Source organism: Ferrimonas balearica, from assembly GCF_019802055.1.
GTDB classification, from domain to species: Bacteria; Pseudomonadota; Gammaproteobacteria; order Enterobacterales; family Shewanellaceae; genus Ferrimonas; species Ferrimonas balearica_A.
In genome coordinates, this window is sequence record NZ_JAHVHW010000007.1 from 342,331 (window position 1) to 399,831 (window position 57,501).

At 58.2% G+C, this 57,501-nt stretch carries 49 protein-coding genes and 1 other RNA gene; 29 read left to right on the forward strand and 21 right to left on the reverse strand.

Annotated elements, in window-relative coordinates; genetic code table 11:
• The first annotated feature begins 139 nt into the window (after positions 1-139).
• Together KUV52_RS09180 and KUV52_RS09185 are read left to right on the forward strand one after the other, a co-directional pair.
• On the forward strand, positions 140-1,657 hold the full coding sequence (locus KUV52_RS09180) for an MFS transporter (protein ID WP_222525644.1): 1,518 nt from the start codon (positions 140-142) through the stop codon (positions 1,655-1,657).
• 7 nt (positions 1,658-1,664) lie between these two features.
• Positions 1,665-3,320: an alpha-amylase family glycosyl hydrolase gene (locus tag KUV52_RS09185; RefSeq protein ID WP_409996475.1), complete on the forward strand. Its 1,656-nt coding sequence runs from the start codon at positions 1,665-1,667 to the stop codon at positions 3,318-3,320.
• Between the two features lie 5 nt (positions 3,321-3,325).
• Here KUV52_RS09185 and KUV52_RS09190 read toward each other — a convergent pair whose 3' ends face one another.
• Positions 3,326-4,348, reverse strand: coding sequence for a LacI family DNA-binding transcriptional regulator (locus KUV52_RS09190; protein WP_222525645.1), 1,023 nt, complete (start codon positions 4,346-4,348; stop codon positions 3,326-3,328).
• Positions 4,349-4,456: 108 nt separating this feature from the next.
• On the opposite strand from KUV52_RS09190, the gene glk reads away from it, so the two are divergent.
• The 5 genes from glk to KUV52_RS09215 all read left to right on the forward strand — a co-directional run bounded on the left by glk (position 4,457) and on the right by KUV52_RS09215 (position 9,630).
• Entirely contained in the window at positions 4,457-5,431 is a 975-nt protein-coding gene (gene glk, locus KUV52_RS09195) for a glucokinase (RefSeq protein ID WP_222525646.1), read from the forward strand.
• A 227-nt stretch (positions 5,432-5,658) separates the two neighbouring features.
• Entirely contained in the window at positions 5,659-6,999 is a 1,341-nt protein-coding gene (gene glmM / locus KUV52_RS09200) for a phosphoglucosamine mutase (RefSeq protein ID WP_222525647.1), read from the forward strand.
• Between the two features lie 102 nt (positions 7,000-7,101).
• Positions 7,102-8,022: a fructokinase gene (gene mak, locus KUV52_RS09205; RefSeq protein ID WP_222525648.1), complete on the forward strand. Its 921-nt coding sequence runs from the start codon at positions 7,102-7,104 to the stop codon at positions 8,020-8,022.
• An 80-nt stretch (positions 8,023-8,102) separates the two neighbouring features.
• Complete coding sequence (locus tag KUV52_RS09210; RefSeq protein WP_222525649.1) at positions 8,103-8,753, forward strand: ElyC/SanA/YdcF family protein; 651 nt, start codon at positions 8,103-8,105, stop codon at positions 8,751-8,753.
• 10 nt (positions 8,754-8,763) lie between these two features.
• The gene (locus KUV52_RS09215; RefSeq protein WP_222525650.1) at positions 8,764-9,630 is read left to right on the forward strand and encodes an EamA family transporter; all 867 of its coding nucleotides are present in this window, start codon (positions 8,764-8,766) and stop codon (positions 9,628-9,630) included.
• Here KUV52_RS09215 and KUV52_RS09220 read toward each other — a convergent pair.
• The 4 genes from KUV52_RS09220 to KUV52_RS09235 all read right to left on the reverse strand — a co-directional run bounded on the left by KUV52_RS09220 (position 9,554) and on the right by KUV52_RS09235 (position 12,133).
• Complete coding sequence (locus KUV52_RS09220) at positions 9,554-10,231, reverse strand: DUF2982 domain-containing protein (RefSeq protein ID WP_222525651.1); 678 nt, start codon at positions 10,229-10,231, stop codon at positions 9,554-9,556. The genes KUV52_RS09215 and KUV52_RS09220 overlap by 77 nt on opposite strands.
• A 17-nt stretch (positions 10,232-10,248) precedes the next feature.
• Positions 10,249-10,665 (reverse strand): polymer-forming cytoskeletal protein, encoded by a 417-nt coding sequence (locus KUV52_RS09225; protein ID WP_222525652.1) that lies wholly within the window; start codon positions 10,663-10,665, stop codon positions 10,249-10,251.
• A gap of 175 nt (positions 10,666-10,840) precedes the next feature.
• Positions 10,841-11,737 (reverse strand): UTP--glucose-1-phosphate uridylyltransferase GalU, encoded by an 897-nt coding sequence (gene galU / locus KUV52_RS09230; protein WP_222525653.1) that lies wholly within the window; start codon positions 11,735-11,737, stop codon positions 10,841-10,843.
• 111 nt (positions 11,738-11,848) lie between these two features.
• Positions 11,849-12,133, reverse strand: coding sequence for a ComEA family DNA-binding protein (locus KUV52_RS09235; RefSeq protein ID WP_222525654.1), 285 nt, complete (start codon positions 12,131-12,133; stop codon positions 11,849-11,851).
• Positions 12,134-12,372: 239 nt separating this feature from the next.
• On the opposite strand from KUV52_RS09235, the gene KUV52_RS09240 reads away from it, so the two are divergent.
• From KUV52_RS09240 to KUV52_RS09255, 4 genes are all read left to right on the forward strand, one after another.
• A complete protein-coding gene (locus KUV52_RS09240; protein ID WP_222525655.1) occupies positions 12,373-13,764 on the forward strand; it encodes an SLC13 family permease in 1,392 nt (463 codons plus the stop codon).
• Between the two features lie 118 nt (positions 13,765-13,882).
• An RNA gene (ffs, locus tag KUV52_RS09245) (signal recognition particle sRNA small type) lies at positions 13,883-13,979 on the forward strand.
• A gap of 155 nt (positions 13,980-14,134) precedes the next feature.
• Positions 14,135-14,671: a hypothetical protein gene (locus tag KUV52_RS09250; protein ID WP_222525656.1), complete on the forward strand. Its 537-nt coding sequence runs from the start codon at positions 14,135-14,137 to the stop codon at positions 14,669-14,671.
• Positions 14,672-14,771: 100 nt separating this feature from the next.
• On the forward strand, positions 14,772-15,755 hold the full coding sequence (locus KUV52_RS09255) for a transposase (protein ID WP_222525657.1): 984 nt from the start codon (positions 14,772-14,774) through the stop codon (positions 15,753-15,755).
• Between the two features lie 463 nt (positions 15,756-16,218).
• On the opposite strand, the gene KUV52_RS09260 is transcribed toward KUV52_RS09255, so the two are convergent.
• From KUV52_RS09260 to KUV52_RS09285, 6 genes are all read right to left on the reverse strand, one after another.
• Positions 16,219-17,166, reverse strand: a complete 948-nt coding sequence (locus KUV52_RS09260; protein ID WP_222525658.1) for a LysR family transcriptional regulator — start codon at positions 17,164-17,166, stop codon at positions 16,219-16,221.
• A 120-nt stretch (positions 17,167-17,286) separates the two neighbouring features.
• Complete coding sequence (locus KUV52_RS09265; RefSeq protein ID WP_222525659.1) at positions 17,287-18,129, reverse strand: hypothetical protein; 843 nt, start codon at positions 18,127-18,129, stop codon at positions 17,287-17,289.
• 444 nt (positions 18,130-18,573) lie between these two features.
• The gene (locus KUV52_RS09270; protein WP_222525660.1) at positions 18,574-19,503 is read right to left on the reverse strand and encodes a LysR family transcriptional regulator; all 930 of its coding nucleotides are present in this window, start codon (positions 19,501-19,503) and stop codon (positions 18,574-18,576) included.
• A gap of 223 nt (positions 19,504-19,726) precedes the next feature.
• Positions 19,727-20,758 carry an HlyD family secretion protein gene (locus KUV52_RS09275; RefSeq protein ID WP_222205917.1) on the reverse strand — a complete coding sequence of 344 codons (1,032 nt, stop codon included), beginning with the start codon at positions 20,756-20,758 and terminating at the stop codon, positions 19,727-19,729.
• A 2-nt stretch (positions 20,759-20,760) separates the two neighbouring features.
• Positions 20,761-21,105 carry an Mg2+ and Co2+ transporter gene (locus KUV52_RS09280; protein WP_222205914.1) on the reverse strand — a complete coding sequence of 115 codons (345 nt, stop codon included), beginning with the start codon at positions 21,103-21,105 and terminating at the stop codon, positions 20,761-20,763.
• 169 nt (positions 21,106-21,274) lie between these two features.
• Positions 21,275-22,309, reverse strand: coding sequence for a DUF1214 domain-containing protein (locus KUV52_RS09285; protein WP_222205911.1), 1,035 nt, complete (start codon positions 22,307-22,309; stop codon positions 21,275-21,277).
• A gap of 434 nt (positions 22,310-22,743) precedes the next feature.
• Between KUV52_RS09285 and KUV52_RS09290 the strand changes: the two genes are divergently transcribed.
• From KUV52_RS09290 to KUV52_RS09300, 3 genes are all read left to right on the forward strand, one after another.
• Positions 22,744-23,439 carry a DUF998 domain-containing protein gene (locus KUV52_RS09290; RefSeq protein WP_222525661.1) on the forward strand — a complete coding sequence of 232 codons (696 nt, stop codon included), beginning with the start codon at positions 22,744-22,746 and terminating at the stop codon, positions 23,437-23,439.
• A 218-nt stretch (positions 23,440-23,657) separates the two neighbouring features.
• The gene (locus KUV52_RS09295; protein WP_222525662.1) at positions 23,658-24,989 is read left to right on the forward strand and encodes a MipA/OmpV family protein; all 1,332 of its coding nucleotides are present in this window, start codon (positions 23,658-23,660) and stop codon (positions 24,987-24,989) included.
• Entirely contained in the window at positions 24,977-25,498 is a 522-nt protein-coding gene (locus KUV52_RS09300) for a hypothetical protein (RefSeq protein ID WP_222525663.1), read from the forward strand. Before KUV52_RS09295 ends, KUV52_RS09300 begins: the two co-directional genes overlap by 13 nt.
• Positions 25,499-25,537: 39 nt before the next feature.
• Here the strand turns inward: KUV52_RS09300 and KUV52_RS09305 are convergent, their stop codons facing one another.
• The 3 genes from KUV52_RS09305 to KUV52_RS09315 form a co-directional block, all read right to left on the reverse strand.
• Positions 25,538-25,867 (reverse strand): hypothetical protein, encoded by a 330-nt coding sequence (locus KUV52_RS09305; RefSeq protein ID WP_222525664.1) that lies wholly within the window; start codon positions 25,865-25,867, stop codon positions 25,538-25,540.
• Between the two features lie 143 nt (positions 25,868-26,010).
• The gene (locus KUV52_RS09310; RefSeq protein ID WP_222525665.1) at positions 26,011-26,709 is read right to left on the reverse strand and encodes a hypothetical protein; all 699 of its coding nucleotides are present in this window, start codon (positions 26,707-26,709) and stop codon (positions 26,011-26,013) included.
• A 133-nt stretch (positions 26,710-26,842) separates the two neighbouring features.
• Positions 26,843-27,082 carry a hypothetical protein gene (locus KUV52_RS09315; RefSeq protein WP_222525666.1) on the reverse strand — a complete coding sequence of 80 codons (240 nt, stop codon included), beginning with the start codon at positions 27,080-27,082 and terminating at the stop codon, positions 26,843-26,845.
• A 299-nt stretch (positions 27,083-27,381) separates the two neighbouring features.
• On the opposite strand from KUV52_RS09315, the gene KUV52_RS09320 reads away from it, so the two are divergent.
• From KUV52_RS09320 to hmpA, 4 genes are all read left to right on the forward strand, one after another.
• Positions 27,382-29,139 (forward strand): pectate lyase, encoded by a 1,758-nt coding sequence (locus KUV52_RS09320; RefSeq protein WP_222525667.1) that lies wholly within the window; start codon positions 27,382-27,384, stop codon positions 29,137-29,139.
• Positions 29,140-29,404: 265 nt separating this feature from the next.
• Positions 29,405-30,319 carry a LysR family transcriptional regulator gene (locus KUV52_RS09325; protein ID WP_222525668.1) on the forward strand — a complete coding sequence of 305 codons (915 nt, stop codon included), beginning with the start codon at positions 29,405-29,407 and terminating at the stop codon, positions 30,317-30,319.
• Between the two features lie 419 nt (positions 30,320-30,738).
• Positions 30,739-35,694 (forward strand): S8 family serine peptidase, encoded by a 4,956-nt coding sequence (locus tag KUV52_RS09330; protein WP_222525669.1) that lies wholly within the window; start codon positions 30,739-30,741, stop codon positions 35,692-35,694.
• A gap of 273 nt (positions 35,695-35,967) precedes the next feature.
• The gene (gene hmpA / locus KUV52_RS09335) at positions 35,968-37,152 is read left to right on the forward strand and encodes an NO-inducible flavohemoprotein (RefSeq protein WP_222525670.1); all 1,185 of its coding nucleotides are present in this window, start codon (positions 35,968-35,970) and stop codon (positions 37,150-37,152) included.
• 42 nt (positions 37,153-37,194) lie between these two features.
• On the opposite strand, the gene KUV52_RS09340 is transcribed toward hmpA, so the two are convergent.
• The 4 genes from KUV52_RS09340 to KUV52_RS09355 all read right to left on the reverse strand — a co-directional run bounded on the left by KUV52_RS09340 (position 37,195) and on the right by KUV52_RS09355 (position 41,300).
• Positions 37,195-37,698, reverse strand: coding sequence for a DUF3365 domain-containing protein (locus tag KUV52_RS09340; RefSeq protein WP_222525671.1), 504 nt, complete (start codon positions 37,696-37,698; stop codon positions 37,195-37,197).
• A gap of 81 nt (positions 37,699-37,779) precedes the next feature.
• Positions 37,780-38,454, reverse strand: coding sequence for a flagellar brake protein (locus KUV52_RS09345; RefSeq protein ID WP_222525672.1), 675 nt, complete (start codon positions 38,452-38,454; stop codon positions 37,780-37,782).
• Between the two features lie 180 nt (positions 38,455-38,634).
• Positions 38,635-39,912, reverse strand: a complete 1,278-nt coding sequence (locus KUV52_RS09350) for an NAD(P)/FAD-dependent oxidoreductase (protein WP_222525673.1) — start codon at positions 39,910-39,912, stop codon at positions 38,635-38,637.
• An 8-nt stretch (positions 39,913-39,920) separates the two neighbouring features.
• Positions 39,921-41,300, reverse strand: a complete 1,380-nt coding sequence (locus KUV52_RS09355; RefSeq protein ID WP_222525674.1) for a glutamine synthetase family protein — start codon at positions 41,298-41,300, stop codon at positions 39,921-39,923.
• Positions 41,301-41,577: 277 nt separating this feature from the next.
• Here KUV52_RS09355 and KUV52_RS09360 point away from each other — a divergent pair, with 277 nt between their 5' ends.
• The 6 genes from KUV52_RS09360 to KUV52_RS09385 all read left to right on the forward strand — a co-directional run bounded on the left by KUV52_RS09360 (position 41,578) and on the right by KUV52_RS09385 (position 48,553).
• Positions 41,578-42,909 (forward strand): glutamine synthetase family protein, encoded by a 1,332-nt coding sequence (locus tag KUV52_RS09360; RefSeq protein ID WP_222525675.1) that lies wholly within the window; start codon positions 41,578-41,580, stop codon positions 42,907-42,909.
• A 27-nt stretch (positions 42,910-42,936) separates the two neighbouring features.
• Positions 42,937-44,310, forward strand: coding sequence for an aspartate aminotransferase family protein (locus KUV52_RS09365; protein ID WP_222525676.1), 1,374 nt, complete (start codon positions 42,937-42,939; stop codon positions 44,308-44,310).
• 37 nt (positions 44,311-44,347) lie between these two features.
• Complete coding sequence (locus KUV52_RS09370; RefSeq protein WP_222525677.1) at positions 44,348-45,442, forward strand: extracellular solute-binding protein; 1,095 nt, start codon at positions 44,348-44,350, stop codon at positions 45,440-45,442.
• A gap of 215 nt (positions 45,443-45,657) precedes the next feature.
• Positions 45,658-46,791: a polyamine ABC transporter ATP-binding protein gene (gene potA / locus KUV52_RS09375; RefSeq protein WP_222525678.1), complete on the forward strand. Its 1,134-nt coding sequence runs from the start codon at positions 45,658-45,660 to the stop codon at positions 46,789-46,791.
• A complete protein-coding gene (gene potH / locus KUV52_RS09380) occupies positions 46,788-47,708 on the forward strand; it encodes a putrescine ABC transporter permease PotH (protein ID WP_222526819.1) in 921 nt (306 codons plus the stop codon). Before potA ends, potH begins: the two co-directional genes overlap by 4 nt.
• On the forward strand, positions 47,705-48,553 hold the full coding sequence (locus KUV52_RS09385) for an ABC transporter permease subunit (protein WP_222525679.1): 849 nt from the start codon (positions 47,705-47,707) through the stop codon (positions 48,551-48,553). The genes potH and KUV52_RS09385 overlap by 4 nt, the downstream gene beginning before the upstream one ends.
• On the opposite strand, the gene KUV52_RS09390 is transcribed toward KUV52_RS09385, so the two are convergent.
• Entirely contained in the window at positions 48,550-49,413 is an 864-nt protein-coding gene (locus KUV52_RS09390; protein ID WP_222525680.1) for a LysR family transcriptional regulator, read from the reverse strand. The two genes, KUV52_RS09385 and KUV52_RS09390, sit on opposite strands and share 4 nt — an antisense overlap.
• Positions 49,414-49,510: 97 nt before the next feature.
• Here KUV52_RS09390 and KUV52_RS09395 point away from each other — a divergent pair, with 97 nt between their 5' ends.
• Positions 49,511-50,680, forward strand: a complete 1,170-nt coding sequence (locus KUV52_RS09395) for an acyl-CoA dehydrogenase (protein ID WP_222525681.1) — start codon at positions 49,511-49,513, stop codon at positions 50,678-50,680.
• A 10-nt stretch (positions 50,681-50,690) separates the two neighbouring features.
• A complete protein-coding gene (locus KUV52_RS09400) occupies positions 50,691-51,851 on the forward strand; it encodes a CaiB/BaiF CoA transferase family protein (protein ID WP_222525682.1) in 1,161 nt (386 codons plus the stop codon).
• On the opposite strand, the gene KUV52_RS09405 is transcribed toward KUV52_RS09400, so the two are convergent.
• Positions 51,809-52,747: a LysR family transcriptional regulator gene (locus KUV52_RS09405; RefSeq protein ID WP_222525683.1), complete on the reverse strand. Its 939-nt coding sequence runs from the start codon at positions 52,745-52,747 to the stop codon at positions 51,809-51,811. The two genes, KUV52_RS09400 and KUV52_RS09405, sit on opposite strands and share 43 nt — an antisense overlap.
• Before the next feature lie 120 nt (positions 52,748-52,867).
• Here KUV52_RS09405 and KUV52_RS09410 point away from each other — a divergent pair, with 120 nt between their 5' ends.
• The 3 genes from KUV52_RS09410 to KUV52_RS09420 are packed head-to-tail and all read left to right on the forward strand — an operon-like array spanning position 52,868 to position 55,889.
• Positions 52,868-53,902 carry an agmatine/peptidylarginine deiminase gene (locus KUV52_RS09410; RefSeq protein ID WP_222525684.1) on the forward strand — a complete coding sequence of 345 codons (1,035 nt, stop codon included), beginning with the start codon at positions 52,868-52,870 and terminating at the stop codon, positions 53,900-53,902.
• Positions 53,899-54,798, forward strand: a complete 900-nt coding sequence (aguB, locus tag KUV52_RS09415; protein WP_222525685.1) for an N-carbamoylputrescine amidase — start codon at positions 53,899-53,901, stop codon at positions 54,796-54,798. The genes KUV52_RS09410 and aguB overlap by 4 nt, the downstream gene beginning before the upstream one ends.
• The gene (locus tag KUV52_RS09420) at positions 54,798-55,889 is read left to right on the forward strand and encodes an extracellular solute-binding protein (RefSeq protein ID WP_222525686.1); all 1,092 of its coding nucleotides are present in this window, start codon (positions 54,798-54,800) and stop codon (positions 55,887-55,889) included. The genes aguB and KUV52_RS09420 overlap by 1 nt, the downstream gene beginning before the upstream one ends.
• 116 nt (positions 55,890-56,005) lie before the next feature.
• Here the strand turns inward: KUV52_RS09420 and KUV52_RS09425 are convergent, their stop codons facing one another.
• Positions 56,006-57,490, reverse strand: coding sequence for an aldehyde dehydrogenase (locus tag KUV52_RS09425; protein WP_222525687.1), 1,485 nt, complete (start codon positions 57,488-57,490; stop codon positions 56,006-56,008).
• Positions 57,491-57,501 lie beyond the last annotated feature (11 nt).

Sequence of the window (57,501 nt, forward strand, 5' to 3'; positions counted from 1 at the left end):
AGGGGCGCTCTGATTACCATCCCTGAACATGCCCGTAACAATGGGCTCGGCGGTGTAACGCCGCGGTTCGAACTTGTCTCGAAGTGGGCTAGGATAAGCCCGGCAGGTAAGCCCACGATAACAATAAGAGGAACCTGGGATGGTGAAGGAGAAACCCGATCTGAGCTTTTGGCAGATCTGGAACATGTGCTTTGGCTTTCTCGGCATTCAGTTTGGTTTTGCACTTCAAAACGCCAACGTCAGTCGCATCTTTCAAACCCTCGGCGCCGAGATGGATACCATCCCGCTGTTGTGGATCGCCGGCCCGGTAACCGGTCTTATCGTCCAACCCATTGTCGGTCACTTCAGTGACAAAACCTGGACCCGCCTGGGTCGTCGCCGTCCCTATTTCCTCTATGGTGCCATGGTCACCAGTCTGGCATTGATCGCCATGCCCAATGCCGGTGTGCTGTGGGTGGCGGCGGGGATGCTCTGGATCATGGATGCCGCCATCAATGTGTCGATGGAACCCTTCCGCGCCTTTGTCGGCGATAATCTGCCCAAGCGCCAGCAGGCCAAGGGCTACGCCATGCAGAGCTTCTTTATCGGCGTTGGCGCTGTCGTGGCGTCCATGTTGCCCTGGATCCTTGCCAAGTTCGGCGTCAGCAATGAAGCCCCTGAGGGGATGATCCCCGATACGGTCCGCTACGCTTTCTATGCCGGTGCGGTGGTGCTGTTTGCCGCTGTTGGCTGGACCGTCTATCGCAGCCGGGAGTATTCGCCGGAGCAACTGGCGGAGTTTGAGGCTCAGGAGTCCGGCGAGCGTCACCACAGTGAGCGCCGCGAGGCCGCAGCCTATCGTCGCAGTGCCTTTGCCTGGCTGAGCCCCGGCTTGCTGGCCAGCGGCGCCATCTACCTGTGGGGCTGGGATCCGCAACTTTATATCCTCAGCGTGGCGTTAACGGTGTTTGGTCTTATCCAGCTGTGGGTGTCCCGTGGCCGCGCCAGTGGCAAAGCGGACAACGGCCTCTCTACGGTAATGGATGACCTGTTTGCCATGCCCACCCCGATGAAACAGCTGGCGGTGGTTCAGTTCTTCTCCTGGTTTGCCCTGTTTGCCATGTGGATCTACACCACTGCGGCGGTCACCAGCGTGCATTTTGGCAGCAGCGACCCCAGCTCGGCGGCGTTTAACGAGGGCGCCAACTGGGTGGGGGTGCTGTTTGCGGCCTACAACGGTTTCTCCGCCATTGCCGCCATCGTGATTCCGGTGATGGTTCGTCAGCTTGGCTTGCGCATGGCACACCTGATCAACCTGCTGCTGGGTGCTGCGGGTCTGGCCTCATTCCTGGTGATCTCCGACCCAACGCTGCTGCTGGTGGCGATGGTTGGCGTCGGTTTTGCCTGGGCCTCCATTCTGTCCCTGCCCTACGCCATGCTGGCGGGCTGTCTGCCGGCGGCCAAGATGGGGGTCTATATGGGGATCTTTAACTTCTTTATCGTGATTCCACAGCTGCTGGCGGCCAGTGTGCTGGGGCTGATCCTGCGTATGGGTTTTGATAACCAGCCCATCTACGCTCTGGCCATCGGTGCCGTAAGCCTGGTGATTGCCGGTGTGGCTGCCTTGCGGGTCAACCAGAACGGCGCCGCTCTGGCCCAAAGCCCCAGCGTATCCTGAGGAGGCGATGATGAAACCTATGACGCCTCTGGCGGTGGCGGTGGCGATGGCCGTGGCTCTCGGCGGTTGTGCCGCCAATTCTGAATCCGCACCGGAGTACTACGGTACGGCCCATCCGTTTGCCAGCGAAGCGATCTACTTTGTGATTACCGATCGCTTTGTGGATGGCGACCCCGGCAACAACTACCCCAAAGACAGCGGCTGGGATCAGCCCCTGATCTGGGACAATGGTGATGTTGCCAATGTGGGATACCAGGGCGGTGACTTTAAGGGCCTGTTGGATAACGCCGACTACGTGACCGAGATGGGCTTTACCGCTGTCTGGATGACGCCGATTGTGCAGAATCCTGCCGAAGCGTTTACCGGAGGGCATCCGATCCGTCGGGAAGGGTTCGCGATGGATCGGGGCAAGGCGGGGTATCACGGCTACTGGGGCGTGAACTTCTATCAACTGGACAAGCACCTCCCCTCCGAAGGGCTGGATTACGCAGCCTTTACCGCCGCAATGAAGGTGAAAGGGCTGAAAACCGTGCTGGACGTGGTGATCAATCACGGCTCGCCCGCCTACACCATGCCCGCTCCTCAGCCCGAATTCGGCAAGCTCTACGACCGGGACGGTAACCTGGTGGCCGATCACCAGAATCTGCCCCCGTCGGAGCTGGACCCCGTCAACGAGCCGCTTCACCGCTTTTTCAACACGGAACCGGATCTGGCGCAGTTGGCCGACATGAATGTCGAGCGCCCGGAAGTGATGGACTACTTTGTCGGCGCTTACCTGCAGTGGCTGGAGCAGGGGGCCGCGGCGTTTCGCATCGATACCGTCAAACACGTACCCAAACCCGCCTGGGCGGAGTTCAGCCGTCGCATTCGTGCTCAATACCCGGACCTGTTTATGTTTGGCGAGGTGTATGACTACGACGCCGAAGTGATTGGCCAATATACCCGGGAAGAGAACGGTGGCATGAGCGTGCTGGACTTCCCGATGAAGGCGGCGCTGGGTGAGATCTTCGAACAGGGTGCGGGGTTCGAGGTGTTAGCGCCCACTCTCCATCTGAACGGCGGCAGCTATGCCAACCCCTACGAGCTGACCACCTTCTACGACAACCACGATATGCCCCGCATCAACGCCACGGATGAGGGCTTTATCGATGCCCATAACTGGCTGTTTACCGCCCGGGGCATTCCGGTGATCTACTACGGCTCCGAGATGGGTTTTGAGCGGGGCAAAGCGGAACACGCGGGCAACCGAAACTATTTTGGTACCGCCAACCTGGCGGCGGCCCGTGAACACCCTATCCGCCACCACCTGAGCCGAATCGCCAAGGTGCGGCAGCAATCCGTTGCGTTGCAGCGAGGTCTGCAACTTAACCTGACGCTGGAGGGCGATCTCGCCCTGTTCTACCGGGTCTATCAGCGTGAGGGAGAGGCTCAGACGGCGCTGGTGATGCTGAACAAAGGCGACACCCCGGTTCGGATGGAGGAGGGGCGCTATGCTCAGCCCGGCCAGTGGCGGGATGCCATGAGCGAAGAGACCGTAATGCTGAGCGAGGGCGAGGCACTGGTAGCCGATGTGCCCGCCCATGGCGTCAGAGTGTTCCTGCGAGACGGCGCCATTGTGGGTGACGAGTTGCAGGCCGCCCTGAGCACCCTGGTGGCGGAGTAGGGCGCTTAGCCCTCTCCGCAACTTTTGCGGGCAATCAGCCGGGTAGGGATGGTGGTGGAGCGGACTGGCTCGCCGCGGATCTGGCGGACCAGACTCTCCACCAGTTGCTCACCGGCCAGCTTGGTGTCCTGACGCACGGTGGAGAGCGGCGGGGAGGCAAAGCGCGCCACCGGAATGTCATCAAATCCCATGACCGCCACATCCTCAGGCACCCGCAGGCCATGAGCCTGCAGCGCCTGCATGGCACCGACAGCGATAAGGTCGCTGGCGGCAAACAGGGCGTCGAACCGGGTGCCTCGCTGCAGCAGAGCCTCAACCGCGTCGTACCCCGCCTGCTCTGTGGTGATGGCGTCCTGCTGAAGGGCCGGTTCAACACTGAGTCCCGCTTCCATCAAAGCCCGGACGTAACCCTGGTAACGGGCAAAGAACTCCGGGTAGTGGTGGGAGGCGTTGCCAATAAAGGCGATGCGGCGGCGGTTCAGGCGGATCAGATGCTCGGTGGCATCCTGCCCACCCTGCCGGTTGTCGCAGCCAACCGACAGCCCTGAGCCTTCGGAAAGCGGGCCCCAGCGCACGTAGCGGGTGCCTTGTCGGTCCAGTTGTTGCAGCTTCGGCTGGTAGTCGACATCGTCGCCATAGCCCAATAGGATGATGCCATCCGCTTTATGGCTGTCTTCGTAGTCTGCATGCCAGTCATCGGACAACTGCTGGAACGACACCAGCAGGTCAAAACCCTGTCGGGCACAGGCCCGGGTGATGGAGCCGAGCATCGACAGGAAAAACGGATTGATCAGTGAGTCATCGGTGGTTGGGTCCTCGAACAGCAGCAGGGCCAGCGTGGCGCTCTGTTGAGAGCGTAGGCTGCTGGCGTGCTTGTCCACCTTGTAGTTGAGCTCACGGGCAATGCGCTGCACCTTTTCAATGGTTTCCGGCTTAACCAGCGGACTGTTGCGCAGGGCCCGGGAGACCGTGGACTGGGAGACCCCAGCCAGGTGAGCGATGTCGAAGGAGGTCGCTTTGCCTTTCATGACGATTTTTATGGTTATCCAAGCGAAGACCGTACCCGACGCACTATACCCCAAGCGAACGGGTGTGAACATTGCCGGGAAACCGGCCCATTCAGCTGAGAACGAACAATGGAAAAGAACAATCTAACCCTGCTGGTGGCTGATATTGGTGGCACCAACGCCCGATTTGCCCTTGCCCGCTGCACGGATGCGGGGATTCAGGTCGAGCAGGCTCGCCACTTTCCGAGTGCCGACTTCCCCTCTCTGGAAACCGTTGTGCGGCACTACATCGCCACCCTTGAGGGCGAAGTGGTGCTGGATGGCGCCTGTCTGGCGGTGGCAGGACCGGTGGCGGATGAGCGAATCGCGCTGACCAACCTGGGCTGGTACGCCAACGTCAGCGAACTGAAGCGCACTCTGGAGTTGCCGCGTCTGGCGGTGATCAACGATTTTGTGGCGTACGCCTACAGCATTCCGCAGCTGCCGGAACATCAGCGTCAGACTGTGAAACCCGGTGAGCCGATGAAGGGCGCCCCCCGTGTGGTGCTGGGGCCGGGTACCGGATTTGGTGTGGCCTCGCTGGTGCCCACCGAGCGCGGCTGGCTGGCGATCCCCTGTGAAGGGGGCCACATCAGCCTGGCGGCCACCAACGAGCGGCAGGCGGCACTGGTTGAGATCCTGCGTCGTCGCTTCCCTCACGTTTCCGTGGAAACCATCCTCTGCGGGCGCGGCCTGGTGAACCTTTACCAGGCGATGGGGCAACTGATGAAGCTGCCGACTCCCTTGAGTACTCCGGCGGAGATCACCGGTGCGGCGCAGGAGGGCGAAGACCTGCTGGCCCGGGAAACTCTGGCGGAGTTCTGCCGCTGGCTGGGCAGCGTGACCGCTGACTTTGTTCTGGCGCAGGGGGCCCGCGGCGGCGCCTGTCTGGGTGGCGGCATTCTGCCCCGCATTGCGGAGTTTCTGCAGCACAGTGACTTTACCCAGGCGTTTGGTCACAAGGGGATCATGACCGGCTATCTGGAGCCGGTACCGGTCGAATTGGCGCTCAAAAGCGATACTGCGCTGATGGGCGCCGCGGCCTGGTTCCGCGACCACGCTTAACCCTTTTCAGGCCGGGCACTCGCCCGGCCTTTTTGAATCGGCCGGATGTTTCAGCATTGCCATCAGAATGACGCAACTAAGATTGGCTGAAGCGTCAGATCCGGATTCGGGTTTGATGCTTTGTTCCACTCCCTGATTAGTGGCAAAATATGGCACCAAGTTGCCCTGATTAGGGCCGAAATCCCGCAGCTATGGACGCGGGCCTGAGCGGGCTCGCCGATTGTGTTATGTCTCGAAAATATTTTGGTACCGACGGGGTGCGTGGCCTGGTCGGTCAATTCCCCATTACTCCCGACTTTGCCCTGAAGCTGGGCTACGCCGCTGGCCAGGTGATGGCCGCTGAAGGCACCCGGGAAGTGATCATCGGTAAAGACACCCGTATCTCCGGTTACCTGCTGGAATCCGCCATGGAGTCCGGCCTGATTGCAGCGGGCGTGAACGTGGCCCTGACCGGCCCGCTGCCGACGCCTGCCATCGCCTACCTGGCACAGACTTTCCGCGCCGATGCCGGTGTGGTGATCAGCGCATCTCACAACCCCTATCATGACAACGGCATCAAGTTCTTCTCCAACAGTGGCACCAAGCTGACGGATGAGATTGAGATGGCGATCGAAGCGGCCCTGGATGCCCCGATGGGGTGTGTTGAATCCGCCCGTCTGGGCAAAGTGCGTCGTATTGAGGACGCTGCCGGACGTTACATCGAGTTTTGTAAGGGCACTTTTTCCCACCAGGCAAGCCTGGAAGGTCTGCACATCGTGCTGGACTGCGCGCACGGTGCCACTTACCACATCGCCCCGTCCGTATTCCGCGAACTGGGCGCGGAACTGACCGTTATCGGCGACAAGCCCAACGGCACCAACATCAACGACCACTGCGGCGCCACCCACCTGGATGCGCTGGTGGCCAAGGTGCTGGAAACCGGTGCGAACATGGGCATTGCCCTGGACGGTGACGGTGACCGGGTGATGATGGTGGACCACACCGGTGCCGTGGTGGATGGTGACGAAATTCTCTACATCATCGCCAAGCACTGGCATGCGACCGGACAGATGGACGGCGGTGTCGTGGGTACTCAGATGGCCAATCTAGGCCTCGAGCTGGCGCTGAAAGCGCTGGCGATCCCCTTCGCCCGCTCCAAAGTGGGTGACCGCTACGTGGTGGAACTGCTGAAAGAGAAAGGCTGGAAGCTGGGCGGTGAGAACTCCGGCCACATCCTGAGCCTCAAGCACCACACCACCGGTGATGGCATCATCGCGGCGCTGCAGGTGCTGAACGCGTTGAAGCACCTGGACCAGACTCTGGCCGAGGCCCGCTCCGGCATGACCAAGCTGCCGCAAGTTCTGGTGAATGTGCGCTTTAGTGGCCAGGGTGCTCCTCTGGAAGACGCCAGCGTGCTGGATGCGGTGGCGGCCGTTGAAGCAGAGATGGGCGACAAGGGCCGGGTACTGCTGCGTAAGTCCGGTACCGAGCCGCTGATCCGCGTTATGGTGGAAGGCGACAGCAGCCTGGATGTGGACGCGCTGGCGCAACGCATCGCGGACGCCGTGCAGGCTGCTGACGCCCGCTAAGCGTTCCATAATGACAAGGCCCGCCCGGTGCGGGCCTTTTGCCGTTTTGAGCGGGATGTGGTTCGCTCATTGGAAACCGAATATAAGAATGGAAGCCTTCTGATGACTGGCACTCCACTGCCGCCGCTGCGTCTGGGCGTAGACCTGGGTGGCACCAAGATTGAACTGATTGCACTGAACCCCCAGGGCCAGGTGCGCTGGCAGCAACGCATTCCCACGCCGTCAGGCAGCTACCGGGCCACCATTGAGGCGATTGCCGGGTTGGTGCAGCGCTGCGAAAGCGAGCTGGGGGAGTCGGGCACCGTTGGGGTTGGGATCCCCGGTGTGGTGTCCCGTCAGACGCAGCGGGTGAAAGGGGCCAACTCGGTATGTCTGAACGGCCAGCCGCTGGAGCAGGATTTGGGGGCGCTGCTGGGGCGTCCCATTCGTACCGCTAATGACGCCAACTGCTTTGCCATCTCCGAAGCGACAGATGGGGCGGCGGTCGGTTATCGCACCGTTTTCGGCATCATCCTCGGAACCGGTTGTGGGGCAGGCATCGCCGTCGATGGCCGTGTGCATGAGGGGCCCAACGGCATCGCGGGCGAATGGGGGCACAATCCACTGCCCTGGATGACGGAAGCGGAGTTCCCTGGCCCGGACTGTTTCTGTGGTCGTCGTGGCTGCATCGAAACCTTTATCTCCGGCACCAATCTGGCCCGACAGTATCGTGAACATACCGGTTTGACGTTGGCGGGCGCCCAGATCCTGGAGCGGGTGGATGCCGGTGAAGCCTCGGCTGAACAGGTGTTTGAGGCATTTCTGAGCCAACTGACAAGGGCTCTGGCTCATGTGATCAACCTGCTCGATCCGGATTGCATTGTGCTGGGTGGCGGGCTGTCGAATGTGGAACGGCTCTATGAGCTGCTGCCGAAGCGCCTGCCCGGTTACACCGTTGGGGGCGAATGCGCTACGCCGATTCTTAAGCATCACCATGGTGACGCGTCCGGCGTTCGCGGTGCCGCCTGGTTGTGGGGCCGCTGATGGGGTTCTGGCTGAAAAAAGCCATAACTGCAATGATTCTGCCAGTGCCTTTGGCCTGTTTGTTGGTGCTTGCTGGCGTAATGCTGCGCCGACGAGCGCCGCGTCTGGCGTTGGGGCTGATGGTGGCGGGTCCCGCTTATCTGCTGCTGTTGTCCTTCTCACCAGTCAGTACCGGGTTGGCCAATGCTCTTGAGGCGCACCATTCCAGTTGGCAGCCCGGCGCACCCGTCGAGTTTGTACTGGTGCTGGGGAACGCGCACACCTCCCATCCGGAACGTCCGGCGACGGCACAGTTGTCCGGCACAGCGCTGGCTCGATTGCTTGAAGGGGTGAGGGTGTGGCGACACAACCCGGAAGCGACTCTGGTGGTGTCCGGTTCTCGCGGTGCGGATCCAGCTCCCCATGCCGAGATGATGCGGTTGGCAGCGATGGAACTTGGGGTTCCCGCTGAGCGTATCCACACCTTTCCCGAAGCTCGGGATACGGAACAGGAAGCTCGTTTCAGTGGGGCTCTGGTGGGGCAGGCACCTGCGGTGCTGGTTACGTCGGCCAGTCATATGGATCGGGCGCTCCTGCTTTACCAGAGACAGGGGATGAATGTCACTCCGGCGCCTACCGACTTTATGGCTCAGCCCACCCGCCCCTGGTACTTCAGTGCCCGCAATTTGTGGGTCAGTCAGCGGGCGTTGCACGAATACCTTGGCCAGCTCTGGCTGGCGATCAAATCCTGAGAGTCTTTTTATGCCACTGTTGTGGATTGTCACGCTGATCTGGGCGTTCTCCTTCTCCCTGATTGATGTCTATATCGCTGGAAAGGTGGACGCGTACTTCGCGGTGTGGTCGCGAATGCTGCTGGCCACGCTGCTGTTCCTTCCCTTCCTATCCCGGCGGGTCTCCGCTTCACTGGCGCTGCGTCTGATGGCGATAGGAGCGGTTCAGTTGGGGCTGATGTTTACCCTGCTTTACCACGCGTTTGCCTACCTCTCAGTGCCGGAGGTGCTGCTCTTTACCATCATGACGCCCATCTGGGTGTTGGTGCTGGAGGACGCCAGGGCAGGGCGCTTTCGTCCCCGTGCCCTGTGGCCGGCGTTGGCCGCCGTAGCGGGGGCGGCGGTAATCCGCTATCAACCCCTTGAAACCGGGCTATGGCAGGGGTTCGCGCTGGTTCAGGGGGCCAATCTCTGTTTCGCTTTCGGTCAGGTGGCCTATCGAAATCTGGCTCATGACGTGCCACGGCATCAGGCGTTTGGTTGGTTCTTCGTGGGTGCACTGCTGCTGGCCAGTGTGGCGATGGCCCTGTTCGGCAATCATGAGCGCTTGCCACAAACCCAACTTCAATGGGGCGTGCTGGTGTGGCTCGGACTTGGGGCGTCAGGGTTGGGGTATTTCCTCTGGAACCTCGGGGCAACCCGGGTCTCTGCGGCGCGGCTGGCGGTGATGAACAATGTGCTTATCCCTGCTGGGATACTGGTCAATCTGCTGCTTTGGCAGCGCGATGCTGATCTGGTCCGTCTCGCTCTGGGCGGCGGCATCATTCTGTTGTCGCTGTGGTGGAGCCCGCCGAAGGACCCAGCTGTCGCATCTGGTAATCCCGAACCAGAACGATAAATTCCTGAGGACTGCGATCCAGGCAGCTGTGGTGAAGGTAGAGGTCATACCCCAGCTGCTGGCGCAGCATCATCTGATGGGTGGCGTAAGCGGCCCGGATGCCGGTCAGTCCGCTCTCTGGTAGAGCGGTCTCATCCGGCAGCAAATCCGCGCACTGGCCACTATTGCATTCGGGTTGAGCCAACCTTGTTAACGGGCGCTGTTCGCGAAGCAGGGACAGTGCCAGCCTGGGGGCAATCGCCTGGTAGAAGCGGGCTGGGTCACGCAGCCGGATGCCCACGTAATCCAGAGGTTGACCGGGGTGCTCCGGTACGCGGGGCTGGTCGATTCGGAGCATCTGCTCCCAGTCCACCTCATAGTGACCGCGTCGATGATGGTAGTTCAGCCCTTGGCTATCCAGTCGCAGGGTAATGGCGGGTTCAATCCGCTTGCCGATGGCCAGTACCGTGGTGAACACCGTCAGCAGGGCCAAAGGCAGCAGCCAGATAAGAGAGAGCCCTTTGGACAGGGCGATCAGAAAGATCAGGGCCAGCCCCCCTGACAGCAGAGAAAGGGTCAGGCGGTTTCGGCGGGAGATGGGGGCAATGGTGATCACATCCATGTGATCAGCGTAGCTGATTAAGCGCTTTTCACTTCAGTGAGTTTCGGCTCATCCGCTTTCACTTCATCCGCTTTGGGCTTGTCCAGGCGCAGAACCTCTTCCTTCAGGCGGGTACCGATAAACTGGCCGCCTTCGAAAATCTCAATCTTCTCAGACAGAACTTCGCCATCCACCATGCCGTTGGCGGTAATGGAAAGCTTGCTGCACTTCAGTTTGCCCTTAAAGTGGCCGGACACTCGTACTTCGGTGGCTTCCAGCTCACCCTCAACACGGCCCTGCTGTTCAATGATCACGCTGCCTTTGGCGGTGACGGTGCCTTCGATAGTACCGTCGACCATGCAGTCACTCTCCAGAACCAGGTCGCCCTTCAGTCGGCAATCCGCAGAGATGTAGGTCAGGCCGGAGCCGCTTGTTTTCGTTTTTTTTCCGAACATAGTGGTCAGTCTGTGTAGTAAGTCGATGAATTGGCCTTAGCCCTGGGGGAGTCGGGTGGGGTATGCCACCGTTACCTTAATAGGGCGACCGCAAGGTCAGTCAACTTTACTGCATTTTGAGTGGGGATCCGAACCAAAATCATGATTCAGATCCCCATTTTGCGCTTTGGAAAGTTCAGCTGAGCAGTTGATTCAGGTGGGTTTGTAACGGACCACCCAGTTCCGGGTGGCGCAGCGCGTATTCGATGTTGGCTTGCAGGTAACCCAGCTTGCAGCCGCAATCGTGGCTTCGGCCCTGCATGGCGAAAGCGTGCACCGATTCCGTTATCAGCAGCGCCTCAATGGCGTCGGTCAGTTGGATCTCCCCACCGGCGCCCGGCAGCGTTTGTTCCAGTAGCGGCCAGATGGCGTTGCTAAGGATGTAACGGCCCACCACCGCGAGGTTGGAGGGAGCTTCATCTGGCGCCGGCTTCTCTACCATCCTTTGAATCGGCGCACTGTCACCGGGACCAATCCCGTGGCCATTGATGTCCACGACCCCATAACTGCTGATGCGCTCCATCGGTACGGGCTCGACCATGATCTGGCTGGCATTGGTGCGCTCATACTGCTTCACCATGGCAGCCAGATTGTCATGGCTCAGATCGCAACTGGCGTCATCCAGCAACACGTCGGGCAGCACCACCGCAAAGGGTGAATCGCCGACCAGTGGACGGGCGCAGAGAATGGCATGGCCTAGCCCCCTGGCTTCAGGTTGCCGCACGCTCATCACCGTAACGTCTTTGGGGCAGATCGACTTTACCTCTTCCAGAAGTTGCCGCTTCACCCGCTTTTCAAGGGTGGCTTCCAGCTCAAACGAGGTATCGAAGTGGTTCTCTATCGAGTTTTTACTGGCGTGGGTGACCAGCACAATTTCCTTGATGCCCGCTGCAATGGTTTCGTTAACCACATACTGAATCAGGGGCTTATCAACAACGGGGAGCATCTCTTTGGGAATGGCTTTGGTGGCAGGGAGCATTCGGGTGCCGAGACCGGCAACAGGGATTACGGCTTTCTGGACGAGCGGCTTCATTCGACGTCTCCAGTGCAGATTAGACTGTCTGCAATCGGGGTTATTAGAGTCCCTTAGTGAACACGCCATCCACTGGCTTGGGGTGAGCAAAGACTCACCCCAAGTGAACCGTTACAACTTAATGCGATCCTGGTTCCTGGCGAGAAGCTCTTCTCCAATGCCACGAACCTTGAGGAGTTCCTCCTTTGTACTAAATGGGCCATGTTCCTCCCGGTAGGAGATGATGGCTTGAGCCTTCTTCAGCCCAACTCCTACCAAAGCGTCAGCCAGGGTTTCGGCGTCTGCGTTGTTGATGTCGACTGTGACGGCGATCTCAACTTCGGAAACTGCCTCCTCCGCCAACGCAACCGTTGGGACCATCAGAAAGGCGATGGCAACAATCAACGCTTTCCACATATAACCTCCTTGTTGTTCTTGTTAATCCTGAAGCGTTGCGGCTTTTACGGCCTCATGGCCGTGACTCAATCCTAGTTCAGATTCCGTAACTTGGCGGGAGTCGGGGGGTTGTCCATTAGCCCAAAGTCTAGGGGGTGGAGAGTTATACCCCCGAATTCCGTGTGGTTTAATGGCGCGGCTTGGACTCCGTGCCGAGTAAAGAAAAAGGACTAATAAAGAACTATTTAGAGGGAAGGACAATGCAAAAGCCCAGCACGCCCACTCTTGGGGCTGCCGCCAATTTAGGTGGTACCAAGTGGGATACAAAGGCGATACTGGTTATCGCTGATATCCTGCTGTTTATCGCATTGATTCAGTTTTTGCCGTTTGATCCGCAAGTGAACAAAGGGCTTGCCCTGCTGGTCTTTACCGCCGTGCTGTGGTTGACCCAGGCGATCCACATCACCATCACCGCCATTCTGGTGCCGGTTCTGGCGATCTTCCTTGGCCTGACCGACACCGCCAAGGCGCTGTCCAACTTTGCTAACCCGATCATCTTTCTGTTCTTTGGTGGCTTTGCCATGGCGGCAGCGCTCCACGTACAGGGCATCGATAAGCGGTTGGCCTCCAAGGTTATCAACCTGTCCGGCGGCAAACTCGCTAACGCCTCTCTGATGCTGTTTGGTGTGACCGGCCTGCTCTCCATGTGGATCAGCAACACTGCCACCGCAGCAATGATGCTGCCGCTGGCACTGGGCATGCTGAGCCAGCTTGATCCCAAGGAACACCGCCGAACCTACGTGTATGTGCTGCTGGGATGTGCGTACAGCGCCAACATCGGCGGTATCGGTACGCTGGTTGGTAGCCCGCCGAATGCCATCGCCGCCGCAGAAGTGGGGCTGGATTTTGCCGGGTGGATGGAGTTTGGCCTGGTGGCCATGGCGATCCTCTGGCCTCTGGTGATTCTGGCGATGCACATGCTGATTAAGCCGGATCTGTCCCACCGCTTTGAGTTCCATGCCGAACAGCCTGAGCTTTCCGGCAAGGCCAAGATGACGCTTCTGGTATTCCTGGTCACCGTTGCGTGCTGGATCTTCTCCAAACCGCTCTCTGCCGCACTGGGTGGCATCGCCAAATTTGACACCTTTGTTGCCCTCTCCGCAGTGGTGGCACTGGGCGCACTGCGGCTGGTCAAGTGGAGCCAGATTGAACGTCAGACCGACTGGGGCGTGCTGTTGCTGTTCGGTGGCGGCCTGACCCTCTCCGGCGTGCTGAAAACCACCGGAACCAGCGTATTCCTGGCCAACCAGATCTTCGACATCTTTGGCAGCACTCATATGGCGCTGCTTACCCTGGTGATCATTCTGTTCGTGGTGATGCTGACCGAGTTCGCCAGCAACACCGCCAGTGCCGCACTGCTGGTGCCGGTGTTTGCCTCCATCGCCGAAGTGCTGGGCGTTTCGCCGGTGATTCTGGCGGTACTGATTGGTATCTCCGCATCCTGTGCCTTTATGCTGCCGGTGGCGACGCCGCCGAACGCCATCATGTACGGTTCTGGCCACATCAAGCAGAGCGACATGATGCGCACCGGTGTGGTGGTGAACCTGATCTGCGTGGTTGTCCTGTTTGCCCTGAGCCAGTGGCTTTGGTAATCGGACACAAAGTGTGCGAATGATCGCTTAAGGCCGCCTTTATGGCGGCCTTCCCTTGCATGCTCCCTAACGTATGGGGATAATGCCCCTGCGTTTTCGGACGCACCTGTCTATGGTGCCCCGGTCCTCTCGCAATGCTAAATCGTCGATCTGGTCAGGCCCGGAAGGGAGCAGCCAAGGTGGTGGACGCATGTGCCGGGATGCGGCTGGGGTGCCACCCAACTCCCCATGTAACTCTGTCGTTTTACCCATAAGTCTGCATAGACGACTTTTTGGTGTAGTAATCCTACATTGAAGGCGTCAGCAGATGTATCGACGCAATCTCGGCCATTCTCGGGTCAAACATCTCTTTCGCTTCGTCAGTTCCTAAATGAACCACGTGTTGACGGTTGAATCGTCACTCGAGTTCGATGCACCGGGCATACCGGCTCAATACACCCGCTATCGCTTGGCTAGTAGCGATCCCGATGCACCTGCCCACGCCCTCTATTCACAGCAGACCTGGCAGGCCGGGATACCCAGCACCAAAGCCTTCTTTGATGTATTAGGACGTCCCTTGCGCAGCGTCACCGTCGGGTTCGATGGTACACCCATCTACCAGGATAAGGCCTACAACGCCCGAGGCTTGGTGATCTCAGAGTCTGAGCCTTACTATCCCGGAGAAGATAACGGGGCGATGCAATGGGCAGGGTTTGATGCTCTGGGTCGACCGGCCAGCCGAACCACCCCCTGGGGGCTGACTTCTGAGTACAGCTACCAAGGACTGACAACGGAGATCCAGGTGGGCGGACTGACCATGAGCCGTACCTACTCATCACAGGGTTGGTTGCTGTCAACCGAAGATGCGGAAGATGGAAGCAATCGCTTCGCCTATACCGCGGTGGGTTGGCCCTTGGTGATAAACTAATAAGACACCCATGATTTAGTTGGTTTTAGGAAATTTAACAGCGGCTAATTGCTATGGCTCTTAGGCTTACTGCACAGGGGTCGTGCTTGAGGACAGGGAGATGCCTAAGGCCAGAAGCCAGCAGGTCAGTTTGCAGGACACATGCTACTACCACTGCGTCAGTCGCTGCGTCAGGCGTAGCTTTCTATGTGGGCAAGACCCCTACAGTGGCAAGAGTTACGAGCATCGTCGCCAGTGGGTTGAAGACCGCTTGCTGCAACTGGCAGAGGTGTTTGCCATCAGCGTGTGCGCCTTTGCGGTAATGAGTAATCACACTCATGTGGTGCTGTGTATTGAGCCAGAGCAAGTTGAAGAGTGGGATACCACAGAAGTAATTCAACGCTGGCACCGACTGTATGGTGGCACAGCGCTGACGCAGCGGTATTGTCAGGAAGAGGAACGCCAACAGATGGCGGAAGCCGAGTTGAATGTCGTCGAGGACCTGGCAGAGCAATATCTCGAACGCTTGATGGACATCAGTTGGTTTATGCGGGCGTTAAACGAGCCGATAGCTCGCATGGCAAATCGTGAAGATGGCTGCACGGGGCGTTTCTGGGAAGGGAGATTCAAATCTCAGGCGTTATTGGATGAACAAGCGTTACTCAGTTGCATGGCCTATGTGGACCTCAACCCAATCCGCGCCAATATCGCCAAGACTCCGGAAGGCTCACACCACACCAGCATACGGATGCGGATACAGGCGGCACTCAAAGGTGAGCAACCTGTAGAGCTGAAGCGCTTTAGTACCCAGTCACAACCCACAGCGAACGCCCTGCCTTGCCATTTAAACGACTACCTGGAGCTTATCGAGTTTACCGGCCGGGCACAGCGCCTCGACAAACCTGGTCATATCGCAGACTCTGCGCCTGAACTCCTTACCCGACTCGGTATTATCCTCCCCAATTGGATAACGCTCACTCAAGGCTTTGAGTACCAGTTTGGCTGCCGGGCGGGTACGTTGACCAGCCTGCAGCACTGTCACGGCAGTCAGGACGCCGTTCGAATTCGAGGCTCGACCAACGCCCGCCGTCTATTCGCCGCCTAACAGCAACGACCCACACCAATAAGAGCAATACAGCATGCCCATGCAGGCTTAGCGCTGTCTTTTCGAAGGAAAATGTGAAAGGTTGGTCCCTAAATCAGGACACCACCTCGATAACCGGCCCCCGCAACTAACCAACTGAAGATAGAGCGCTGGCTTAAGCCACTTGAATCTTGGGCAGTTCATAAAGTGGGTGTCCATTTAAACTAGGTGTCTATTTAAACTTTTCGGGATGGTGTTCAATCTGGGCGGTGTGGAGAAATGTGGTCCGTGTGCCCGTTGTGGATGAAAGCTTGAGGCGACAAACCGGTCTGAACGGGTGTCCGATTCATTAATTGACCACGATAACGATCCAAAGCCGCAAACGAGTGCGGCTTGGACTTACGGATTGATGTCAATCTGGATTCTGCGTGCTGCAGTTCGAGCTTCGAATCAACACCGTCGACAAGTTTCAAACCAGGCCAACTCATCCAAAGGTATCATGGATGACTCTGTTCAAGCCGGGTGCCTGGCGGCGCTCGGGTGCTTGCACCACCTCATAAAGGGTGGATTTGAGCCACATTACCAGAGGATGTTCTGCTTGCTCGGCGGGATTGGCGCACACAACATCCAGTATGGGAAGTGGTTCATCAGCCAGATCGAGGCTAAGGGGCGATAGGCCCTCGGGCCTGTTGCCGATCAGTTTTGCGGAACTGGCCAGCAACAGTGGCTGGGTCGTGGCCACCTGCATTGCCAGGGTGATGCTGTCCGTCTTCATTCGAATTCGTGGGCTGAAACCCGACCAGAAGAAAGGGGTTTCTGGCCCTTGCCAGGGGGAGGAGAGAGCGACAAATTCAGATCTCTCCAACTGCTCGATACCAACGGGCTGTTGCTCATGCAGGTAATGCGAACGGTTTGCCAATACCACCAGTTCATCCTGAAACAGGCGCGTTTGGGCGATTACTGCCGGTAGATCCGGCTGGTAGTAGTGCACGCCCATCACCACTCTGCCATCAAGCAGATTGTCGATGGCTTGTCCGTCCCACTCTTTCAGTTCCCAGGTCACTTTAGGAGCGCGGGAGGAGAGGGTTTCAAGCAGTGGCTCACCAAAGGCGAGGCCTATTTGACTGTTCATATACAGGCAAAGGCTGCCGTTCAGGTTAGCCGGTTTGAACTCTTCTTGGCTGGCCAAGATGTATTGAAATCGATCGATGAGTGCCGGCAATTCCGTCGCCAAAGTCAGCATAACGGGCGTTGGCATCAACGTGTTCGCCTGACGCACAAACAGAGGATCGTCCATGGTATTTCGGCACTTAGCTAATATTCGAGCGACGGCTGACTGCGACAAACTCAACTGTGTGGCGGTGTTGTAGGTATTTCGTGTCTGAAAGAGGCTGAGCAGCACCTTCATGGCACGCAGATCCAAGTTTTGCATGTTTCTTAATCCTGTCGGTTTATCACCCCTGCCGTTGACCAAAGGCTACGAAGTGCCCTTCGACCTGGGCAGGATGAGAAAATGGCCAGCGTTTGCTGGCCATTGATGGGGGTCAGGTGATCAGAAGCGCCAGTCGAAGCCAACGGAGATCTTGGTGTCTTCACTGCGCACGTGGCCCATATTGCCTTGCAGGTCACTGACGTTATCCACCTTCAGGTTGGTGTACTTGGCTTCAAGGTAGATGTTGAACACCGCATCGCCGATCTGGGTGCGAGTCCCCTGCAACAGCACCAAGTCGACCATGGACAGATCCGCGCCGCCGTAGCTGGAGCCACCAAAGGCCTGAAACACGGTGTAGTGGGTATCATTCCACGGATGCAGACCGTACAAGTTAACGGATGCCATGTGTGCATAGTCTCCCCCCAGCATCTGCTTAACGGTACCGCCATTGATGGACATCTCGTTATGGCCGGTTCCGGTGGCGTAATCGCCCATCTGACCATGGACCTGGTTATTGATGATGCCTGAAATCTTGTTGGTATCGATGTCTACGTAGGAATAGTTCACCGAGGGGAAGAACAGGGTAGTCCCATTGGTGGCCGTCAGTGGCAACATGTAACCCGCGGTGTAGAAGTCCATTACCTCAGTCAGGTTCACATCGGCATAAACACCACCAAAGCGCTCGTCAAAGTTTGCCAGGCGGAAGCGGAAGTCCTCGGACTGGGTAAAATACTCGGCGATTAAGATGGTTTGAGTGTCGTATTCACCGTTGCCGTAGAGGTTGTTAAAACCGCCACCGGCCACCACTTTGATTTCACCGCGGTGGTCAGTTGCAATACCACCACGCCAGGCGGTGTTACGGGGATCCGCATCGTGTACCTCTTCGGCTACGACTGCGGAAGAAACGCCGACAAACAGAGTGGAAGCGATACCCAGAGCAGCAAGTACATTGGACTTTTTCATCATTTCACCTTTAAAAAGTTAGGGAGTCATCTCCTGAATTCGGGAGCATTATTGACTCGAAAGGCGACTTGAGAAATGGACTGTATCGACTAGCTCCAAGTCTATATTCGACTTGGTTGCCGATGGATCAATCGATACCGCTACGAGGCGGATTTAGAAGCGATTTCTTGGTGCAAGCGGCGAAACCATCAGCGGTGCGGCCAATAGAAAAGAAAGGGAGATGTTGCGCCAAGCCGCTGTTGGTATTGAACAGCGTGGCAACCAGAGCGATAAGGCGTACGCCGAAGCTTCAACAGCAGAGCCTGGCGAAGCGCTGTGATTGCCCGATATTGGGGAGCCGCCCCGGACAATGCTTTACAGCACCAGACAGGAGGCAGGCATCAGACTCGGGTGGACAGCCCAGCAGCCCATGGCATGGTGACATGGCCGGTCAGACGGCTCAGCTCATTTGAAATTAATTTTGAAAGCGTCAGAGGCGGTTTCAGCGATCGCTTTTTTAAACCAACGGATCAGCGGTTTGTCGCGATTTTTACGGGCATAAGACAGCACCACTCTCGAATCCGGAGCGGATTTTGGGTCAATAGTGAAGTTGATTGGCTTTAGGTGCGTGTGGGGGTAGCGTGCGACGTGTACCGAAGTGAGCAGGAGTAAGCCGTCGTTCTCTGCGACCTGAATACCCAGCATAATGCTGTCTGTCTGAAGCTGAATTCTGGCCTTTACACCAAGCTCTTGAAGCATTGCATCGGTGTAGAGGTTTCTTTCGTCGATATAGGGTATGGCTAAGGAGACAAATTCGTACTGTTGCAGGTCGTCAATGCTGACCTGCTCCAAATCATGCAGTGGATGATCTTCGTGGGCCAGAATGCACAACTCGTCATCAGTCAGTGTTTCCTGAATGATCGAATTTGGCAGCGCAGGGCTGAAGTAATTGACCCCAATAACCGCTCTGTCATCCAGCATTTGCTCTACGGAGGTGTGATCCCAGCCTTTGATATACCAAGAAGCATTGGGCGCTTCACGGGACAGGATCTTGAACAGTCGCTCACCATAGATCAGCTGGGTTTGCCGATTTAGGTATATCTGGTAGTGGCCTGAGAGTTTCTTTGGATCAAACTCGCTGCGGGTCGCGACAACTTCTTCAATGCCATTGAGCAACTCCGGCAACATCTCCACCAGGGCGTCGGTAAATGCCGTGGGGCTAAGCTGGTTGCCGGTACGAATGAACAGCGGCTCATTAAAGGACTGACGGCATTTCGCCAGGATGCGGGCAACGGCGGATTGCGACAAATCCAACTGCTCGGCGGTGACATAGGTGTTGCGAGTCTTGTAGAGGTTCAGCAACACCTTAATTGAGCGAAAGTCTAAATTGTCCATCCGGTTCTGGCTCTCCTGGGGCTTGAGGCCGACCTTGGGGGGGCGACCTCGTAGGGGCCAGAATAGCAAACATTCCATAACCGGGTAAGCGTGTGCAACCTGCGGCCCATTCATCGTCTTGAACCCGCTTAGCTGCCCGGAACACCCCAACCCGGTATCAGTGCCAGGGGGGCATTCAGTTGCGCCTCAACTGTGTTCACAGGTAAGGCCCAAGAGGTGCTGCTTACAGCGCCCCGAGGTAACTTTTGATGCTTTGAAGCCGCACCGTTGCACCACCAATGATGTCAATAAAGCCCAGAATACTGTGGGGCTTGTCAGCGCTGATCCAGCCGCCACCGGTCGCACCGATCGGCATGTCGTAGCCCTCCGGCGCTTCAAACTCCAGAATGACGGTTCGACCCACCGCCAACGAACCCAGAGCGATGTGATTCCGGACTGCTTGCTCCTGAGGTAGCAGGCTGCCTTGAGACTCACCCGTGGCCTTAACAATGCTATGCACACGGGCGCGGAACACTTCACCGGGGTAAGCGTCGACGTAAAACTCCGCAAATTGGCCGGGCCTGAGGTTGCGGTAAGCCTGATCCGGAACGCGCATCTCCACGAACTTTCGCGAGGTATCCCAAAGGTGCAACGCACCAATACGTGAGCCCTCGGCGATATACACGTGGGTTATCATCCCGTCGTGCGGGGCGCGAATGGTCAGTTGTTCCAGTTCAAAGCGGGCGACGCTAAGCTCGGCATCAGCGTGTGCGACCTGGGTCTCTGCCCCGGCCAGTTCGGCGATGGCTATGGCGAATTGCTCGCGAGCGTCGCGCAGCTCCCCTCGACTGACGTGATGCTCCATCGACAACAGTTCGGATAACCGGCGCTGTGCCTGATCTCTGGACACAGTGCGTGCCTCAACGGAGGCCTTGGCGGCCGCCAGTTTGGCCTCGGCGGTGGCCACCCGTCCCTGTGACGCGGTGTCATCGAGGGTATAAAGGATCTCGCCCTTTTTAACCTCCTGGTTGTGGCCCACATGGATCTTTTGGATCTGATGTCCGATGGCCGGCGACAGCACCGAGTGGGGGGCCTTGATCTGGGTAGAGTCCGTCAGATCGGACGGTGACCAGAGTCGGTGACCAAAAAACAGTGCCGCTGTCAGCAATACGCCGCCCAGAGTGGCAATGAAATAGTTGCGGGGCCGTCGTGCCACAATGCCAAATTTGAACATCAGCCAGCACAATAGAATGTAGGGGATCAGCAGCTCTTTCATTTTTATGCCTCCTCTTGGGGCTGGGGGATTTCGGCTTGTTGAGGCAGGCCTAACCAATGACGCACCGCCGTCCAGTCGGTGACCAGACAGAGCACAGCGGCGATCCACAGGGGCTTGTAAAACAAACCAAAGATGCACATCCAGAACACCAGTTTGGCCTGGCTGATGCCGCGCTCTTTGGCGATCATCTTGGGCAGGCTGTGCAGTTTCCAAAGCTTGGCTGCAACGTAGCCAAGGATGCCGACACTGACGGCGATCAGAACCCACATGAACTCGTTGGCATCCAAAATAGGCAGGACAGCCGGTACCTGATCCCAGCCCAGGTCGATGTCACTATGAACTTTCACAATGTTTCTCCAAGTGTTTCATCGTCCGTCCTGGCCGGGCGGACTCAATTAGGTTATTGGCGTATTTGCGGTCGCAATAGAGTGGCGAGCGATGGTCAGGCCGCCAGGGATAAAGGGTGAAAGAAGCGGGAGGAGTGCTCCCCCCCGCTTGTGGCTGCCACCTTTACCTTCAACCGAGAGTTGGCATCTTGTACTTGCCATCAATGACGGATTGGGCTGGCTCGTAAACGCGCATCAACAGGTTCCAGCCTTCGGTGGTATCCAGGCGGTTTTCGACGTCACCACAGGCCTCAACGCTGCCGTAGTGCATGGTGAAGGAGGCGTCGTCATCCATCTTGGCACTGGCGCTGTTGATGTTGTTGCTGTCAGAGAACATGTAGCCCTGGTCGTTGTAGACGGTGATGGACCAGAAGGCGCCGTGCTCAGGTACCTGATACTGAGCGCTGTAGCACTGGTCGGCACTCAGGCCCGGGGCTTGAGCGATGTACACCGTCTCTGAACTGGGGAACAGGCCCCAGGAGGTGGCAACGGCCATGTTGTGGCCCTTGTAGCGGTCCACTTCGCCGCGGGCACCCTGCCAGTCGTTCGGGTACTGAGTAATGGTGTCGCGCATCGCCTGTTCATAGCCCGAGCGCAACTCGAGCATGCCCTGCCAGTCCCAATCCACCATGGGCTTGGGCTCCTGACTGCCGGATTCCACCTTCACGCCGCTAAGCACTTCGCGGGCAATCGCAATATCTTCTTCGCTATTGGCGTCGAAGAGCTGAATGCGAGGGATTGCCACGATCCAGCGGGTATCGGCCTGCTCGGCAAAGGTGTGGGTGGTGCCAGAGCCTTTCAGGATCCCGATGGTTTTGTGATTGTTATCCAGCAGATAGACCGAGACATAGCGGTCTTCTGAATGCTGCGGGATGGTGATGGTGAAGCCTTCACTGGTGTCCACCGGAATGCCAGCGTACAGGGTATCGCGGTTCATCCGCGGCACCGGCTGGTTGTCGGTGGGCGTGGGCACGTCGTAGACCAGGCCCTGATTCATGCCGCCTGCTTCAAGGAAGCGATGGATACGGGCATCCATCTCCACCTCAGTGAAGTTCTCGACGGTCACCGGCTTGGCGGTGTCTGCGACTGCGCCAGCGGCAATACCAAGGCCCAAAGTCAGCGATACAGCAGTGCCCAGAACACTAAGAGAGCGTGCTTTTTTCATGGTCATTTCCTCCAGGTTTCACGAACGATTTCGTAAATTCGGGGAGGATTATGGTCGCCAAAAACGACTTGGTTAATCCCTAATAGAGACTGGCTGCAAATCGAAAATCGACTTGGATGATGTTGGCCCCGTGCAGATTTCGTGATTGTTAAGCTGGCGGGCTGAGCCTGGGGAATCGTTGATTGACCAGAAAAACGGAATTGGAGTGTTTTGAATGGGGGCAGGAGAACCTACCCTAGCTGGACTTAACATCTCCAAAAGGGAGTCTTATTGTAAGGCTCTGAGGTGTAGGGGGAAGTGAGGGGTATTCAGGATGACTCTCCATACCTAATGCTTTGATAGCCAGGGATTTGATTGCTACGTTTAGCGAACTTTGACGGGTGTTAATCATTGGGGTCCAAGCGGTGTTGGGCACAACATGGAAAGGGGGAGCTATGCCAAACCCAACAGTCGTTCGCCCACATGCGTTCAATTATCAACTGCAGCGATTGATGATAGGTGTCGTCGCCTTCGCTCTGCCCGTATTAGTCATGACTATTGGTTGCGACGACCTGACCTCGATAAGCGCGTCATACCACACCGCATCCCGGGATGTGTTTGTTGCCGGTCTTGCGTCCGTCGGGTTGCTGATGATTCCCTATCAAGGGAAATCGGGAGAGGACGCCGTAGAGTTTTGGCTATCCAAAATCGGTGGCGTGTCAGCCATTGTGGTTGCCTTTGTTCCGACATCTTGCTCAAAAATTGGTGAGCCGACCATTTCCTGTTTGGTGGATGTTGCCTGTTCTGATGCCAATCGGCCTTTTCACCTCCTGGCTTCTGGTATCGTGTTCGCCTGTCTTTTTGGGCTATGCCTGATTTTCAGACGTCGGGCTTTTGATAAGTATCATCGGGATCACTATCTCACTGCGCGAGTCCGGGCCCATATCTATGAGATATGCATGCTGGGAATCGTTGTCGGGGCCGCTTTTATCGGCCTGGAGGTTGTCGGAGTTAAGCTGGTTGGCAACACCACGGTGTTTTGGGGTGAGGCCATCATGCTGTTCTCATTCAGCATCGCATGGCTGACCGCTAGTAAAATCCTCATTTGGGATGGAGACCGACCCTCGATACTGCCTGTGAAGCTGCCATAAACGCTGAGGACGGTAATGGCTAGGCTGGGGCTGGCCTTGCCAGGCCGTCTGTGAGCCTACCCTTTGTCCGGCACTTTCCCGATTTCTGTCCATAATTACAGCCAGATGCGAGCCATTTCGGGGCGGGTATGGACAGAGTGCGACGGATCGGAGCGGGGCTGTTGTTTGGGGTATCGGCGCCGCTTGTCTCGGCGGCTTCCCTGGTAACGGAAACCCCGATGGCGGAGGCACCGCCGGGCACAGTGGGGCTCGGGTTTGGATTTCGATTTGGCGAGTCCCCCTATCAGGGCATCGACAATGTCGCCAGCGTCAATAACGACAACGGCACCGATCTCATCCCCCTCTACCTCTACGAAGGAAAGTACCTCTTTGCCCACGGCACCTCTGCCGGCATCCACCTGATTAACCATGACTGGCTGAAGCTGGACCTTATTGGCCGCTATCGTTTTGACCGATTGGAGCCGGAGGCTGATCCCGCCTATCTGGGCCTTGAGCCCCGTCGTCAGTCCGTGGATGGCGGCCTGGAAGCCACGATAAAAAGCGGTTTTGGCCATCTCAGGCTTGGGGCGCTGTGGGATCTGCTCGACCGTCATCAGGGCGGAGAGTTTGAGGCCACTTACCTCTATCAATTCGATCCCGGTCGGTGGCGCATTACGCCCTACGTCAGCTACCTCTATCAAACCGAAGACCTGCTGAATTACTACTACTCGGTACCCAGTGAGATCCCGACGCCCCCTATCGAACCCGGATTGCCTCCTTTCCCCGAGTACACCGTGACCAGTGGTGATGACTTCTGGCGTGTTGGGGTTAACAGCAGCTTCCAACTCAGCGCTGGCTGGCACCTCTATGCCAACCTGGCCTGGGAAACGGTGCCGGATGCGGCCCAGGCGAGCCCCATGGTGGAGCGTGACCACCTGCTCACCGGACTGGTGGGCGCCACCTACTACTTTGGGGATCTTCAGCAAAGTCAGGTGGGGTCGGAGCGCAGTGGGGAGTGGAGTTTGCGTGTCACCGGGGGGTACACCGCCGAGGAGACCTTCCATAAGGTTCACCGGGGCGCCATTGCGGCCAGCGAGGATGTGGAAACTTACCTGGTGGGGCTGACGGTGTCCCGGCTGCTGGATGATGGTGAGAAGCTTGATGCCTGGGGCCGGTTCTCTCTTAACCGCCGGTTGGAGAACGACTATCAGGACGACTTTTTCGAGTACGTGGCGTACGTCATGTTGATGGGAACCGGCTACAGCCCCTGGAGCGAACAGGAGTGGTTCCGCTATGGCTTCGGCTTTGGTTTCTCCTACGCCGATAAGGTGCCCATCGTTGAACAGGTGAAGCAGGCCAAAAGGGGCCGGGATACCGCCCATTTCCTCAACTACCTGGAAGCCACCGTCGATTTCCCCACTAACCTGCTGCTGGGCAACCTTGGCAGCGAGGACTGCTACATCGGCCTCACCATCGTTCACCGTTCTGGGATCTTCGCCAATGCTGACATCCTCGGCAACGTGTCTGGCGGCTCAGACGTGCTGACAGGACACGTAGAATGCAAACTCTGATCCCCATTTTGTTGCTGCTGGCGCTCGGCGGCTGCAGTTTGAGTCCAACTCCTGATGCCGCTGCCTTGGTGGACAGCCAGACGGCACTGGACAGATTCCAGACCGAAGAGCGACTGAACCGCTTTTTCGATGAAGCCAGTGTGGTGGTGGTGTTTCCCAGCGCCTGGCGAGCGGGCATGGGCTTTGGCGGAGGTTACGCGTTGGGCACCATCTATCGGGATAACCGGGCCGTGGGGGTGGCACGGATGTGGCAGGTCAGCGTTGGTGCCAACGTGGGTGGACAGCGGTACCGACAGATCCTGTTTTTCAAAACCGATGCTGCCTTTGAAGCGATGGGGCGGGCAAGTAATGAGTTTGCGGGTCAGGCCCATGCGGCACTGATCACTGCAGGCGGTGCAACCAATCCCGGTTACAACCCCGACGTGGCCGTATTCAGCCAACTGCGGGGCGGGTTGCTGCTTGAAGCGTCGGTGGGGCTGCACCGCTATGAGTTTTCGATAGGGGAGTGAGCGGCCCTCTCTCGAAAAGGTCGAGAGACTAGCGAATCGCTATTTCCGAAGGCGTTCGATGTGGGCGTTTATCGCTTCGATCGCCTCTTCACCGGCCATTGGCTCGGGGTGCGCCTTGTTGAATTCGGCCAGCAAACGGACGTTGTGCCAATCCTGCTTTATCCCGGATGCGATTGCCCGAAGGGCGGCGAGTTGGGTGCCTTTGGCGTTAACCTGCCCACGCTGCCAGCGCCGGACACTTTCCGGGGTGGTCATCATAAGGTCGGCCAGGGTGTTCGAGTCCAGTTCGCCAGCTTCCCGGATCATGCGAATCAATTGAGCGGCTTCGGTGTCGCCATAGGTCGGCGGTCTGCCTCGTTTGTTACTCATCAGCCTGGTTCCCAGTGAACGATTAGCCGAGCATTTTACACAAAGCCTCAGAGAGGACCCATCCCTGGGCGTCCGAGGCATCGGTTCTGTGACTCATGGTATCGGCAGCACTCCCTCGGGAGGATAAGGGCGTTTGTCCCCTCTCAGTGAGGGAACAGCCACTCAGACAGAGGCTTGATGCGTTTGTATAACTCGCGGTTGTCGGCGGTTCTGCTGTAGGAGCCTCCAACAGAATCAATCACCCAATGGACACCGTCCAGTCGGTCAATTTGCTCCGGACGCAGGCCGGGGAGCCAGGTTTGGGCGTTGCGGTCTACGAAGTACAGCCCACCTAAATCGTGGTCGGCACATTCGCCTAAATCATCGCGGTGCAGGCGCAACGGTACGCGACCGACGACCTTCACCACCGTTCTGGCGTCGTTGATGGAGGCACAGGGGATCTGTTCTTCCTGGCCTCTTGGCCTCCAGTTTTGGATGAGCGTCATGTTATGCACCGTGAATTGTGCAGAGAGGGTGTAAGTACCGGCTGTCATAGTCCGGGGCCCCTGCGAAACAACCAGCGTGTCGTCTTCCTCTATGGCGGTGCAGTCGATCGTGGGTTGGTTCACCTTTGAACTGCACGCTCGAGCCAGCACAGTGTCCGGCACGCCGTGTCGTTCGGCCCAGTCACACACTGCCTGGGGGCCAAACTCACACCCTCCATTGGGGGCATCCGGGATGATGGGGTGGCTGATGCCAGGAAGTATCGGTTGCTCAGGAGTTCCTGCCAACGGGGGCGAATCGTTATCGGAACAGCCGGTGATCAGGATGGCGAATACGAAGGCGGTCAGTATTTTTTTCATGGTTGTGTGTCCGTCTTTGGTCGGTCCATTTTGCTTCCCTGCCGTTGTGACTCCTGTCCCGATAAGGGGGCAGAAGCTCCGATTCTGGTTCCGTTATCGGAGCAAGGTGAGCGGGCGACTCCGACCCATCGGTTCAGTCATAGTCACCAGCCAGAATGTCGAGTACACCGAACAGGATGTGTCCGGTTGTCCTGGTTCGCTCAATGCACTGGTCCCGGTCGGCGAGATCCTGGACGGTTTCGATATTGTCGTTCTGGCAGTGGGCGTAAGGGGTTGTGGTGCAGCCGGCCATGACGCCGGCTGAGCCCAGCAGGAAAAGGATTATCCGACCATTCCGGATTGGCTTTTCAGTAAGGTATCTCTGGGTTTGCATACTGTGGCTCTCAGGGTGTTTTAGGGTTGTACGCCCCTTGTTGTGTCGCATATTGAAGGTGACAAAATACTACATGGTGTAGTGTTGTTGGGGTAAAATACAACACTGTGTATCAAATGCAATGGTGCGAGAGTTTTTTGAGCGATTTACTTGAAGTTTGTGATGAGCGTCACCTCATCTGAGCGGGGACGCCAGAAGGGCCAGACCAACACAGTGCCTCAGAGTTGGGAAACGGGTTTGCTATACCTAGTGCTGGAGATGGCCCTTTTGACCCAACAGGCCGGTGCCGAGGAGGTTGTATGGGTGGGCGTTCGCTGCTTCCTGGTATTCGCGCCAGTTTATCGTGGCTGCTGTTGTTGCTGACCCTGGCCAGCGGAGTGACGGTGACCGCCTGCAGTGAGCGGTCCAGCAGTGAGGCGCCACCCGATCCTGATCCTGATCCTGAACCTGATCCGGGTCCCGATCCTGACCCGGACCCGGACCCCGATCCAGACCCAGACCCTGACCCCGATTGCGGCCCTATGCCCGATGGCACCTTACCCATCGTGCCCTGTGCTGTGGGATTTGGCATGGGAACCCCTGCAGGGAGCGGGCGTAACCTGGAGGTGCCGGAAACCACGGTGTATAAGGTCACCAATCTGAATCCCAGCGGTGAGGGGAGCCTGAAGCAATGTACCGATGCCAGCGGGCCCCGGGTCTGTGTGTTCGAGGTCAGTGGCACCATCGACATGACCAGTCTTGGCACCTATTCCATCGATAACGAATATCTCACCATCGCAGGCCAGACGGCGCCCAGTCCCGGCGTGACGCTCAGAGGCGTCTCTCTTCGGGTCGAGGCCAACGATGTGCTGATCCAACACATCAAAGTGCGCACCGGCGACGCCATTGAGGGGCGAACACCGGGTGACCGCGATGGCATCTACGTGATCGGAAAGTCCGACAATCCGGATCGTCAGCCCATCAATGTGATTTTTGACCATATCTCCGTCAGTTGGGGTCTGGATGAGACCTTTACCGTTAAGGACACCGCCCGCAACGTCACCATCCTCGACAGCATCATCAGTGAGGGGCTGTGGTACAACATGCATCCCAAGGGGGGACACTCCAAAGGGTTGATGATCTCCGCTGAGAACATGCTGATAAAAGGCAATCTGATTGCCCACCACGACGACCGGGCGCCCCTTGAAACGACGCCAGCGGCCATCACGGTTAACAACGTCACTTACAATACCCGCCAGGTGGGGATGCGGTTGTCGCCGCTCTCCAATAACTCGGCGCACGATGGCAAAGTCCGCACCACAACGGTGGCTGGCAATGTGCGGCTGACAGGCCCCAATTCCGAGACGCGACGGGATTCTGCCTGGGTGGTGGTGGGGGAAAGGCGCGAAGGCTCCAGGCTCTACATCGAGGACAACCTGTGCGATGGCTGGAAAAATCCTGACTGGCCCTGCGTTCGGGTGGATACCAATGAGGGGATGGGATTCCGTGTTGATGAACCGCCTCTGTGGCTGGAGGGCCTGACCGTGCTGCCTGCCAGCCAGACTCTGGACTACGTGCTGGCCAATGCCGGTGCCTGGCCGGCACAACGTGATGAGGTGGACGCCCGCATTGTGGCAGAAGTGATTAACCGCAGCGGACGCATCATCAATTGCGTCGGCTCCGAAACCATTCTCTATCCTACCGCTCAGGTTTCCAGCGCTTCTGAGAGTCAGGTCAGAGGTGGCATTCCTGACTGCGACAGCAGCAAAACCGCCTATGTAGGGCGGACCGTTGAGATCTACGAGGGCACCGGGGCAGGGCAGAAGCGGGAGGTGAAAAGCCAAAGCTGCAGCGGGAACACGCTGACCCTGAACCTGGTGGACTCATGGCAAACGGTTCCTGGAACCGACGCCCGATTCCGCATCCACATCCCTTGTGACATCAACGCTGGCGGTTGGCCCAAAGTGGAGGAAAACCGGCACACGCTGACCCTTCCCGAAGACTACAACGCGGTCACCGATTCCGGTTATACGGTGCTTGAGCTCTGGCTGCATGAACAGGCACGAAAGGTGGAGTAGGGCGTAACGAACCCTATTGCGATGCGAAGGGGGCGATGTTGTGCGCCCCCTGTCCCTGCGTTTGCGCCGCTCGAGCAAGCGCTGGCGGTTTCGGGCCAGGCGCTTCAACCTCCCTCTCCACAGCGTTTTTTTTTCCTTATGACCAGCCGGGATGGTCATTGTTGAGCAGCAGCAATCTCAAATTTGAAAAGTCAGACGGGGTACTAAGTCCGGGTTATGTACGGCGCCATGTCGGCCAATTTGAGAGAGGGGAATGGGAACGCGGATGAGCACACAGCTGGATCTTAATCTGATTCGTTATGCCGCAGCGTTGGCCAAGTATCAAAAGCCACAAACCGTCAGCCAGCACCTTGGGATCAGTCGCTCCACCTTGAATCGGGGTCTGAATCAGCTACGGGAGCATTTTGGCGATGAGTTGTTTCAGCTCAGCAGCGGCCGCTATCAGCCCACCGTTTTTGGCCAGCAGGTGATCAGTAACCTGCTGCCAACCATGGAGGAACTGGAATCCAAGCTGCTTCACCGGAACCAGTTTGATTTTCGATGCTATAAGGGCCAGCTGCGCGTATATGTGCCGGTCAATGTGGGCGAGGTGCTCCCGCCTTTGTTGCTGAACAACCTGGCTCAGAGAGGCAGCGCACTCAAGTTGGATTGCCGTGCCTGGCCCAGTGATGGGCTCCCCAAACTGGAGGCCGGCACGCTGGCGATCGGCATCAACAAATTTCCTATCGAGCTTGGCCGGGATCTGGTTCAGCGCCGTCTGGGGGCGGTTGCCCTCGGCGTCTATCTCCGGCCAGATCATCCATTGGCCCGCCAACGAAGTCTCAAACTGGACGATCTGAAGCAGCTCACATTGGTTCGGCAATATCTCGGCGACATTGTTGAGCAGCAGTCGACCTCGCAGTATGCGCGACTGAGCGCGGCATATGGCTTGTCGGTGATGTCCATCTACTCCGCGCTGGCCTGTGCTGAGCAGTTTAACTTTGGCGTGCTCTCACCAAAAATCTACGGCGATCTTGTTGGTGACCGTCTGCTGTGGCGGCCGCTCTCCAGGGTCGATGCTCAGCGAGTCGAATTTGAGTATGGGTTTGTGTTCCACCGCAGCTGGTATCGCCACCCTGTGATGGAAGAGATTGAGGCGGTGTTGAAAGCCAGTCATCAGCAACTGCTTAAACTGAATTGAGCGACTCCCCATACACTGGCCTGGCGGACGGCGCTTTGTTCGTTGGCCAGTCCCACCACACCCTATTTGTTTCTCCAGTCCTGAACCTCCTTGGCCGGTCAAGGGCCGAAACCGGCGTCAAAAATGGACTGAATTTCCTCCAGAACTGCACCCCTGAGTGTGCTTGCTGCTAAGGCGGTAAAGATATTCACCCAACATTTCATTGACTTAAAAGCAATCGATGGAGACTGCAAGGCGGCTATGCGTTTTGCGTAAGGGTGCGTGGAAGAAAAGGCATTTGAATGCATAACAGGGCCGCAACAGGATGAATACCGGCGGCGTTTTTGTTCGCCAGTTGGCAAGGCACACCCAACTGCGGGAGTGCCCCGAGCGACTCTAAACCAGGGAGTCATCTGTTTAGGTGACAGAGGGTATTCATAATGAGAATGAAAAAAGCGACTCTGATGACACTGGCGGCATTCTATGCCGGTGGCGTCACAGCCAGCACTGGTCAGGCGTCATCGACGATGTCCCTGCCAGAGGGCCTCACAGCCGTCGAACTGAGCGCCGAGGCCTGGGAAGCCGCGAAGGCCCCCCGTAAGCGGGTCAACCGGCTTAACCCCAGCGAAATTACCGAGGGCAATCAGGCGGGACAGACCAATGTTCATCGAGCCGGGGCACGCAAAGTGCCTTTCCAGTGGGAGAGCGATCTTGCCGGTGAGCACACTTACATCATTCAGTTTGATGAGCAGCCGGTAGCCCTTTATCAGGGTGGCGTATCCGGCTTTGAGGCGACATCACCACGCAGCCGGACCCGCCTTCCGCTTGGGATTGCCTCCCCAGCTCAGGGAAAGGTGAATCTGCACAGTGCAGAAGTTAAGGCGTATCAGCAGTTTCTCGGTCAGCGTCAGGATGCGCACTTAAGTGCCATTCGCAGTGTCGCCGGAGAGGTGCAAGTCAGCAACCGTTACCAATTGGCGCTTAACGGCGTCGCGGCGCCAATGAGCCAGCAGCAAGCTGCCCAAATTGCGTCATTGCCGGGCGTTCGCTCCGTTACGCGATCCCGTAACTATGAGCTGTTGACGGACAGTGGTCCCGGCCATATTGGAGCCGATAAGGTCTGGAGCCTGCCCTCGGCCAATGCCAGCACCACGATGGGTGAGGGGATGCTGGTCGGGATCATCGATACCGGCATCAACACCGACCACCCCTCATTTGCCGCCAAAGCTGCCGATGGCTACCAGCACACCAACCCCTTGGGTACGGGTGTCTATAAGGGCGACTGCACCAATGAGGCGTTCATCAGCCTGTGTAACGACAAGCTGATCGGGGTTTACTCCTACCCCACCATCACCGACAGCTACAAGCACCCGGTATTTCAGGATCGCTTCTACTTTGAGGAGGTGGATTACAAGCGCCCCCCCAATGGGGAGGACTACAACAGTCACGGCTCCCACACCGCCTCCACAACGGCCGGTAACGTCCTCTTTGATGTGCCTTTCCAGTTGGGAGTGCAGCAGGAGGTTTCCAATGGCCGTGACACCAACCTGGTGTTTCCCCGGATCTCCGGTGTGGCCCCCCGTGCCAATATCATCTCCTATCAGGCCTGTTTCCCCGGTGATGGCTCATACAATGACCCGCAGGGTGACCCCAATGCCGCGAACTTTGTTGGCTGTCCCGGCAATGTGCTGATCAGTGCCATCGAAGACGCCATTGCTGATGGCGTGGACGTCATCAACTTCTCCATCGGCGGCAGTGAAAGCCTGCCCTGGTACGCCCCCTTCGAGCTGGCGTTTCTGGCTGCACGGGAAGCGGGCATCCACGTATCGGCTTCTGCGGGCAACTCGGCTTACCACTACATTGACCACGTCAGTCCCTGGCTGACCTCGGTTGCGGCGACCACCCTGGATCGTCGAATTGATGTGACAGAGCACTATCTGAACGGCTTCTCCGGTGGCAACGGCTGGACGCATTGGAGTGACCAACTGCAAGCCTGGGGTTATTGGCCCAGCGACTTCAGTGGCGCGATGGTGCTTTCCGCCAACAGTGGCAATGAGCTCTGTTACGAGAATGCCTGGGCCCCGGACACCTTTAGCGCCGACCAGATTGTGGTCTGTAAGCGGGGGGACATCACCTTTGCGGAAAAAGTGGCAGCGGTACAGGCCGCTGGTGGTGGTGCGATTGTGGTGTACAACCCCAGCTATGGTGACCCCTGGTATGACATGGCTCAGGACCAGAGCATGAACCACTTCGGCTTTGATATCCCCTTTGCCATGATCCAAAGCTACGACGGCAGTGCATTGGTCAACTGGCTGAACGACGGGGGCGCGGACCACAGCGCGACTCTGGGGGCCGGGATGATCTTTGCCGACAACAACGGTACGGCCGATCAGGTGGCGGAGTTCTCCTCCCGCGGTCCGAGTCGGACCACGCCGAATGTCATGGTGCCCAACATCGGCGCTCCCGGTGTTGATATCTTTGCGGCCTATGCCAATGACCAGGCCTTCACCCGTTATCCCTTCAGCAAGAATTTCGGCACCATGAGCGGCACCTCAATGGCGGCTCCCCATGTGGCTGGCGCCATGACATTGCTGGCTCAGCAGCACCCGGACTGGACCCCGGCAGAGTTGCAATCGGCGATGATGACTACGGCCCACCGTCCGATGGTGACCGGGTATGACGGCAGCTGGAATCTGGTCACGGTACCGACACCGCTCAACGATATGGGGGCGGGTGTGGTGGATGTTGCCAGGGCGACCGCTGCCACTCTGGTGCTGGATGAAACCGGTGATAACTACCGTGCTGCCAACCCGGCGGAAGGGGGAGACGTTTCAAGGCTGAATCTGCCCTACCTGTTTAACGTCGATTGCGCCTACACCTGCACCTGGACCCGTACCTTTCGCGCAACCGAATCCGGTACCTGGACGGTGGCGATGGAGGAGCAGGTCGGCGACGGCATGCCGATGCTGACGCTTAAAGCCTTCCCTGAGCAGTTCAGTATCGAAGCGGGCCAGATGCAAACCGTTCAGTTTACGGCGCAAGCCAGTGACCTCTCGGCTCTGGGTGTCAGCTTGTCGGATCTCACCATTGAAGGGCAGGCTCAGATCATCCCGTTAGACAGCAGCAAGCCTACCCAGGTGTTGCCGATGCGTGTCAGCTACCAAGCGACAGGGTTCCCGCCGGAGGGGGCCTATGAAATCCACCGTAGCCAGGGCAGTCAGCCGACCGAAGTGTTGATGACCCGTCCGGTAAACCAGATGGCGGTCAATGGTCTGGTGAAGGTGGAACCGATCTACCTGACTTTGCCTGCCTGGGATCAACTGTCCAGTGGCATTGGCGACCCGGATAACATTGAGAATGATCCCGGGATGCACTTCCAGTTCTTCGACGTACCGGAAGGGACAAAACGTCTGGTGCTCGAAGCCACGACGCTGAATGCCACCGCGTCCAATGACACTGCCATCGATATCGGCATGGATCTGAACGGTGATGGTCGCATTCAGTGGACAGAGGAAGCCCTGTGCTACTCCTTCAGCTACACCAGGGATTTCTGCGCCATCAATAACCCCACTCCGGGCCGTTACTGGATGCTGGTGGGCAACTACTCCATTTATGACCCCAACACCCCTGACCATCTGGAGAATCCGGGTAAGACGCCGATGGAGTTCGATGTTCGTCTGGCGATCATTACCGAAGGGGACAGTGGTGACTTATCGACGGCGGTGATCGGCAGCAGCAACGGTATTGACCCCTATCAGGTTGAACTGAACTGGGACCTGCCTGAGCTGGCGCAAGGCGACATCTACTACGGTGCGGTCGAAATGGGTGAGCACGCCTCTGGTGACCTGGGCACCATGGGATTGCGTCTGGCCTACAGCGAACCGGATCTGCGCCTCAATGCCTCTCAAAACAACGCCAAGCTGGGTGATGTGGTGGAGTTTGAATTGGTCGCCAAGCCGAACCTGACTCACAGCGATCGTGCGCTGACACTGACGGCGACGTTGCCGGAGGGGCTGAATCTCAGTACCTCCAGTGTGCAGGTGCAAAGTGCGATGGAGGGGGAGGTGAGCATCGAAGGCAATACGCTGAACTTCAGTGGTATCCAGCCTTCCACCGCCAACTTGCCCCGAACCTACCAGTTCACCACCAGTGACGAGGATGCGAGCTGCCGTGTGCCGTTCAGCGATTCCGGCTATGACGATAACTGGTTTGATCTCAACTATTACGTGATGCCAAGCACCATTGCTGGTGGCGCGTGGGATCTCTACCGGATCTCGCCCTGGGCCTTCGGCCATCCGAGCTTCGAGCTCTACGGCCAAAAGTGGAATCAAACCATCGGCATCAGCCCGGCGGGTTACATCACGGTTGGTAACGATCCGTTCTACATGAGCTTTGGCCAGGCTCCGATGGATAAGATCGAGTTCCCGGACACCATGGTGGCGCCGCTGTGGATGGCCAATGGTCTGGTTGAGCCCGGCTACATGCCCAACTTTGAAGTACAGGGGGTGACGGTCGCGGCTCTCACCACCGGCCTCATTATCCAGTGGGACAATGTTCAGGCGCGTGAATGGGACTGCAATGCGTTTGGCTGGTGTGATCAGGTCACTGCGGGCCACAACAGCTTCCAGTTGATCATGAATGCGAAGAACAGCTTTGCCCCCGGTGTGCATGAGTTGATCTTCTCCTACAAGCGACTTGAGCATGATGAGGGCACCGTTGGTACCCGGGGTTACTACGGTTTCCGTAATCCCTGGGCGCCCAATAACGGCTGGGAAAGCGATACCCATGCCTTTAATGACATCACCCGTACCGTCCAGCCGAACGTCGCCGTATGTGGCAATTACAGTGGCCCGGAGGAGAGTGAAGTGCGTCTGCGTTTCTCTGCCTACGTCGCGCGTGCTGCTGCCGAGATGGTGGTTGAAGCCAGCAGCCAGTACGACGGTGGCGGGACGCTGAAAACCCACCACACTCTGGGCAGCAATGGCACCATCAAGCTGGGTCATTTTGCGGATGCCACCATCGAGGAAAACAGCAGCCTGAAGAGCGTTGCGGTGATCTTCGACGCGGCCACCCAATCGGACAAGGTGATCAGTGTGAATGGCGATTACATCAGCGCTACCGTCCATGGCCACACCAGTGGTTCTTTGGTAGACATCACTCCGGACACTCACTGGTTCGGCACCACCGAGGTCACCATCACCGTCGCGGATGCCAGCAATCCGTCAGACAGCGCCAGTGCCAGCTTTATGCTGGAGGTGATCTCTGATGGTGAGTCGGCACCGACACCGGAGCCAGAACCTGAGCCGGAAGCGCCGAAGAGAGACAGCGGTTCTCTGGGCTATTTTGCTCTGATGTTGTTGGCGCTGTTGCCGCTGCGACGCCGTCTCAACAGTTAATTCCCTTGGTCGTGGGAGTTTGGCCGCCCTTTGGGGCGGCCTTTTTTGTCTTCGGGTCGAAAAACCCCATGTTCTGTCAATGTGTTGCTTTTTGCCTGAAATGGGTGTCTAACGGCATCGATTTGAGGAAAACCTGTCGTTCCCTAAGCCGCTGGGTGGCTGTGATCCAAGTCTCGTTTACGGCTTCGCTTCAGAGTGGTTTATTGATCTAAATCAAAAGCGTCTTTAGGCTGAAATAAAACATGCAGAATAAATGCAACAAAGGAGTTTGCCATGTTGGATCGGCGTACAATTGAGATTGTTAAGAGCACCTTACCTTTGCTGGCGGAAGCGGGACCGGCCCTGACGGCCCACTTCTATCAGCGCATGTTTCGTCATAACCCGGAACTGAAGGAGGTGTTTAACCTCAGCCATCAGCACAGCGGTCGACAGCCCGCGGCGCTGTTTGAGGCGATCGCCGCTTATGGTACCCATCTGGAGGATCTTTCCGTCCTGCAGAGTGCCGTCGAGCGTATTGCTCACAAACACACCGGCTTTCTGATTGAACCGGCGCAATACGCCATCGTTGGTGAGCATCTTCTGGCAACCCTGCGGGAGCTGGGCGGCGACGCGGTGACCGACGAAGTGATCGATGCCTGGGCTAAAGCGTACGGTGTATTGGCGCAGGTGTTTATCGACCGTGAAGCCGCTCTGTATCAACAGGCTGCAGAGCAGCAGGGTGGCTGGCAGGGAACCCGGCCGTTCCGGATCCAGCGCAAAGTGGCGGAGTCTGCTCTGATCACCAGCTTTGAACTGGTGCCGGTGGATGGTGGCGCCGTTGCGCTTTACCAACCCGGCCAGTACCTGAGCCTGAAAGTCACTCACCCCGAGCTGACCCACACCGAGATCCGTCAATACTCCCTGTCCGAACAGGCTAACGGTGAGCGCCTGCGCATTACGGTTAAGCGGGATGGCCAGGTGTCGGCGTTGCTGCATGATCGGTTCGAGGAGGGGGATGTGCTGGAGGTGATCCCGCCGGCGGGGGACTTTGTGTTGTCCGCGCCGTCCGAGTCGCCGGTTGTACTGATCTCGGCAGGCGTCGGCCTGACGCCGATGTGGGCGATGCTGGAGGCCCGCCTGGCCGAGGCGAGTGCCACTACTCTGTGGCTGCACGCTTGTGACAACGGCGAACATCATGCGTTGAAGGGGGCGCTGCAGGGTCATCTGGCTGAATCATCCGGGCTGAGTGCTCAGATCTGGTATCGCTCTCCGCTGGCCAGTGATCGTCCCGCAGAGGATTACCATAACACGGGGCTGATGACACTCTCTGACGTGGCTGAGCAGCTGCCCGCAGAGGGGGAATACTACCTGTGTGGTCCCCAGCCCTTTATGGCCTCAATTGTCGAGCAGCTTCGGGCACTGGGTATCGGTGATACCCAAATTCACTACGAGCTGTTTGGTCCCCACCAGGCGCTGTAACAGAACGAGAAAGGCCGGCATTTGCCGGCCTTTTTTTCTGGTTCACTCGGTGGGGTAGCTGACCCAGAACGCCCCCCGCCATTGGCCCAGTTGATAGCCGGTGGCCTGATCGCTGGGGTAGTACTCCGCCAGGGATTGCTGAATCTCCGGCGCGATGTTCTCTCCATGGCATGTCAGGCAGGGCGGGCCAATCATAATGGGCTCGACGTAACCTTGAGTCTGGGGATCCAGAGCGACGGTAACGACGCTCAGGTCTCCGGACTGGAACTGTTTCAGAATGGGCGCCACCCAGTCAGGAGGCTGATTATTGGGATTACGCAGCTTGTCGCTGCTGCGACCCATCAAAACGCCATTAACGGAATGGCGCTGGGCAATCTCGGGAGCCTGCTGCTGGCAGACAGTGAGTGCAGCTTGCGGGCCTTGCTCCAATCCCGCCATCAGGGCCTGCTTCAACTCCTGTTTGAAAGGGGCGAGCAGGGTCTGTCCCGTTTCGTTGGCATGGGCCACGCCGCTCAGTAAGAGAAGGGTTAGGGTGAAGATACGCATCGGCAAATTCCTTTAGCCAGAGTCACCAGCATAGCCCGACAATCAATTAAATTAAATAATACTAATGTAGATTGTTCTTGATTAATCGGTGGTCACGTCGCTGGCTGGCGTATCCAGCATCAGTAGCTTCATTACCGCTTCAACGGAACCGGTAAATTGAATGCCCAGACCGACACCGTTATCCAACAGGCGTTGGTTACGGATCACCGCAGGTATTTTCAGTATGTCCCGGCCCTGACGAAGAAAGGGGAATACCACGTTGACCGAGGAGCCTGAGAGATCGTCGGGTCGGGCGCTGCGGGGCAGAAACTGACAGCCGCTGGCGGAGATGTCCAGAATCAGCCCTTCGGCACTGTTGTTGTCCACTTCAAGCTGGGCGAACAGGCGAGTGGCATAACGGGTGTGCTGCCTCAGCCTCAGGTTGGTTACCTGCTGCGGGTAGTAACAGAAGATCAGGCGCTCTGGGTTGGCGGTTGTCGCCAGGATGCGGGTTTTAAAGGCGTAGATCTGCCCTTCAACCAGATAGCGAAGAATGACGTAGCTTTCGCTGGAGAACAGGTGGTACTGACTGTCACTGGGGCGCAGCACCAGGTACTTGTCTTTGCGCCAGCCCACCAGAGAGGTACGGCAGCGCAACTGGGGTTTGATCTGAGATTCGATCTCCACATCCACGCTGAGACCGGGGTTGAGCGAGGTAGTAGAGAAAGCCTCAGTGACGGGATCGGCGCCATCTTTGGTGTGTGTCAGTTCGACCATCGCTCCGTACGCCTCCATCCTTGCTGGCACTTATTCGAGTAATCGGCGGATTATACATTCGGACTTTCGATTCGGAGAACCAACATATCTTCAAAAATGCCTATAAAACAGACGGTTGAATTAAGCGGGGCAAACAAAAAAGCCCACCATAAATGGCGGGCTTTCCGAGTGAGGTGGGGATTAGAGCATGTCCCGCATCCGATACCAGGCCATGGCCAGAACCAGGGCAGGTGTGCGGAACAGTCGACCGCCAGGAAAATCCATATGGGGGATCTGGGAAACCAGGTCAAAACGCTCTGCGGTGCCCGCCACCGCTTCGGCCATCAGGCTGCCCGCCATACCGGTCAGAGCGATGCCATGTCCCGAGAAGCCCTGGGCAAAGAAGATGTTATTCGCCAGTCGGCCAAAGTGGGGGGCACGATTGACGGTGATCCCTACGTAGCCGCCCCAGGTGTACTCCTGCTTTACGCCCTTGAGCTGGGGGAACACCGTGTGCATCCGGGCCGCCATGGAGCCCGCCAGATTGATGGGATCCAGTGTGGAGTAACTGACCCGTCCGCCGAACAGCATGCGGTGGTCACCGGAAAGGCGGAAGTAATCCAGAACAAAGTTGATGTCGGCTACCGCCATGTTGTTGCGGATAAGCTCCCGGGCACGTTCTTCACCCAGCGGCTCGGTGGCGGTGATGTAAGTGCCCACCGGCATGATCTTGGTTTCGATCTTGGGGGCCAGGCCCTCCATATAGGCGTTACAGCACATCACCACGAACTTGGCGCGAACCTGCCCCTGGTCGGTGTGCAGCGTGACGGTATCACCCTGATCGATACGGATAACCGGGCTCTGCTCATAAAAGATGGCACCCGCTTCACTTGCTGCCCGAGCCAGGCCCAGGGTGTAGTTCAATGGATGCAGGTGGCCGGAGTTGGCATCAAACAGACCGCCAAGGTAACGGTCGGTCTGCATCTGTTCCTGAAGCTGAGCTTTGTTCCACATCTCGACGCTGCGGTAGCCATATTCATCCACCAGTTCGTCGTACCAGCCCTTCAGCTCACTCATATGGCGGGGCTTGATGGCTGCGTGCAGGTGGCCCGGGGCGAGATCGCACTGGATGTTGTAATCCGCGATCCGCTGTTTGGTCAGTGAAACCGCTTCGTCGGCGATGTCCCAGAGTTTGTGCGCATCGTCTTTACCCACCAGCTTGGCCAGCTTGGCCTGTTCAGCGGCGTAGCCGAAAATCATCTGGCCACCGCTGCGGCCTGAGGCGCCCCAGCCAACCTTGGCGCCCTCCAATACGACAACTTTGTATCCACGCTTGGCCAGTTCAAGGGCCGCTGACGCGCCGGTGATGCCACTGCCGACGACGCAGACATCGGCTTCAATCTGCCCTTTCAGCGCAGGATGTTCCGGACGCTGATTGGCACTGGCGGCGTAATAGGAATCGGGGTGTTGTTGAGTCATAAAAGATCCTAGATGGTGTCCTGATACCACTGCATCTCAAGGGGGGTGATCTGTTGGTCGAAACGCTGGATTTCGGCCTCTTTCACACTGGCGTAGATGTCGGTGAAAGTGTCACCCAGCGCATCACGTATCAGAGAGGGACTGCGGAACACCTCAAGGGCATCTGCCCAGCGATGAGGCAGCGCAGGGAGGTCCTGCTCGTACGCGTTACCCTCTACCGGGGCAGGGGGCACCAATTTGCCTTCGATACCGTGAATGGCGCCGGCCAGAATGGCGGCGGTCACCAGATAGGGGTTGGCGTCTGCGCCAGCAACCCGGTGTTCGATTCGGGTATCACTGGCAGGTCCGTTCGGAATACGCAGTGCCACCGTGCGGTTGTCATAGCCCCAACAGGGAGTGATGGGGACAAACATATCGGGCTGCAGTCGGCGGTAGCTGTTGGCATGGGGTGCAAACAACAGCTGGCTCGAGGGCATCATCTCCAACAGACCAGCCACCGCTTGCTTCAGCAAAGTCTCATCCTGGGCAAAGCGGTTCTGACCGTTAGCATCGAGCAGACTAAGGTGGATATGCATGCCGGAGCCACATTGATCCTGATGGGGCTTGGCCATAAAGGTGGCTCTGTGGCCATGTTTATGTGCCACCGCCTTGATGACCCGCTTAAGCAGCATCGCCTGATCACAGGCGGTTACCGGGTCCGGCAGATGATTCAGGTTGATCTCAAACTGTCCGGGAGCGTACTCGGCAACGGCGTTGCTGGCCGGGATCTGCTGAATCCGGCAGATGGCATTCACCTCATCGAGAAACTCACTGTACTGATCAAGGTCATCCACTGAATAACATTGCGTTGCAGTGACCCGGTGCTCGCCATCGGGGCTCATTGGCACCTGTGCCATGCCGTCCTGATCGTGCTTTGGGTCTACCAGATAGAACTCAAGCTCCACCGCCACACAAGCGGTCAGGCCCAGCTCGGCCAGACGGCCCACTTGGTTCGCCAGAACATTCCGGGGCTCGGCCGGGAAGGGGTTCCCGTCGTCATCCAGCATGGTGATCATCGCCTGGGCCATCGGTTTGGCATGCCAGGGCGCGGGCGCCAGGGTATGCGTCAGCATGGCGCAACGACGGTCTGCATCACCGGTGGAAAATCCCAGTCCGGTGCTTTCCGACGTTTCGCCAGTAATGTCGAGACCGAACACGGAAGCGGGCAGGCAAACGCCATCCTTGACCACTTTCGCCAGCTGTTCCGGTTGCATGCGTTTTCCGCGGAAAACCCCGTTGATATCAGGCAGAAGAAGGTCAATCGACGCCAAATCCGGGTTTGCTTCAATAAATTGTGCTGGGGTTACCCCCTCACCCTGGCTGGTAACCAGGTTCAGATGTTTAACCATACAGTACGGATCCTTCCTGGACTTTCTCTTTTATGGTGTTCGAAAAGTAGACCATGGCGTTTAGTAATATGCAACACTGTGGTGATTGATGGCACGAAAAACCCCAATTTTTGTCTCTGCATTAAAATTTAATAAACGCCGCGTGGTTGACAAGAAACTGAGTGCATGCAAAGTTGAGCCAATGTTGATCATCCGTTGATCAGCTGTTTCATTTAATAAAATAAACATTCAGCGAACTATAAAAGGGAGCCCGGGCCGCACCGGGACTGAGGTGAGTATGGAAAGGATCCGCGCCTGGATGGGCGAGAACAGGATCACTGAGGTGGAGTGTCTTATCCCCGACTTCACAGGCAACGCTCGTGGGAAGATTCTCCCTGCTGAAAAATTCCTGAGAGATCGCGGCATGCGTCTCCCGGAGAATATCTTTATCCAGACCGTCACCGGCGACTGGCCGGACGATGACGACATGGTGGATCCCATTGAGCGGGACATGGTGCTGGTGCCTGATGCCAACACACTGCGGTTTGTCCCTTGGGCTGCAGAGCCTACCGGCCAGGTGATCCACGACTGCTACAACCCCGATGGCTCGCTGGTGGACATTGCCCCCCGCAGCGTATTGCGTCGAGTACTCGACCTATATAAAGAGCAGGGCTGGACCCCGGTCGTCGCCCCTGAACTGGAGTTTTTCCTGGTTCAGAAGAACGTGGACTGGGACTATCCCCTTGAGCCGCCCATCGGCCGTAACGGCCGACCGGAGACCGCGCGTCAGTCCTTCTCTATTGATGCGGTGAACGAGTTCGACCCCATCTTCGAAGAGATGTACGACTTCTGTGAGGCTCAGGGCCTGGAAGTGGACACCCTGGTGCATGAGCAAGGCGCAGCCCAGATGGAGCTGAATTTCCTGCATGGCGATGCCATGGATTTGGCGGATCAGGTCTTCCTCTTTAAGCGCACCATGCGTGAGGCGGCACTGCGTCATGACGTATACGCCACCTTTATGGCCAAGCCGATGGAGGAGGAGCCCGGCAGCTCCATGCACATCCACCAGAGCGTGCTCGACCGTGAAGGCAACAATATCTTTGCTGGTCAGAACGGCGGCTTCAGTACCGCATTCAAGCGCTATATCGGCGGCATCCAGAAACACACCAAGGCGGCCCTGGCGTTCCAGGCTCCGAACGTGAACTCCTATCGCCGTCTGGCCTTTGGTGACAGCGCACCTACCTCTATGCATTGGGGTGTCGACAACCGCACTGTGGGTTTGCGTGTGCCGCACTGTGATGCTGCCAACACCCGGGTAGAGAACCGCTTTGCCGGTGCGGACGCCAACCCCTATCTGGCCATGGCGGTCACCCTGGCGTGTGGCTACATCGGCATGATGAAAGGCTACGAGTGCACTGACCCCCTGACCACCTCAGCTTACGACCAGCCGTTCGGGCTGACTCGCACCCTTGAGGAGAGCCTGCAGGCTCTGGAGCAGGACAAAGACCTGGCGGAAGTACTGGGTAAGCGTTTTGTTGAAGCCTTCGTGGCAGTTAAGCGCAAGGAGTATGAGACCTACTCCAAGGTGATCAGCTCCTGGGAGCGGGAGTTCCTCCTGCTCAACGTATAAGCGTCAGCGATGAATAAGGATAAGGCTATGACTCAGAATCTCGGCCAGCAGACTCAGGCCTGGCAACAACTGGATGCAGCCCATCACCTGCACCCTTTTACCGACAATGGCGCGCTCAATGCCAAAGGCAGCCGCGTGATCACCCACGCTGATGGCATCTACGTTTATGGTCCGGATGGGGATGCCATCCTCGACGGCATGGCGGGCCTGTGGTGTGTGAACATGGGCTACGGCCGCCAGGAGTTAGTGGACGCGGCCACTGAGCAGATGAAAACGCTGCCTTACTACAACCTGTTTTTCCAGTGCACCCATCCGCCGGCCACCGAGCTGGCGGCACGGCTGACCTCACTGCTGCCTGACCACCTGAACCGCGTGTTCTTTACCGGTTCCGGCTCAGAGTGTAACGACACCGTGATCCGCATGGTACGCCACTACTGGGCTTCCCAGGGGCAGCCGAGCCGTAAGGCGATCATCAGCCGTCACAACGCGTATCACGGTTCCACCATGGCCGGTGCCAGTCTCGGCGGAATGAAGCCGATGCATGCCCAGGGTGGCTTGCCGATCCCGGATATCCACCATATCGACCAGCCCTATCACTTTGGTGAGGGGCAGGGCATGGACCCGAATGAGTTTGGTCTGGAACGCGCCCGTCAGTTGGAAGCCAAGATTCTGGAGCTGGGCCCGGAGAATGTGGCGGCCTTTATTGGTGAGCCGGTTCAGGGCGCTGGCGGCGTGATCATTCCGCCGGACAGCTACTGGCCTGAAATCCAGCGCATCTGCCGTGAGTACGACATTTTGCTGGTGAGCGATGAAGTGATCTGTGGCTTTGGCCGCCTCGGCCACTGGCTGGGTTGTGAACACTTTGGTGTGAAGCCTGACCTGGTCTGTATGGCCAAGGGCATCACCTCCGGTTACGTGCCCCTGGGTGCGGTTGCGGTTGGTGACCGTGTTGCAAAAGGGTTGCTTGAAAACGGTGGTGAGTTTAATCATGGGTTTACCTATTCCGGTCACCCGGTGGCGTGTGCTGTGGCCAGTGCCAACCTGGAGCTGATGGAGCAGGAGGAGATCCTGGATAGAATTCAGACCCGGATCAGTCCCTACCTGCAGAAGCGCTGGGCGGAGCTGGCGGATCATCCGCTGGTCGGCCAGGCCCGGGGCCTGGGCATGGTTGCCGCACTGGAGCTGGTGGCGGATAAGGAAACCGGTGAACGATTCGATGAGAAGGTAGGCGCGGGAACCGTCTGCCGGGATCAGTGCATCGAAAGTGGCCTGGTGATGCGGGCGGTGGGAGACACCATGATCATCTCCCCGCCGCTGGTGATCACCGAGGCCGAGATTGACGAGCTTGTAGCTCGGGCAAGGCGCAGTCTTGACCTGACTTGGCAGAAGCTAACAGGTTGAGCCTTGTGGAAGTTTGACCACAACTAGGAGAGAAACGATGAACCACACCCTGCGCCTGCTGGCCAGTGCAACCGTTGCGGCAACCATGAGTGCGTCTGTCGCAGCGGCGGACAACAAGCTCCATGTCTACAACTGGTCTGATTACATTGCAGAAGACACCATTGCCAACTTTGAAAAAGAGACCGGCATCGAAGTGGTGTACGACGTATTCGATTCCAATGAGGTATTGGAAGCCAAGTTGCTGACTGGCAACAGCGGCTTCGATCTGGTGGTCCCCTCCAGCGACTTCCTGGGTCGTCAGGCACAGGCTGGGGCATTCCAGGCTCTGGACCGCAGCAAACTGCCCAACTACAGCAATCTGGATCCCAAGTTGATGCAGATCCTCGAGGATAAGGACCCGGGCAACAAGTACGCGGTTCCCTATCTGTGGGGCACCACCGGTCTGGGCTACAACGTCGATGCCATGGCCAAAATCTTTGGCGAAGACTTTGAAGTGAACAGCTGGGACCTGGTGTTCAATCCTGAGATGATCTCCAAGATCGATTGTGGTGTGGCGTTCCTCAATGCGCCGTCTGAGATCATTCCGGCGGCCATGCACTATCTGGGTATGGATCCCAACTCCACCAATCCCAAGGATGTGGAGCCTGCGGAAGAGCTGCTGTTGAAGGTGCGTCCGTACATCACGTACTTCCACTCTTCCCAGTTCATCAACGACCTGGCCAACGGCGACATCTGTCTGGCGGTAGGCTGGTCTGGTGACATTCTGCAGGCTGCTGATCGTGCCGATGAAGCCGACAACGGCATCACCATTGAGTACGTGATCCCGCAAGAGGGCACCCTGGTGTGGTTCGATCTGATGGCGATTCCCCGCGATGCTCGCAACGTGGATGCCGCCCACCAGTTCATCAACTACCTGATGCGTCCTGACGTGATGGCAGAGATCTCCAACTACGTCTGGTATGCCAACGCGATCCCCTCCTCTAAGGAAGCGATCGACGAAGAGGTGACCGGTCACCCGGGTATCTATCCGCCGGCAGAGGTGCAAGCCAAACTGTGGGGCGCCAAGATCACCCCGCCGAAGATGAACCGGGCCTTGACTTCCTCTTGGAACCGCATCAAAAAGGGATTGTAACGCCCTGATAGCAAAGGAATGTTAGTTAGAGAAGTGTAGTAGGGCAGCGGGTCGACGTTTTGGACCTGGGGGGGTTTAGTCTTCCCCGCTGCCCGCCTTTCTTACTGGGACCCTCAACAGAACGTCCCAGGTCGGTGTCCCTGCTGCGGTCGGATCGTAAGATCCGTCAGGGTCCTGGCCTCCCCCTCGACATAACAATAACAGGGAGTAGATCCATGGCCGCGATGGAACAGGCAACGGAAACGGCAACCGCCTCAATCAAACCACCAAAACCGCTTCTTCAGATCAAAGGGATCAGCAAGTCTTTTGACGGCGTGGCCGCCGTAGATGACGTTGATCTGACCATCTATGAAGGCGAAATCTTTGCACTGCTGGGCGCATCCGGCTGTGGAAAGTCCACTCTGCTGAGGATGCTGGCGGGATTTGAATCGCCCAGTGCCGGGCAGATCCTTCTGGATGGGGAAGATTTGGCGACGGTGCCGCCTTATGAGCGGCCTGTGAACATGATGTTCCAGTCCTATGCGCTGTTTCCCCATATGACGGTGTGGGACAACATTGCGTTTGGCCTCAAGCAGGACAAACTGCCGAAGAATGAGATCAACCAGCGCGTTAAAGAGATGCTGGAGATCGTCCATATGACGGAATACGCCCGTCGTAAACCCCATCAGCTTTCCGGCGGTCAGCGTCAGCGTGTGGCTCTGGCTCGAAGCCTGGCCAAGCGCCCCAAGTTGCTTCTGCTTGATGAGCCCATGGGCGCACTGGATAAAAAACTCCGTGAGCAGATGCAGCTGGAAGTGGTGGATATCCTTGAGCGGGTCGGTGTGACCTGCGTGATGGTGACCCACGATCAGGAGGAAGCGATGACCATGGCCTGGCGACTGGCCATTATGGATCGCGGACGTCTGGTTCAGGTGGGCAAACCCAAAGAGATCTATGAGTCTCCGAACTGCCGGATGAGTGCGGAGTTTATTGGTTCCGTGAACATCTTCGAGGGCAACCTGATGGAGAAGGAGGGCACCACCATTCAGTGCGATGCCTTGCCGACACCCATTCAGGTGGAACACCCGGTGTCAGCCAATGCGGGCATGGCGCTGATGGTTGCGGTACGCCCTGAAAAGATCGCCCTGACCCGTCAGGCGCCCTCGAATGCCGACAACGCGTGCCAGGGTGTGGTGGAAGACATCGCTTATCTGGGCGGCCAATCCATCTATCATGTCCGGCTTCCCTCCGGCATTAAGGTGATCGCGACCCGCCCCAACGTGGACCGTCTGCGCAATGGCCAGCCGGTATGGGAAGAAACCGTCTGGCTCAGCTGGCAGTCAGACGCTGGTGTGGTACTGACCGTATGAGCCTGATGACCAAACTCAAGGGCTCATGGCGTAAACGCCGGTTGGGCCGCTCGCTGGTGATCAGCCTGCCATACGGCTGGCTGGCCCTGTTTTTCCTGGTGCCCTTTGCCATCGTTTTTAAGATCTCCCTGTCAGAAGCACAGATCGCCATTCCGCCTTACAGCGACCTGGTGACCTTTGTCGATGACAAGCTTCAGATGGTGCTGAACATCAGCAACTATTACTACCTGTTGGAGGACGATCTCTACGTCGACAGCTACCTGCAGTCGCTTAAGATCGCCGCGCATTCAACGCTGTTCTGCTTGCTGATGGGACTGCCCATCGCCTGGGCCATTGTGCACTCGACTCCCTCCAGCCGGAATCTGCTGCTGATGCTGATCATCCTGCCGAGCTGGACCTCCTTCCTTATCCGCATCTACGCCTGGATCGGCATCCTCAAGAACAACGGATTGATGAACAACCTGTTGCTCTGGCTGGGGGTGATAGATCAGCCACTGCAGATCCTGCACACCCCCTGGGCGGTGTATATCGGCATCGTTTACGCCTATCTGCCCTTTATGATCCTGCCGCTCTACTCGGCATTGATGCGACTGGATTACTCCCTGGTGGAAGCCGCTCAGGATCTGGGGGCCCGTCAGGTGACCATCTTCTTCAACGTGATTCTGCCCTCCATCAAGGGCGGCGTGATTGCGGGCGCCATGCTGGTGTTCATTCCGGCGGTTGGGGAGTTTGTGATCCCTGAGCTGCTGGGTGGCCCAGACTCTCTGCTGATTGGCCGGGTGCTGTGGCAAGAGTTCTTTAATAACCGTGATTGGCCGGTGGCCTCGGCGGTTGCGATGGTGATGTTGTTGCTGTTGATGGTGCCGATCCTCTGGTTCCATCGTTACCAGACCAAAGAGTTGGAGGGACAAGCATGAGTACGCCTATTCCGGCCAGTCGTTCCCCCTTCCGCACTATGGTGCTGGCCCTAGCAATGCTGTTTCTTTACGGCCCGATTCTGATTCTGGTGATCTACTCCTTCAACAGCTCCCGGCTGGTGACGGTGTGGGCGGGTTTCTCCACTAAATGGTACGGAGAGCTGTTCCAGGATTCGCTGATGATGAACGGGGTGATCCTCAGTCTTTCCATTGCCTTTATGGCTGCCTGTGCGGCGGTGGTGCTGGGCACCATTGCGGCTTTCGTGATGACCCGAATGGGGCGGTTCCGCGGAGAGACGCCGTTTGCCTTTATGATCACCGCGCCGCTGGTGATGCCAGAGGTGATCACCGGTCTGTCGTTGCTGCTGCTGTTCGTGGCGATGGCCCAATCATTGGGCTGGCCGACGCAACGGGGCTTTATGACCATCTGGATCGCCCACACCACCTTCTGTTCCGCTTATGTGGCGGTGGTCGTGGCATCCCGTCTGAGAGAGCTGGACCGCTCCGTTGAGGAGGCGGCTCTGGATCTGGGGGCACCGCCGCTCAAAGTGTTTTTCCTGATCACTCTGCCCTCGATTGTCCCGGCGCTGCTGGCGGGCTGGTTGCTGGCCTTCACCCTCTCCCTGGACGACCTGGTGATCGCCAGCTTTGTCTCCGGGCCCAGCGCGTCGACATTGCCGATGGTGGTGTTCTCGTCGGTGCGACTTGGGGTAAGCCCCAAGGTGAATGCCCTGGCGACGCTGATCATCGGGGTGGTGGCGGTGGCGGCCTTTATCGGCTGGTACCTGATGGCGCGCCAGGAGAAACGGCGTCAGGCTGAACAGCGGCTTCAGGTGCAAGCCTAAGTCTGCTGCAGGTAATGTACAAAGGCCTGGTTGGCGCGACTCAGTGGCCGACGGGACAGCCAGGCCAGTGACAACGAAAACGGGGTCTCCTCTAATAGGGAGACCCCTTTTATTCCCGGCTCCTGATTGGCCATAGAGGCCAGACCCACACCCAATCCAACGCCCTCCCGAACCATTCTGGCGATCAGCGGCAAAAAGTTGGTTTCCAGCTTGATGTCCGGTGTCACCTGATGGCTGCGGCACAGCCGCTCCAGACGCTGACGAAGGTGATACTCCCGTTGGTACACCACCATGGGTTGCCCCTGAAGGGCGTTGATGGAGATGGCGCCCTGCTGAGCCAGTGGGTGATGCTCCGGAACCAGCAGCACCATCTCGGTGTGGAGCAGGGGCAAACTGTCCAGTTCAGCGGTTGGCGGTCCACTGATAACGCCCAACTCGATCTCCCCGCTTTGTAATCCCTCGGCAATGGCGCCGGTACCCGCCTGTTGAACCGAGGCGGTCAGGCCGGGGTGAGCCGCCAGAAAAGGCGCCAGCAACTCCGGCAACACGTAATTGGCCAACATGGCTGGGCAGGTCAGGGTCAGGGTGCCCGTCATCAGCGCATTGGCCTGACTCATCAGATTATTGAACTCGCCCATCTCAGCCAGCACCCGCTCTGCCTGAGCCAGGGCCAACTGCCCCTCGCCGGTTAACCGCACCCCTTTTCTATCCCGATAGAGCAGGGCACAACCCAGTTGATGCTCCAGTTTCTGGATGGCGATGGAGACCGCCGGTTGCGCCATATGCAACTGGCGGGAGGCGGCAGTGATGCTGCCGAGGTGGGCGACGGCGGCAAAGATCTCGAGCTTTCTTATGTCCATATGAAAGAGATATGAAAAAGATAGTTAACATATGTTTTATATATTAATTCGCCCTCACTAAGCTAGAACTCAATACCGACCAGATAAGAGAGCGGCTATGGCCTGGAGCAAAATGGTGTGGCAGGACCCCTTCCTGCTTGAGCAGCAGTTAAATGACGAACAGCGACTGGTACGCGATACCGCACAGGCCTATGCCCAGGAGCGCCTGGCCCCTCGGGTTCGCGAGGCGTATCGGGACGAGTATACGGATCCGGCCATCTTTCGGGAGATGGGCGAGTTGGGCCTGCTGGGGGCGACATTGTCGGACTATGGTGCGGGAGTGGACTACGTCAGCTATGGCTTGATCGCCCGTGAGATCGAGCGGGTGGATTCCGGTTTTCGCTCAATGATGAGCGTGCAGTCTTCGTTGGTGATGTACCCCATCCACGCTTTCGGCAGTGAGGCGCAAAAGGCACGCTATCTACCGGCTCTGGCGAGCGGGGAGTCGATAGGGGCCTTTGGCCTGACCGAACCCAACCACGGCTCTGATCCCGGCGGGATGCTCACCCGGGCCAAGCGGGTTGGTGACGAGTACGTGATCAGCGGCAGCAAAACCTGGATCACCAACAGTCCGCTGGCGGATGTGTTTGTGGTGTGGGCCAAAACTGACGATGAGCAGATCCGTGGGTTTATTCTGGATAAGGGGATGCCGGGCCTGTCGGCTCCGAAGATCGAAGGCAAGTTGGCGTTGAGAACCTCCATCACCGGCGAGATCGTGATGGATGAGGTGGTCGTCAATGAGGCTCAGATGCTGCCTGGGGTGGCGGGTCTGAAGGGGCCTTTCAGCTGCCTTAACAACGCCCGCTACGGCATTGCCTGGGGCGCGATGGGGGCGGCGGAAGCCTGTTGGCATACGGCTCGGGATTACGTGATGGAGCGGACCCAGTTTGGCCGTCCTCTGGCGGCCACTCAACTGGTGCAGACCAAACTGGCCAATATGCAGACCGAGATCGGTTTGGGATTGCAGGGCGCGCTCAGAGCGGGCCAACTGTTTGACCAACAAAGCCTCTCTCCCGACCTGATCTCCCTGATTAAGCGCAACAACTGTGGCAAGGCGCTGGAGATTGCCCGTGTCGCCCGGGATATGCTCGGGGGCAATGGCATCTCCGATGAATACCCGGTGATGCGCCATCTCTGCAATCTGGAGGTGGTGAACACTTACGAGGGCACCTACGACATCCACGGCCTGATCCTCGGTCGGGCCCAGACCGGCATCGCGGCGTTTTAAGGGCCTGGCGATGGGGGCATTAAGCGGATTGCGGGTGTTGGATCTCTCCCGGGTTCTGGCGGGACCCTGGGCGGGTCAACTGCTGGCGGACCTGGGGGCAGAAGTGATTAAAGTGGAGCGGCCTGGGCGGGGAGACGACACCCGCCACTGGGGCCCCCCGTTTCTTGAGGGCCCGGACGGGCCACCGGAGTCCGCCTACTTCCTTTGCGCTAACCGGGGTAAGCGCTCGGTTTGCCTGGATCTGTCGTCGCCGGAGGATCAGCAGCGTTGCCGTGAGTTGGCCCAGCAGTGTGACGTGGTGATCGAGAACTTTAAGGTGGGGGATGCCGCCCGGCGTGGTCTGGATTACCCCACTCTGTCTGCCGACAATCCGGGTCTTATCTATTGCAGCATTACCGGATTTGGACAGACCGGCCCCTATCGCCACCGTCCCGGTTATGACCTGCTGGTACAGGCGATGGGGGGCCTGATGAGCATCACCGGAGAACCTGATGGTGAACCTCAGAAAGTGGGGGTGGCGCTGACCGACATCATGACGGGGCTTTATGCCACTGTGGGCATTCTGGCGGCCGTGAATGAGCGCCAGCGCTCCGGTTTGGGCCAGCACATCGACCTGGCGCTGCTCGACGTCACGGCGGCGACATTGGCGAATCAGGCCACCAATGCGCTGGTGGGCGGGTTGAATCCGGGAAGGCTGGGCAACGCACACCCCAATATCGTGCCTTACCAAAGCTTCGTTTGTGCTGACGGGGAACTGGTACTGGCGGTGGGCAATGACTTTCAGTTTGGCCGCCTCTGTGAGCTGCTTGGGATGGCAGAGTGGGCGACCGACCCGCGCTATGCCACCAATGCGGCACGGGTCGCGCATCGTTCGGAGTTGGTGCCGGCACTGGCCCGGGCGTTTCTCGGAGCGGGTCGTGACCACTGGCTGACACAGTTGGAACAGGCGGGCATTCCGGCGGGTCCCATCAATTCGGTACAGGAAGTGTTCGCGGATCCCCAGATCCAGGGCCGGGAGATGGTGATTGCCCTGAACCACGCCAATGGCGCTGAAGTCTTACTGCCCGGCAATCCCATTAAGCTTTCCCGAACGCCGGTCGAGTACGCCGCTGCGCCACCCTCCCTGGGTCAGGCGGTACCCGAGTGGTTGTGGCCCCGCTCATCCAGTTGATTCCCCACCCGCCTGAGTGCCTCGATAAACCAGCGGTGGGCTGGTGTGGCGGCGAACCGGGGATGGGTGATGAGCTCGATGTCGAATTGTGGCAAGGCTGAGGGCAGGCGTACCTGGCGAAGCGCCAGCATCTGCACCAGGATGCGACCGATCCGCTCCGGCACGCAGAGCAGATAGCCGGTCTTCTCCACCACCCGGGCCGCCACGGAATAGCTCAGGGCGGTCATCACCAGATTGCGCTGAATCCCTTCCGCCTCCAGCCAGGCATCCAGGCCACCGAAGCCGCTGCTGAAAACATCAATCTGTACCTGGGGCACCCTGGCAAACTCGGCCAGAGTCAGCTCCTGGGGGATGGCGCTCTCCAGACTGGTCAGGCCCACCAGCCGCTCCTGCAGCCAGGGAGTTCGGGTAAGGCGTCCGCTGACGTTCTGATGCCCCCTGACCGACACTACAGCGTCAATCTCCCCACTCTCCAACGCGTCTTCCGGTACCCAGGCTGGCAGCAGGTCCACCTGCACCCGCACCTGCGGGGCACACTGCTGCAGATGCCCGGCCAGCTCTGGCAAAAGCAGAAACTCGAAGTAATCGATCGCGCTCAGACGGAAAGTGCGATCGCTGCTGCTCGGGTCGAAGGGCTCTGGCGGCTGCAGACCCACCTCCAGGCTTCTCAGGGCGTGGCGAATTACTGGTGCCAACTGCTGGGCTCGCGCCGTGGGTTTCATGCCGGTCTGGGCACGGACGAAGAGCGTGTCGTCCAACTGACTGCGCAGTCTGGCCAGGGCATGGCTCATGGCCGACTGGCTGAGGTGAATCGACTCGGCGGCCCGGGTCAGGTGTTGGTGCTCCATCAGAGCGTCAAACACCTTGAGCAGGTTCAGATCCATCTGCTTGAGCATCGGGCCCCCTTGTCGTTATCAAGTTATCCATATGGTTCATGTCGCTATGTAAACAATGCACTTCAAACATGATTTGGTAAACCCTAGGTTGGTCATACATTCACCACAACAAGGAACGTCATGGAAACGCCAACCCAGCAGGGGTTCTTTATGCCAGCCGAGTGGCACCCCCATCAGGCCTGTTGGATGGCCTGGCCCTGTAATCCCCCGGTGTTCAACGGCCAATTTGAGGCGGCACGGCGGGAGTATGCCGCCGTGGCCCGGGCCATCGCCCGATTTGAGCCAGTGATCATGCTGGTTCGCCCCGAAGACGAAGCCGAGGCCCGAGCCCTGTGTGGTAGCGGCATCGAGTTCAAGCGGATGGCTCTGGATGACAGTTGGTTTCGGGACAATGGCCCCACTTTCCTGTTGCACCCCGATGGCCGATGCGCCGCAGTGGACTGGGAGTTCAACGGTTGGGGAGAGGACTATGCCTATTCCAGAGACCGTCTGGTGGCCCGCCAACTGTTGGCGGACCTGTCGATGACCCGCTTTGTCGGTCCCCAGGTGCTGGAGGGCGGCTCCTTTCATGTTGATGGTGAAGGGACGGCGATGGTGACACGCCAATGCCTGCTGAACCCGAACCGTAATCCCGGCCTCAGTCAGGAGACCATTGAGGCGAACCTCAAGGGTTACCTCAATGTGCAGAAGGTGCTTTGGTTGGATCAGGGATTAAAGGACGACCCCACCGACGGGCATGTGGATATGCTGGCCTGCTTCCTGGCGCCGGGCATTGTGATGGCCCTGGTCAGTCGTGACCCGACCGATGAGAACTACCCGGCGCTGGCTGCCAACCTGGCCACGCTCAAAGAGTCCAGGGATGCCAAGGGGCGTGTTCTCACCGTTATCGAAGTGGAGCAGCCCCCAGCACGTTATATGGCCGATGGAACCCGTCTGGGCCTCTCCTACATCAACTTCTATCGGGCCAACGGCGGCCTGGTGATCCCACAGTTTGGCGATCCCGATTACGACGCCCGGGCTCGCTCAGTGTTCGAAACGCAGTTTCCCCACCTGGACGTCGTGGGGGTGCCGAGCCTGGCCATCCTTCATGGTGGCGGCAACATCCATTGCATCACTCAGCAGCAACCCCAACCCCTTAACAAGGAGCGCTCATGAAACTTGTCACCGTTGCCGCCACCCAGATGGCCTGCGACTGGGACCTGCCCAGCAATCTGGATCGCGCTGAAACGCTGGTCCGTCAGGCCGCCGCCGAGGGCGCGCAGATCATCTTGCTGCAGGAGCTGTTTGAGACCCCCTATTTCTGTATTGAGCAATCAGCCAAACACTTTGATCTGGCGTCCAGCGCAGAAAGCAGTCCGCTGATCGGGCGCTTTGCCGAGCTGGCGCGTGAGCTGTCCGTGGTGTTGCCCATTAGCTGGTTTGAGCGGGCCGGACAGGCGTTTTTCAATTCGTTGGCGATGATTGACGCCGATGGGAGCGTGCTTGGGGTTTACCGCAAATCCCACATCCCCAATGCCATCGGCTATCAGGAGAAGACCTACTTCAGCCCCGGCGATACCGGCTTCAAAGTCTGGGACACCGCGTACGCCCGGATTGGTGTGGGGATCTGCTGGGACCAGTGGTTCCCGGAGGCGGCGCGGGCGATGACCCTGATGGGGGCAGAACTGCTGCTGTATCCCACGGCGATTGGCTCCGAGCCCAATGACCCCAGCATCGACTCGATGCCCCATTGGCAGCGCACCATGCAGGGGCACGCGGCGGCCAACGTCATTCCCGTGGTGGCATCCAACCGCATCGGCCACGAGGTGGCCACCGAGAGTGAGATGGACATGACCTTCTATGGCAGCAGCTTTATCGCTGATCACACCGGCGCCAAGGTTCAGGAAGCGAATCGAACCGAGTCTCAACTGCTGACCCACACTTTTGATCTGGACGCCATCGCCGCCTACCGGGCCGAGTGGGGCCTGTTTCGGGATCGCCGCCCGGACCTCTACGAGGCGTTGGCGACCCTGGACGGTCGGGTCCCTCACCACGGAAAGGGAGCGCAGTGATGAAATCCAACTATCGGTTAGCCACCCTCGGCCTGCTGGCTTCCCTGGCGCTTCCACTGCAGGGGGCGGATGGCCCGGTCCTCAATGTGTACAACTGGTTTGAGTACATTGCGCCCGATACCATCGCCAATTTTGAGAAAGAGACGGGGATCCGGGTCAATTACACCACGTTTGATTCCATGGAGCTGGTTGAAACCAAGCTGCTGACCGGCCAATCCGGGTACGACCTGGTGATGCTGGCCGGGGGCAATCTGGAAAAGGTGTATCCCACCGGTGCCCTGGCGCCCATCCAGCGGGAGCGCCTTGGCAACTATGCCAACCTCGACCCGCAGATCCTGTCAGCCCTGTCGGCGCACGATCCGGCCAACCGCTATGGCGTCCCCTATACCTGGGGCACTACGGGTCTGGCCTATGAACGCTCTGCGTTGGCGTCCCGTCTGCCCGAGGTGGCAACCGACGACCTGGCACTGTTGTTGGATCCACAATACGCCAGCGTGTTGGCGGAGTGCGGTATCGCCATCATCGACGCCCCGGAGGAGGTGCTGGGGATTGTCCTCAACTACCTGGGGGAAGACCCTTACACTGACGACCCGGCGGTCCTCAAGCGGGCCGAAGCAACCCTGATGGCGATACGCCCCTATATCACTCATATGAGTACCGGCCAGATCATCGATGATTTGGCCAATGGCAATATTTGTCTGGCGTTGACCTGGAGCGGAGAAGCCGCGCTGGCCTCGGTACGGGCCGAGGAGGTGGGAAAAGGGGTGGAAGTGGTTTTCGAAGTGCCGCGCCAGGGCTCGGTAATCTGGTTTGACTCCATGGTGATCCCCAAAGATGCAACCCACCCGGAGTTGGCACACCGCTTTATCGACTACATCCTGAAGCCCCAGGTGATCGCGGACATCACCAACAGCATGTACTTCGCCAACGGCAACCGCGCGGCCCGGGTCCACGTTGACCCGCAAATCCTGAACGACCCCGGGATTTATCCTCCTGAGGCACTGATGGAGCGGCTGTTTGCAGCCAAGGCGTTGGGCGTATCTCAGACCCGTGACCGAAACCGCCTGTGGCGAAACTTTAAAAAGGGCTGAACGCCCACCAAGCGATAGGCCATCAATGCCCCGGATTGTCCGGGGCATTTTTTTGGGTACAAAAAAGCCCGCCATAAAGGCGGGCGAACTACGACATAGACACGTGATGAAAAAGGTTAGAGCTCAATCCAGGTGCTCTTGAGTTCCGTGTACTTCTCCATGGCGTGAAGGGATTTGTCACGGCCATTACCGGATTGCTTGTAGCCACCGAACGGCATGGTCATGTCGCCGCCGTCCCAGTTGTTGACGAACACGGTGCCGGCACGCAATGCGCGGCTGCCTCTGATGGCATTCTTGATGCTGCTGGTCCACAGACCCGCCGCCAGACCGTACTCACTGTCGTTGGCAATCTGGATCGCTTCATCCAGACCATCAAACCCGATCACGGAAAGCACCGGACCGAAGATCTCTTCGCGGGCCAGGGTGTGCTCCGGGGTCATGTCCGCCAGGATGGTGGGCGGGATAAACAACCCGGGACCTTCCTGCTTCGGCACACCACCGGCCAGCAGGGTCGCGCCCTCTGACAGGCCCAAATCGATGTATTTGCAGACCCGGTCAAACTGCAACTGGTCCACCATGGCGCCCATGGGAGTACTCGGATCGAGAGGATCGGCTGGCTGCCACTTGTTCAGCTCTGCGACCAGCTTGGGCAGGAATTGGTCTTTGATGGCGTTGTCCACCAGCAGGCGGGAGCCCGCTGTGCAGACTTCGCCCTGGTTGTAGCAGATGGCCGCAGCCGCAGTAGCCGCTGCTTTATCCAGGTCGTCACAGTCGGCGCACACGATGTGAGCGCTCTTGCCACCGCACTCCATAAAGGCGCGCTTCATATTGCTCTTACCGGCACACTCCAACAGATGTTTGCCGACGGCAGTGGAGCCGGTGAAGGTGATGCAGTCGATGTCCATATGCATCGCCAGCGCTTCCCCAACGGTGTGGCCGTAACCGGGCAGCACATTCAGCACACCATCGGGTAGCCCGGCCTGTTTGGCCAGTTCCGCCAGTTTCAGAGCGGACAGCGGCGACTTTTCAGACGGCTTGAGAATGATGGAGTTACCGGTAGCCAGGGCCGGGCCCAGTTTCCAGGCGGCCATCACCAGTGGGAAGTTCCAAGGCACCACGGCCGCGACCACACCCAATGGCTCGCGGGTGATCAACGCCAGTGCACCGTCACCCACCGGCGCCACTTCGTCATAAAGCTTGTCGATCGCTTCGGCATGCCAGGAGATGGCCCGGGCGGTGGCGGGGGCATCGTAACCCAGGGCATCGCCAATCGGCTTGCCCATGTCCAAGGACTCCAGCAGTGCCAGTTCATCCCGGTGCTCGGCGATCAGTTCCGCGAAGCGCAACAGCACCGCTTTGCGTTGGGCCGGTGCCTGACCCGCCCAGCGGCGGTCATTGAATGCCGTGCGTGCGGCGGCGACCGCCAGGTCAGCATCCGCCTTGTCGCAACTGGCCACTTTGGCCAGCACTTCACCGGTGGCGGGATTGATGGTATCGAAGGTGTCGCCGCTCTGGGCGTCGACAAAGCGGCCATCAATAAAGGCCTGGGTGACCAGGGATAGGGACTGGGCACGGTCGTGCCAGTGTGTAGCGTCCGTCATGATTAGGGGCT

Coding starts and splice junctions, on each gene's coding strand:
- KUV52_RS09180 (WP_222525644.1), top strand. CDS start 140: ATGGTGAAGGAGAAACCCGATCTGAGCTTTTGGCAGATCTGGAACATG.
- KUV52_RS09185 (WP_409996475.1), top strand. CDS start 1,665: ATGATGAAACCTATGACGCCTCTGGCGGTGGCGGTGGCGATGGCCGTG.
- KUV52_RS09190 (WP_222525645.1), bottom strand. CDS start 4,348: ATGAAAGGCAAAGCGACCTCCTTCGACATCGCTCACCTGGCTGGGGTC.
- glk (WP_222525646.1), top strand. CDS start 4,457: ATGGAAAAGAACAATCTAACCCTGCTGGTGGCTGATATTGGTGGCACC.
- glmM (WP_222525647.1), top strand. CDS start 5,659: ATGTCTCGAAAATATTTTGGTACCGACGGGGTGCGTGGCCTGGTCGGT.
- mak (WP_222525648.1), top strand. CDS start 7,102: ATGACTGGCACTCCACTGCCGCCGCTGCGTCTGGGCGTAGACCTGGGT.
- KUV52_RS09210 (WP_222525649.1), top strand. CDS start 8,103: ATGCTGCGCCGACGAGCGCCGCGTCTGGCGTTGGGGCTGATGGTGGCG.
- KUV52_RS09215 (WP_222525650.1), top strand. CDS start 8,764: ATGCCACTGTTGTGGATTGTCACGCTGATCTGGGCGTTCTCCTTCTCC.
- KUV52_RS09220 (WP_222525651.1), bottom strand. CDS start 10,231: ATGGATGTGATCACCATTGCCCCCATCTCCCGCCGAAACCGCCTGACC.
- KUV52_RS09225 (WP_222525652.1), bottom strand. CDS start 10,665: ATGTTCGGAAAAAAAACGAAAACAAGCGGCTCCGGCCTGACCTACATC.
- galU (WP_222525653.1), bottom strand. CDS start 11,737: ATGAAGCCGCTCGTCCAGAAAGCCGTAATCCCTGTTGCCGGTCTCGGC.
- KUV52_RS09235 (WP_222525654.1), bottom strand. CDS start 12,133: ATGTGGAAAGCGTTGATTGTTGCCATCGCCTTTCTGATGGTCCCAACG.
- KUV52_RS09240 (WP_222525655.1), top strand. CDS start 12,373: ATGCAAAAGCCCAGCACGCCCACTCTTGGGGCTGCCGCCAATTTAGGT.
- KUV52_RS09250 (WP_222525656.1), top strand. CDS start 14,135: ATGAACCACGTGTTGACGGTTGAATCGTCACTCGAGTTCGATGCACCG.
- KUV52_RS09255 (WP_222525657.1), top strand. CDS start 14,772: ATGCCTAAGGCCAGAAGCCAGCAGGTCAGTTTGCAGGACACATGCTAC.
- KUV52_RS09260 (WP_222525658.1), bottom strand. CDS start 17,166: ATGCAAAACTTGGATCTGCGTGCCATGAAGGTGCTGCTCAGCCTCTTT.
- KUV52_RS09265 (WP_222525659.1), bottom strand. CDS start 18,129: ATGAAAAAGTCCAATGTACTTGCTGCTCTGGGTATCGCTTCCACTCTG.
- KUV52_RS09270 (WP_222525660.1), bottom strand. CDS start 19,503: ATGGACAATTTAGACTTTCGCTCAATTAAGGTGTTGCTGAACCTCTAC.
- KUV52_RS09275 (WP_222205917.1), bottom strand. CDS start 20,758: ATGAAAGAGCTGCTGATCCCCTACATTCTATTGTGCTGGCTGATGTTC.
- KUV52_RS09285 (WP_222205911.1), bottom strand. CDS start 22,309: ATGAAAAAAGCACGCTCTCTTAGTGTTCTGGGCACTGCTGTATCGCTG.
- KUV52_RS09290 (WP_222525661.1), top strand. CDS start 22,744: ATGCCAAACCCAACAGTCGTTCGCCCACATGCGTTCAATTATCAACTG.
- KUV52_RS09295 (WP_222525662.1), top strand. CDS start 23,658: ATGGCGGAGGCACCGCCGGGCACAGTGGGGCTCGGGTTTGGATTTCGA.
- KUV52_RS09300 (WP_222525663.1), top strand. CDS start 24,977: ATGCAAACTCTGATCCCCATTTTGTTGCTGCTGGCGCTCGGCGGCTGC.
- KUV52_RS09305 (WP_222525664.1), bottom strand. CDS start 25,867: ATGAGTAACAAACGAGGCAGACCGCCGACCTATGGCGACACCGAAGCC.
- KUV52_RS09310 (WP_222525665.1), bottom strand. CDS start 26,709: ATGAAAAAAATACTGACCGCCTTCGTATTCGCCATCCTGATCACCGGC.
- KUV52_RS09315 (WP_222525666.1), bottom strand. CDS start 27,082: ATGCAAACCCAGAGATACCTTACTGAAAAGCCAATCCGGAATGGTCGG.
- KUV52_RS09320 (WP_222525667.1), top strand. CDS start 27,382: ATGGGTGGGCGTTCGCTGCTTCCTGGTATTCGCGCCAGTTTATCGTGG.
- KUV52_RS09325 (WP_222525668.1), top strand. CDS start 29,405: ATGAGCACACAGCTGGATCTTAATCTGATTCGTTATGCCGCAGCGTTG.
- KUV52_RS09330 (WP_222525669.1), top strand. CDS start 30,739: ATGAGAATGAAAAAAGCGACTCTGATGACACTGGCGGCATTCTATGCC.
- hmpA (WP_222525670.1), top strand. CDS start 35,968: ATGTTGGATCGGCGTACAATTGAGATTGTTAAGAGCACCTTACCTTTG.
- KUV52_RS09340 (WP_222525671.1), bottom strand. CDS start 37,698: ATGCGTATCTTCACCCTAACCCTTCTCTTACTGAGCGGCGTGGCCCAT.
- KUV52_RS09345 (WP_222525672.1), bottom strand. CDS start 38,454: ATGGTCGAACTGACACACACCAAAGATGGCGCCGATCCCGTCACTGAG.
- KUV52_RS09350 (WP_222525673.1), bottom strand. CDS start 39,912: ATGACTCAACAACACCCCGATTCCTATTACGCCGCCAGTGCCAATCAG.
- KUV52_RS09355 (WP_222525674.1), bottom strand. CDS start 41,300: ATGGTTAAACATCTGAACCTGGTTACCAGCCAGGGTGAGGGGGTAACC.
- KUV52_RS09360 (WP_222525675.1), top strand. CDS start 41,578: ATGGAAAGGATCCGCGCCTGGATGGGCGAGAACAGGATCACTGAGGTG.
- KUV52_RS09365 (WP_222525676.1), top strand. CDS start 42,937: ATGACTCAGAATCTCGGCCAGCAGACTCAGGCCTGGCAACAACTGGAT.
- KUV52_RS09370 (WP_222525677.1), top strand. CDS start 44,348: ATGAACCACACCCTGCGCCTGCTGGCCAGTGCAACCGTTGCGGCAACC.
- potA (WP_222525678.1), top strand. CDS start 45,658: ATGGCCGCGATGGAACAGGCAACGGAAACGGCAACCGCCTCAATCAAA.
- potH (WP_222526819.1), top strand. CDS start 46,788: ATGAGCCTGATGACCAAACTCAAGGGCTCATGGCGTAAACGCCGGTTG.
- KUV52_RS09385 (WP_222525679.1), top strand. CDS start 47,705: ATGAGTACGCCTATTCCGGCCAGTCGTTCCCCCTTCCGCACTATGGTG.
- KUV52_RS09390 (WP_222525680.1), bottom strand. CDS start 49,413: ATGGACATAAGAAAGCTCGAGATCTTTGCCGCCGTCGCCCACCTCGGC.
- KUV52_RS09395 (WP_222525681.1), top strand. CDS start 49,511: ATGGCCTGGAGCAAAATGGTGTGGCAGGACCCCTTCCTGCTTGAGCAG.
- KUV52_RS09400 (WP_222525682.1), top strand. CDS start 50,691: ATGGGGGCATTAAGCGGATTGCGGGTGTTGGATCTCTCCCGGGTTCTG.
- KUV52_RS09405 (WP_222525683.1), bottom strand. CDS start 52,747: ATGCTCAAGCAGATGGATCTGAACCTGCTCAAGGTGTTTGACGCTCTG.
- KUV52_RS09410 (WP_222525684.1), top strand. CDS start 52,868: ATGGAAACGCCAACCCAGCAGGGGTTCTTTATGCCAGCCGAGTGGCAC.
- aguB (WP_222525685.1), top strand. CDS start 53,899: ATGAAACTTGTCACCGTTGCCGCCACCCAGATGGCCTGCGACTGGGAC.
- KUV52_RS09420 (WP_222525686.1), top strand. CDS start 54,798: ATGAAATCCAACTATCGGTTAGCCACCCTCGGCCTGCTGGCTTCCCTG.
- KUV52_RS09425 (WP_222525687.1), bottom strand. CDS start 57,490: ATGACGGACGCTACACACTGGCACGACCGTGCCCAGTCCCTATCCCTG.